43 protein-coding genes, 1 pseudogene and 1 other annotated feature (1 of these 45 running past the window's edge) are annotated in these 57671 nt (G+C 45.4%); of the genes and pseudogenes, 18 read left to right on the top strand and 26 right to left on the bottom strand.

The window, feature by feature from the left end; genetic code table 11:
• The 4 genes in view from lgt to rppH are tightly spaced (at most 57 nt apart) and all read right to left on the bottom strand, a layout consistent with a single transcriptional unit that may run on beyond the window.
• On the bottom strand, positions 1-743 hold the 5' portion of the coding sequence (gene lgt, locus AB4351_RS12405) for a prolipoprotein diacylglyceryl transferase (protein WP_017059338.1). The gene continues 79 nt to the left of window position 1, outside the view; the window shows 743 of its 822 coding nt (coding positions 1-743); the start codon lies at positions 741-743; its stop codon lies off the left edge, out of view.
• Positions 744-800: 57 nt separating this feature from the next.
• Positions 801-1592 carry a sulfite exporter TauE/SafE family protein gene (locus tag AB4351_RS12400; protein WP_017059337.1) on the bottom strand — a complete coding sequence of 264 codons (792 nt, stop codon included), beginning with the start codon at positions 1590-1592 and terminating at the stop codon, positions 801-803.
• Positions 1593-1600: 8 nt separating this feature from the next.
• On the bottom strand, positions 1601-3850 hold the full coding sequence (gene ptsP / locus AB4351_RS12395) for a phosphoenolpyruvate--protein phosphotransferase (protein ID WP_229647454.1): 2250 nt from the start codon (positions 3848-3850) through the stop codon (positions 1601-1603).
• Positions 3851-3852: 2 nt separating this feature from the next.
• Positions 3853-4371: an RNA pyrophosphohydrolase gene (gene rppH / locus AB4351_RS12390; protein ID WP_017059335.1), complete on the bottom strand. Its 519-nt coding sequence runs from the start codon at positions 4369-4371 to the stop codon at positions 3853-3855.
• A 616-nt stretch (positions 4372-4987) separates the two neighbouring features.
• Here rppH and mutH point away from each other — a divergent pair.
• Positions 4988-5653 carry a DNA mismatch repair endonuclease MutH gene (gene mutH, locus AB4351_RS12385; RefSeq protein ID WP_032546406.1) on the top strand — a complete coding sequence of 222 codons (666 nt, stop codon included), beginning with the start codon at positions 4988-4990 and terminating at the stop codon, positions 5651-5653.
• Positions 5654-5741: 88 nt separating this feature from the next.
• On the opposite strand, the gene AB4351_RS12380 is transcribed toward mutH, so the two are convergent.
• The 8 genes from AB4351_RS12380 to xerD form a co-directional block, all read right to left on the bottom strand.
• Entirely contained in the window at positions 5742-6053 is a 312-nt protein-coding gene (locus AB4351_RS12380) for a DUF6482 family protein (protein ID WP_004735016.1), read from the bottom strand.
• A gap of 204 nt (positions 6054-6257) precedes the next feature.
• Positions 6258-6509 carry a hypothetical protein gene (locus AB4351_RS12375; protein ID WP_008224444.1) on the bottom strand — a complete coding sequence of 84 codons (252 nt, stop codon included), beginning with the start codon at positions 6507-6509 and terminating at the stop codon, positions 6258-6260.
• 625 nt (positions 6510-7134) lie between these two features.
• Positions 7135-8469: a cyclic-di-GMP-binding transcriptional regulator VpsR gene (gene vpsR / locus AB4351_RS12370; RefSeq protein ID WP_017062873.1), complete on the bottom strand. Its 1335-nt coding sequence runs from the start codon at positions 8467-8469 to the stop codon at positions 7135-7137.
• Between the two features lie 271 nt (positions 8470-8740).
• Entirely contained in the window at positions 8741-10273 is a 1533-nt protein-coding gene (gene lysS / locus AB4351_RS12365; RefSeq protein ID WP_017059330.1) for a lysine--tRNA ligase, read from the bottom strand.
• A 98-nt stretch (positions 10274-10371) separates the two neighbouring features.
• A protein-coding gene (prfB, locus tag AB4351_RS12360) for a peptide chain release factor 2 (protein ID WP_100208942.1) occupies positions 10372-11470 on the bottom strand; the annotation gives its coding sequence in 2 pieces (ribosomal slippage) (positions 10372-11394 and positions 11396-11470; 1098 coding nt in all).
• Positions 11471-11705: 235 nt separating this feature from the next.
• The gene (gene recJ, locus AB4351_RS12355; protein WP_372126157.1) at positions 11706-13442 is read right to left on the bottom strand and encodes a single-stranded-DNA-specific exonuclease RecJ; all 1737 of its coding nucleotides are present in this window, start codon (positions 13440-13442) and stop codon (positions 11706-11708) included.
• A gap of 80 nt (positions 13443-13522) precedes the next feature.
• Complete coding sequence (locus AB4351_RS12350; protein ID WP_372126154.1) at positions 13523-14302, bottom strand: thioredoxin fold domain-containing protein; 780 nt, start codon at positions 14300-14302, stop codon at positions 13523-13525.
• Between the two features lie 26 nt (positions 14303-14328).
• A complete protein-coding gene (xerD, locus tag AB4351_RS12345; protein WP_017059327.1) occupies positions 14329-15243 on the bottom strand; it encodes a site-specific tyrosine recombinase XerD in 915 nt (304 codons plus the stop codon).
• A gap of 150 nt (positions 15244-15393) precedes the next feature.
• On the opposite strand from xerD, the gene fldB reads away from it, so the two are divergent.
• Positions 15394-15915, top strand: coding sequence for a flavodoxin FldB (gene fldB / locus AB4351_RS12340; RefSeq protein WP_017062875.1), 522 nt, complete (start codon positions 15394-15396; stop codon positions 15913-15915).
• A gap of 146 nt (positions 15916-16061) precedes the next feature.
• Here the strand turns inward: fldB and brnQ are convergent, their stop codons facing one another.
• Complete coding sequence (brnQ, locus tag AB4351_RS12335) at positions 16062-17375, bottom strand: branched-chain amino acid transport system II carrier protein (protein ID WP_017059325.1); 1314 nt, start codon at positions 17373-17375, stop codon at positions 16062-16064.
• A 314-nt stretch (positions 17376-17689) separates the two neighbouring features.
• On the opposite strand from brnQ, the gene AB4351_RS12330 reads away from it, so the two are divergent.
• Positions 17690-18418, top strand: coding sequence for a tRNA1(Val) (adenine(37)-N6)-methyltransferase (locus AB4351_RS12330; protein WP_017062876.1), 729 nt, complete (start codon positions 17690-17692; stop codon positions 18416-18418).
• A 107-nt stretch (positions 18419-18525) separates the two neighbouring features.
• Positions 18526-19791, top strand: a complete 1266-nt coding sequence (gene srmB, locus AB4351_RS12325; protein ID WP_017059323.1) for an ATP-dependent RNA helicase SrmB — start codon at positions 18526-18528, stop codon at positions 19789-19791.
• Positions 19792-19906: 115 nt separating this feature from the next.
• Here srmB and yaaA read toward each other — a convergent pair whose 3' ends face one another.
• The gene (yaaA, locus tag AB4351_RS12320; protein WP_017059322.1) at positions 19907-20683 is read right to left on the bottom strand and encodes a peroxide stress protein YaaA; all 777 of its coding nucleotides are present in this window, start codon (positions 20681-20683) and stop codon (positions 19907-19909) included.
• 208 nt (positions 20684-20891) lie between these two features.
• Entirely contained in the window at positions 20892-22319 is a 1428-nt protein-coding gene (locus tag AB4351_RS12315; RefSeq protein WP_032545312.1) for a sodium:alanine symporter family protein, read from the bottom strand.
• A 709-nt stretch (positions 22320-23028) separates the two neighbouring features.
• On the opposite strand from AB4351_RS12315, the gene AB4351_RS12310 reads away from it, so the two are divergent.
• Entirely contained in the window at positions 23029-23217 is a 189-nt protein-coding gene (locus AB4351_RS12310; RefSeq protein WP_017059319.1) for a DUF3545 family protein, read from the top strand.
• Between the two features lie 151 nt (positions 23218-23368).
• Here the strand turns inward: AB4351_RS12310 and AB4351_RS12305 are convergent, their stop codons facing one another.
• From AB4351_RS12305 to nfo, 3 genes are all read right to left on the bottom strand, one after another.
• On the bottom strand, positions 23369-23920 hold the full coding sequence (locus AB4351_RS12305; protein WP_372126153.1) for a hemerythrin domain-containing protein: 552 nt from the start codon (positions 23918-23920) through the stop codon (positions 23369-23371).
• A gap of 86 nt (positions 23921-24006) precedes the next feature.
• Positions 24007-24687 (bottom strand): uracil-DNA glycosylase, encoded by a 681-nt coding sequence (ung, locus tag AB4351_RS12300; RefSeq protein ID WP_017059317.1) that lies wholly within the window; start codon positions 24685-24687, stop codon positions 24007-24009.
• A 397-nt stretch (positions 24688-25084) separates the two neighbouring features.
• Positions 25085-25993 (bottom strand): deoxyribonuclease IV, encoded by a 909-nt coding sequence (nfo, locus tag AB4351_RS12295; protein ID WP_017062881.1) that lies wholly within the window; start codon positions 25991-25993, stop codon positions 25085-25087.
• A gap of 326 nt (positions 25994-26319) precedes the next feature.
• On the opposite strand from nfo, the gene grcA reads away from it, so the two are divergent.
• Entirely contained in the window at positions 26320-26697 is a 378-nt protein-coding gene (gene grcA / locus AB4351_RS12290) for an autonomous glycyl radical cofactor GrcA (RefSeq protein WP_017059315.1), read from the top strand.
• A gap of 77 nt (positions 26698-26774) precedes the next feature.
• Here the strand turns inward: grcA and thrC are convergent, their stop codons facing one another.
• The 3 genes from thrC to thrA are packed head-to-tail and all read right to left on the bottom strand — an operon-like array spanning position 26775 to position 31488.
• Positions 26775-28058 (bottom strand): threonine synthase, encoded by a 1284-nt coding sequence (gene thrC, locus AB4351_RS12285; protein ID WP_017059314.1) that lies wholly within the window; start codon positions 28056-28058, stop codon positions 26775-26777.
• Complete coding sequence (thrB, locus tag AB4351_RS12280) at positions 28055-29011, bottom strand: homoserine kinase (protein ID WP_032545653.1); 957 nt, start codon at positions 29009-29011, stop codon at positions 28055-28057. Before thrB ends, thrC begins: the two co-directional genes overlap by 4 nt.
• A gap of 17 nt (positions 29012-29028) precedes the next feature.
• On the bottom strand, positions 29029-31488 hold the full coding sequence (gene thrA, locus AB4351_RS12275) for a bifunctional aspartate kinase/homoserine dehydrogenase I (protein ID WP_017059312.1): 2460 nt from the start codon (positions 31486-31488) through the stop codon (positions 29029-29031).
• Positions 31489-31517: 29 nt separating this feature from the next.
• Positions 31518-31637: a sequence feature (Thr leader region), on the bottom strand.
• 317 nt (positions 31638-31954) lie between these two features.
• Here thrA and AB4351_RS12270 point away from each other — a divergent pair.
• The gene (locus AB4351_RS12270; protein ID WP_017070076.1) at positions 31955-32413 is read left to right on the top strand and encodes a hypothetical protein; all 459 of its coding nucleotides are present in this window, start codon (positions 31955-31957) and stop codon (positions 32411-32413) included.
• Positions 32414-32577: 164 nt separating this feature from the next.
• Here AB4351_RS12270 and AB4351_RS12265 read toward each other — a convergent pair whose 3' ends face one another.
• Positions 32578-33063, bottom strand: a complete 486-nt coding sequence (locus tag AB4351_RS12265; protein WP_017059310.1) for a putative 4-hydroxy-4-methyl-2-oxoglutarate aldolase — start codon at positions 33061-33063, stop codon at positions 32578-32580.
• A 47-nt stretch (positions 33064-33110) separates the two neighbouring features.
• On the opposite strand from AB4351_RS12265, the pseudogene AB4351_RS12260 reads away from it, so the two are divergent.
• Together AB4351_RS12260 and arcA are read left to right on the top strand one after the other, a co-directional pair.
• Positions 33111-33212: pseudogene (locus AB4351_RS12260) on the top strand (ribonuclease activity regulator protein RraA); the annotation flags it as partial.
• Positions 33213-33641: 429 nt separating this feature from the next.
• A complete protein-coding gene (gene arcA, locus AB4351_RS12255) occupies positions 33642-34358 on the top strand; it encodes a two-component system response regulator ArcA (protein WP_004741534.1) in 717 nt (238 codons plus the stop codon).
• A gap of 136 nt (positions 34359-34494) precedes the next feature.
• Here the strand turns inward: arcA and AB4351_RS12250 are convergent, their stop codons facing one another.
• From AB4351_RS12250 to AB4351_RS12235, 4 genes are all read right to left on the bottom strand, one after another.
• Entirely contained in the window at positions 34495-34938 is a 444-nt protein-coding gene (locus AB4351_RS12250) for a hypothetical protein (RefSeq protein ID WP_017070077.1), read from the bottom strand.
• Between the two features lie 7 nt (positions 34939-34945).
• Entirely contained in the window at positions 34946-37315 is a 2370-nt protein-coding gene (arcB, locus tag AB4351_RS12245; protein WP_017059308.1) for an aerobic respiration two-component sensor histidine kinase ArcB, read from the bottom strand.
• 174 nt (positions 37316-37489) lie between these two features.
• Positions 37490-39241 carry a diguanylate cyclase domain-containing protein gene (locus tag AB4351_RS12240; protein WP_017059307.1) on the bottom strand — a complete coding sequence of 584 codons (1752 nt, stop codon included), beginning with the start codon at positions 39239-39241 and terminating at the stop codon, positions 37490-37492.
• Positions 39242-39332: 91 nt separating this feature from the next.
• Positions 39333-40286, bottom strand: coding sequence for a TIGR01212 family radical SAM protein (locus tag AB4351_RS12235; RefSeq protein WP_372126151.1), 954 nt, complete (start codon positions 40284-40286; stop codon positions 39333-39335).
• 529 nt (positions 40287-40815) lie between these two features.
• On the opposite strand from AB4351_RS12235, the gene gltB (AB4351_RS12230) reads away from it, so the two are divergent.
• The 9 genes from gltB (AB4351_RS12230) (at position 40816) to AB4351_RS12190 (ending at position 57108) form a co-directional block, all read left to right on the top strand.
• On the top strand, positions 40816-45363 hold the full coding sequence (gene gltB / locus AB4351_RS12230; protein WP_371721277.1) for a glutamate synthase large subunit: 4548 nt from the start codon (positions 40816-40818) through the stop codon (positions 45361-45363).
• On the top strand, positions 45363-46832 hold the full coding sequence (locus AB4351_RS12225) for a glutamate synthase subunit beta (RefSeq protein ID WP_017066517.1): 1470 nt from the start codon (positions 45363-45365) through the stop codon (positions 46830-46832). Before gltB (AB4351_RS12230) ends, AB4351_RS12225 begins: the two co-directional genes overlap by 1 nt.
• 428 nt (positions 46833-47260) lie before the next feature.
• Positions 47261-51724, top strand: coding sequence for a glutamate synthase large subunit (gene gltB / locus AB4351_RS12220; RefSeq protein ID WP_372126149.1), 4464 nt, complete (start codon positions 47261-47263; stop codon positions 51722-51724).
• Between the two features lie 16 nt (positions 51725-51740).
• The gene (locus AB4351_RS12215) at positions 51741-53153 is read left to right on the top strand and encodes an FAD-dependent oxidoreductase (RefSeq protein ID WP_372072700.1); all 1413 of its coding nucleotides are present in this window, start codon (positions 51741-51743) and stop codon (positions 53151-53153) included.
• A 171-nt stretch (positions 53154-53324) separates the two neighbouring features.
• Positions 53325-53753 carry a DUF1499 domain-containing protein gene (locus tag AB4351_RS12210; RefSeq protein WP_372126146.1) on the top strand — a complete coding sequence of 143 codons (429 nt, stop codon included), beginning with the start codon at positions 53325-53327 and terminating at the stop codon, positions 53751-53753.
• Positions 53754-53879: 126 nt separating this feature from the next.
• Positions 53880-54575, top strand: a complete 696-nt coding sequence (gene mtnN / locus AB4351_RS12205; RefSeq protein ID WP_012603226.1) for a 5'-methylthioadenosine/S-adenosylhomocysteine nucleosidase — start codon at positions 53880-53882, stop codon at positions 54573-54575.
• Between the two features lie 10 nt (positions 54576-54585).
• The gene (locus AB4351_RS12200; RefSeq protein ID WP_372126144.1) at positions 54586-55545 is read left to right on the top strand and encodes a cobalamin biosynthesis family protein; all 960 of its coding nucleotides are present in this window, start codon (positions 54586-54588) and stop codon (positions 55543-55545) included.
• Between the two features lies 1 nt (position 55546).
• Entirely contained in the window at positions 55547-56416 is an 870-nt protein-coding gene (gene btuF, locus AB4351_RS12195) for a vitamin B12 ABC transporter substrate-binding protein BtuF (RefSeq protein ID WP_017059298.1), read from the top strand.
• A 74-nt stretch (positions 56417-56490) separates the two neighbouring features.
• Positions 56491-57108: a TRIC cation channel family protein gene (locus tag AB4351_RS12190; RefSeq protein ID WP_017070823.1), complete on the top strand. Its 618-nt coding sequence runs from the start codon at positions 56491-56493 to the stop codon at positions 57106-57108.
• Positions 57109-57671 lie beyond the last annotated feature (563 nt).

Below are 57671 nucleotides of genomic sequence, written 5' to 3'. Positions count from 1 at the left end.
ACCATTGGCAGTGACAAAATTTGTCCCATAGAGATAAATCCACCGAACAAACCTAGGTGAGCATCAGGTTCACGTACGTATTCTACTAAGAAGCGGAATGTACCATATCCAGCTAGGAATAACCCTGATACAGAACCAAGAGGACGCGGCTTTTTGATAAACCAGTTCAAGATGAAGAACAGCACGATACCTTCAAGCGCCATCTCGTAAAGTTGAGATGGGTGACGAGGAAGTGGACCACCGTTAGGGAACACAATCGCCCATGGCACATCAGTCACACGGCCCCAAAGCTCGCTGTTCATGAAGTTACCTAGACGGCCCATACCTAAACCAAATGGGACGAGTGGTGCAATCATGTCTGCCACGCCAAAGAAGGTGCGACCATTCTTTTTCGCATACCAGAACATTGCGGTGATAACACCCAGCAAGCCACCGTGGAAAGACATACCGCCAGTCCATACCTTAAATAGGTACAGTGGGTCTGCTAGGAAAAGGTCAAAGTTGTAGAAAAGTACGTAGCCAATACGACCACCCAACACCACACCTAGAAAGCCAGCAAACAGTAAGTCTGATACTTGCTCTCGAGTCCAACCACTACCCGGTTGATCAGCTCGGCGATTTGCTAACCAAAGAGCAAACATAAAACCGACAAGGTACATTAGGCCGTACCAACGAACTGAGATTGGTCCTAGTTCAATAAGAACAGGATCGATATTTGGGAATTCGATAAAACCCTGAGACATACTTGGCTCTCTATCTAAATTGATTAACGGTTAGCTCAATGACTAACAGAAAAGACACTACAGCAGCATTGTGGCTGCTATAAACATTAAAAATACCGCAAAGAATTTCTTCAGCACAGGGGTTGGCAATTGAGTGGCCAGTTTCGCACCCACTCGAGTGGTCAAAACTGAGGTACAAGATATCGCGATCAAAGCCGGTAGATAAACATAACCCAAGCTATACGCAGGAAGATCATCGACAGAAGATCCATGCCAAATGAAACCTAGCATTCCCGAAATCGCGATAACACAACCGCATACCGAAGATGAGCCGACGGCTTTACGCATTTCCACACCGTGATGGTTAAGGAAAGGTACCGATAAAGACCCACCGCCAATGCCCGCTAAGCTTGATACCAAACCAATCCCGCCGCCACACAACACGGTTTTAGCTGAACCCGGCATCGATTTTTGGCTCTTGGAGCGAATCGACAATAGCATTTGCAACGCCAACACCAAAACAATCACACCAAAGACTTTTGGTAAGTATTGAGCTGGAATTACATCGGCCACGAAAGAGCCGAGGAAGCCACCTATCACCACACCTGGCATCAACCATTTAACGACAAACATCTCTACGTTACCCAACTTTAGATGGTTAATCGCAGACGATCCCGACGTAACGATGATGGTTGATAGCGAAGTAGCCAATGCCATTTGCATCGCAAACTCTTGGGGGATACCCGCTTTAGGAAGCAAAAACAGTAAGGCAGGAACAACCAGCAAACCACCACCAATGCCTAGCAAGCCTGCTAAAACACCAACAATAGCACCAAGGCCCGCTAACAAGCCTATCAGTTCATATGACACGTTAAATCCTATTTTTTACCTGCTCGAATGAAGCCTGTAAATTCACGCTCTTCGAAATAGTTCAGCATCATACTATAGATGTCACTACCATACGGTTTTGAAAGTGCCTTATTTGCCAAATCCTGTAATTCAGCCAAGTTCGATTGACGAATCAAATATTTGGTTCTTGCGACATTCGAGGTATTCATACTTAACGTCTCATACCCCAATCCAATCAATAGCAGCGCGCCCATCGGGTCACCGGCTAACTCGCCACAAATACAAACAGGTAATTGATATTGCTTACAAGTATCATGAATTTGTTTTAATACCATGATCACCGCAGGGTGCATTGATTCATAGACATCGGATACTCGTGAATTGTTCCGATCAACCGCTAATAAATATTGGGTTAAGTCGTTGGTACCGACTGAAACAAAGTCGACCTTATGCGCAATCAGCGGCAGTATGTACAGCATGGATGGCACTTCAATCATGATACCAACGCGAGGCATACGCACTCGGTTATCAAGCTCATGCACTTCATCATACGCTTGTTCAATCAACTGTAGCGCGTCATCCAACTCCTGTGCACCAGAGATCATCGGCAGCAAAATACTCAAGTTATGGCTTTCACAGCTCGCACGTAGCATGGCACGTAACTGAATAATAAAGATGTCAGGATGATCGAGCGTAAACCGAATACCACGCCAACCAAGGAATGGATTGTCCTCTTCGATAGGAAAATACGGTAAGGCCTTATCACCACCGATATCGAGTGTACGCATCACCACTTGTTTCTCTGGGTAGCTTGCCAGTACAGAACGATACTGCTTGAATTGTTCATCCTCTGACGGGAATCTTTGCTGCAACAAGAAAGAAATTTCAGTTCGATACAGCCCTACGCCATCAACGCCTTGGTTGATAGCGATGTTAGTGTCTGCACTTAAACCCGCATTAAGCAGAATCTCGACTTGCTTGTTGTCTTGCGTTTTTGCCGGTAGGTACAGCTCGCGATTGACCATAGAGGAGAGCTCACTCTCTTCTAGAATCAGCCCTCGATACTCTTTGAGCAGGCTTTTAGTCGGCTCAATAAAGATCTCACCGCTATACCCATCAACAATCGCTCGCTTGCCATTAGCTTGAGCTAGGTTGAGGTTTACCCCCATGACGGAAGGTATGCCAAGCGCTCGAGATAAAATCGCTGCGTGCGAGTTCGCCGCCCCTTCCAAGGAAATCACCGCTAAGAGCTTTTCTTTGGGAATAGACGCTAATACCGAAGCGGTTAACTCACGAACCACTAGGATAATCGGCTTATCTAACGTGCGAAGTTCATGTTCAGAGTTGTGGAGGAAATAGAGCAGCCTTTGTCCGAGCTCTCGGATGTCTTGTGCTCTCTCACGAAGATACACGTCCGACATACGAGCAAAGCGATTAGAATAACTCTCTACAACCTGTCTTAGTGCCCAATCGGCTTTATCGCCTTTCTGGATTTGGCTTTTTAGATCCTTACGCAGCATAGGATCGTTGAGTAAGTGAGTAAACAGGTCAAAGATCGCCAACGCATCTTTATTGATTTCGCTATCTAAGCGCTTTCGCATGCGCTTAAAGTCATTGAGGGCGTTTTCAACCGCTACCGCCAACAACTCATGCTCTCTCTCTATATTGAGCGTCGAAGCAGGATAAACATCGGTGAGTTCAGGCTGAGTGTTGTCCCACCATAAGTCACCAATCGCCACGCCCGATGAAGCTGCAATACCTTTAGTAGCCGGTAGCTTCTGTTGCTCTAACAGCCAATGGCCTTGAGTTTGGGCGTGCGCCACAATAACGGCAAGTTGTGCAGAGAGCGTGACAAGGAAGGATTCTTCCATCTCACTAAATAAACGTGGGGTCTTCTGTTGAATGACCAATACACCGAGCACTTGCTTGCGGTGGATAATCGGAGTACCGAGAAAAGAGTGATAGACGTTTTCTCCAAGCTCTGGAAAAAACTTATAAGCAGGGTGAGCAGACGCTTGTGCAAGGTTGATAGGTTCAGCACTTCTTTTAACAAGGCCAACCAGACCTTCGTCAAAACCAATGTGAATGCTATTGCCTTTGAAGATCAGGCCTTGAGTTGCCATCAACTCAAGGCGCTGCATATCATTATTTGCCAAATACACGGTGCAACATTCCGTCTGCATCGCACTGCATGTCTCTTTAACCAAAATATCAAGAGCCGTCGACACATCTTCAACTCTTGATACGTGTTCAACTATTTCCCTTAGTTGACTGAGCATGCTTAACCTCTACGCAATTTGCGCTTTCCTTTTATTTTTCGCTCTTTAAACGGCATTGCTAAAGATGCGAACTCTTTCATCGCTCGACGGTAAACATCTCGCTTGAAAGAAACAACTTGTCGAACTGGGTACCAGTAACTCACCCAACGCCAACCATCAAACTCAGGTGTACTTCCACGCTGCATATTGATATGCGATTCATCGCAATCTAAGCGCAAAAGGAACCACTTCTGTTTTTGTCCAATACAGACAGGTTTAGAATCCCACCGAACCAGTCGTTTGGGTAGCTTGTAGCGTAACCAATGACGACTTGTCGCGACGATCTTTACATCCTTTTTAGTAAGGCCAACCTCTTCATACAACTCGCGGTACATTGCCTGTTCCGGAGTCTCACCTTCATCTATTCCCCCTTGAGGGAATTGCCATGAATGTTGCCCGTATCGTTTAGCCCAGAAGACCTGACCATGGTTGTTACAGATTACAATACCAACATTTAATCGGTAACCATCGCCATCTATCACTGGCCAACCTCTATCTAAATTTTTAATTACTCTGATTTTTCCACATATCCCCAATCGGAGCAAACTTAGTGACGTGATAAGCGCTATATTTATGAATAATAACTAGGAATATGGATAAGTTTTGCTCAAATTCTAGTTACCCACACAATAGTGAGACATAGACCACATTTATTCACCTTTTCTGTGAATAACTATGTGAAGAATTACCCGCAATCGTTTTTTTTAATCCATAGATTCATCAACACCAAAAACAACAAATCAGTCAAAATGATTTTATTATTATATAAATCAGCAAATTAAAATAACATTCTAGTTTTAAAAAACATTAGAAATGTAAAAGATCTTTCAGAAACCTGACATGGTTAAAGATCAACCACTCCGATGTTTATCCACACTACTAAGTGAAAGATTCATTTTGAACCCCATTTGGCAAGCATTTTATCCACCATAAACCCCTGTTTATTTATCCACTAAATTAATATTTCAATTAATTACCTTTATGTCCTGTGGATAACCCTGAGTTTGATCCCTTCTCTCGCAAGGAGATCATTTCTTAACCAGTCGTCATTTGGTGATAACTTCTGATAAAATCATTTTTTTGATCATGCCTTTTATTATGAAACCAGAACCACAAACACAACAAGAGCTGTTAGAGCGCGCGTATGCCATCGCCGGAATGACCTTTAAAGAGCTCGCTGACGAAGCTGAGATGGTGATGCCAAACGACCTTAAGCGTGATAAAGGCTGGGTTGGGCAGCTATTGGAATGGCACTTGGGTGCACCTGCAGGCAGTAAGCCAGAACAAGATTTTGCCAAGCTCGGTATCGAGCTAAAAAGCATTCCGATTAGCTACTCTGGCAAGCCACTCGAAACCACCTTTGTGTGTGTTGCTCCTTTGATGGGTGTGCAAGGCATAACTTGGGAAACCAGCCACGTTCGAAACAAGCTGTCTAAGGTGTTGTGGATCCCTGTCGAGGGAGAAAGAGAGATCCCGCTAGCAGAGAGGCATGTAGGATCCCCATTATTATGGACACCTAGCCAAGCTGAAGACGAACTCTTGAAGCGAGATTGGGAAGAACTGATGGAGTTGATCGTTTTAGGCAATGTTGAACAGATAACAGCAAGACACGGTGAAGCACTGCATTTACGTCCGAAGGCTGCTAACAGTCGTGTGTTAACGGAAGCTTACGGTGCAAGCGGAAAACCTATCAAAACTAAACCACGTGGTTTCTATCTGCGAACTCAATTCACCCATAAATTACTGACAACACATTACGCATAGATCGTTTAATCGAGCCTCGATAGCCAAAACTATCAGTGCGTTAAAAAACAGTCTGGAATTAGAATCAATATCTCGCTACCAACGCCTCTTAATGAGGTTTGAGCGCCAGTTCAATATCACAGTAGCTTTGGCTTGGCTCATTACCAAACTCATCATAGGCGTTGTGTAAGCGAAGATACGCCTTTTCAAAGCCGAGCCGGAGTAACTCCTCTTTCACTTGATCCAAGGATCCAAAGTGAAGCGGCTCGCCGTCTTGCTTTACCGGTTCTAGCTTATGTTTGTACTCCACCGCCAATAGATATTCTGAAATATCAGAACAGCCAATAACGTACACTTTGGGTGTTTGATAAGAGTCTTTGTGCTCTCCATGTAACCACATGTCTAACTGATGCTTTTGCATAACCGGCCTCCCTTGCTCTCTATAGCTTAGTAGAACTCTATTTCTTTACTAGGGCACGTTGATTTTTCTCGATTAAAAAAACAAAAAAGAGAAGCCAATGCTTCTCTTTTTTGTCCAGTTCTAGTTCAAAAGCGCTCACTTTTGACACCTAACTATCACCGTCAATGATTTAGGGGGTTGAAAGGTGCGATCAACCCCGAAAGATTACGTCGGTATTCGCGCGCTAAGAACACGACGAAGATGACGAACGCGACGTTCAATGGTGACAACTTCAGGCTCAGAGAAACCAATTGGACGACCATCGGCTTCAAGGCCAATATCTCTTAGCAAATGAGTGTTGTGCCAAGGTAGGTCTAGTGAACTACGACGTACTTTTCGCTGCCATTCGCGCTCTTCACGACGAAGATCGGCACGGATAAGGACTGTTGCTAATTTTAAATATACTGAGTGACGCATAATAACTCTCCAGTTGTTGAATCAACTGAGGAAAAATAGCGTGTTAGATAGTATGAGGGCTTCTCACTTAGCTGCTATTTTTCCACAGCCAAATAAGGATACGGATCTATTAGTTAGGTTTATCTTGGGTGTTTCGATCGGCCATGGCTGATGTTTGTGACATAACAGTCACCATGTCAGTACACGGATCAAACGACGCGCAAATATGCTGTATAAAATCGAAATGTTTCATTTGCGCCTCCAAACTAACTAAAAAATCCAAAAAGAAATGAGATAATAAAAGCAAATAAGTCTTTGTTAAACCATTGCTTTCACGGTTAAAGTCTAACCAAGTGAGTATATTATTCAACCGATAATTGATTAACAATTTCAAAACAAATGATTCACCCAAAATATTAGTTGCATATTACTTTATATATAACATATTCACTATGATTATATAAAATCACAGAACATCTCTCTTAAAGACCGAGCCTCTAATAGCTCAATCTATCAACCTGCCAATCTGTCAGCAGTCAACGATCAACGATCAACGAGAAGTTGTAGCAATGGATATAAAAAAACCACGCATCATGCGTGGCTCTTAGATTTACACTAACTGGATAGAATCAATGAATAGAGAGCTCTAAACAACACCTTCAGAAATCAGGCTATGTTTGTTCAGCAATCGGTACATGGTTGCACGCGAAACTCCAAGCTCCTTAGCGGCCAACGATACTTGACCACCATAAGATTCCAGAACAATCAGCAACGCATCTCGCTCTGAACGCTCACGGATACTTTTAAGACTGCGGCGCTCATCATTCTGTTTTGGTAAATCCAGTTGGTGATCCTCAATGATCACAGCATCAGACATCAACACAACACGCTTAATCTGATTCATCAGCTCACGCACATTTCCAGGCCAATGGTATCGATTCATCGAACGGATAGCATCGTCTGAGAAGCTCTTCGCTTGAGCATTAAACTCTTTCGAGTACTCACGCAGAAAATGATTCGCCAGTACTGAAATATCGCTCACACGTTCTTTTAAGCTTGGAACATGAATACGCAGAACATTGATATAGTGATAAAGCTCTTCATTGAAGTCGCCCTCGATCAACGCCTTCTCGATATCAGAGGAGTTCGCGGCCAGAATACGCACATCGACAGATTTAGGTCCATTCGCAGTTTCAATCTTACCTTCTTGTAGAAAGCGCAACAGGTTCAGTTGTTGATTGCGTGGCATCGCTAAAACATCATTAAGCAAGATGGTTCCGCCATCGGCTTCTTCCAACATACAAGGCGCAGTCGCTGACTGTGCTGATATGCCAAACACCTCGGCCTCTATTCTCATTTCAGACAAGGCACGACAGTTAACCGTTAAAAATGGTTTCTGTGCTCGCGACGAATTTTGATGAATCGAGCGTGCAATCGTCTCTTTACCAGCCCCACTCTCGCCATAAATCAAGATACTGACATCAGTCGGCCCAATACGCTTTACTTGGTCTCTCAAGCGCTTCACGGCCACAGAATCGCCTAGCAGTCCCATGTTGTTATTGATGCCGTAGTTTGGCCATACCTTCTGCTCAAGCTTAAGCATACCCAGTTGGTGACCAATGGTACTCAGCAATTGAGCATCTGGGATTGGTGCCGTGAAAAAGTCGATACAGAAGTTGACGATAAACTGGCAGATCGTATCAGAGCTTAATTGAGATTCACGGATAAAGGCGAGCCATCTCACCTGCTTGTTATTGCTCACAAGGTTAGCAATACCGTTGAGACTGAACTCATCATGACTAAGATCGACAATACCAATACATGGGCCAATATCAGCAATCAAGGCATCGGCTTTTCGTAAATCTGCACACTGGGTACACTGCCAACCCACTTGTTCTAACACTGATAACCAGGGTTCGTACGCACCACCAACGACGATAAGAGAACCTGGTAAGGAATCCATCTTAAATTGAGTTCCCATCCTTCTTCCTTATTCTATTTTTATTTAAATCAGACTAATACGAGTCACTGCTTCATCGTTCGACAAAATGCCGCGAGAGCGTATTCAGCGCAGAGACGTATAGTAGTGAGACTATCTTAGATTTTATGTCTCAATAGTAAGACTATGTCAGAAATAACGATTTTTCGAATCAAGAGTGCGGTACAGACTAGGTTTTGAAGCCCCAAAACAGAAAAAGCCACTCTTCAGTGGCTTTTTAATTACATAGGCTGTTACGCCCTATAAGCGAGAATTACGCCTGTGGACGCATTGCCGGGAACAAGATCACGTCACGGATTGTGTGCGTGTTTGTAAATAGCATTGCTAGACGGTCGATACCGATACCTTGACCCGCTGTTGGCGGTAGGCCGTGCTCTAGTGCAGTAATGTAGTCTGCATCGTAGTACATCGCTTCGTCATCACCCGCGTCTTTCGCGTTAACTTGCGCTTTGAAACGCTCGTCTTGGTCTTGTGCATCGTTAAGCTCAGAGAAACCATTCGCAACTTCACGGCCACCGATGAAGAACTCAAAACGGTCTGTGAAGAACGGGTTGTCATCGCTACGACGAGCTAGAGGAGAGATGTCCGCTGGGTAGCCAGTGATGAACGTTGGTTGAATTAGCTGAGGCTCAGCCGTTTCACCAAAGATCTCTTCTAGAAGCTGACCACATGTCCAGAACGTTTCTACGTCTACGTGTACAGATTTTGCGATAGCAACCATCTTTTCACGGTCTTGTAGGTCTGCTTCTGTTAGCGCTTGAATCTCAGCGTGCTCAGGGTTGTAGTGTTTGATTGCATCGAACATGCTCATGCGAGCGTAAGTGCCACCGAACTCAACCGTTTCGTCACCGTAAGGCATAGAAGTAGAACCAAGAACGTCCATTGCTGCCGTGCTTAGCATCTCTTCTGTCAGATCCATAAGGTCTTTGTAGTCAGAGTACGCTTGGTAGAATTCCATCATTGTGAATTCTGGGTTGTGACGTGGAGATAGACCTTCGTTACGGAAGTTACGGTTGATCTCGAATACACGGTCAAAACCACCCACCACTAGACGCTTAAGGTAAAGCTCTGGTGCAACACGTAGGTACATGTCGATGTCTAGTGCATTGTGATGAGTGATGAACGGACGTGCAGTTGCGCCACCCGGGATCACGTGCATCATTGGCGTTTCAACTTCTAGGTAGCCTTTCGCGCTCATGAAGTTACGGATTGAAGATACAAGCTTAGAACGCACGATGAATGCATTACGAGAATCTTCGTTCACGATTAGGTCAACGTAACGCTGACGGTAACGCATCTCTTGGTCAGTTAGACCGTGGAACTTCTCTGGTAGAGGACGAAGTGCTTTAGTCAGCAATTCAAACTCTTCCATGTTCACGTAAAGGTCGCCTTTACCTGATTTGTGAAGCGCACCTTTAACACCGATGATGTCACCGATATCTAGGCCTTGGTACTTCTCTTTCAGTACTTTTTGAACGTCTTTCGCTGCGTATGCTTGGATACGACCAGAAGTTTCTTGAATCGCAAGGAATGGACCACGCTTCGCCATAACACGACCAGCGATCGCAACGATGTGGTTAAGCTCTTCTAGCTCTTCCTTAGTCTTCTCACCGAATTCCGCTTGAAGATCGCCAGCTAGGTGCTCACGACGGAAGTCATTTGGGTGACCGTTAGCTTTGCAGTTTTGGCGGATGTGATCCAGCTTGCTGCGGCGCTCAGCGATTAGTTTGTTCTCTTCAGGTGAAGAAGCTTCTTGTGCGTTTTCGTTTTGAACAGCATCAGTCATTAGAGATGTACCCTGCTTTTAAAATTTGGACCGCTATATTTTTGCAAATATAGGCATTTTTACCAATATTATTGGTAAAGCTTAATAGTTGATAAAGCTTACAGACCTGATTTCAGGCTAGCTTCAATAAACTTGTCTAAGTCACCGTCAAGAACCGCTTGAGTATTACGGTTTTCGATGCCGGTGCGTAAATCTTTGATACGAGAATCATCCAGCACGTAAGAGCGGATTTGACTGCCCCAACCGATGTCTGATTTCGTCTCTTCGCTCGCTTGTTTTTCAGCATTTTGTTTTTGAATCTCAAGTTCAAAAAGCTTAGCACGTAGCTGCTTCATCGCTTGATCTTTGTTCTTATGCTGCGAACGGTCATTCTGACACTGAACCACAGTGTTAGTCGGAACGTGAGTAATACGTACCGCTGATTCCGTGGTGTTTACGTGCTGACCACCAGCGCCAGAGGCACGGTATACGTCAATACGTAGGTCAGAAGGATTAATGTCGATCGTAATGTTGTCATCAATCTCAGGATAGATAAACGCAGATGCAAATGAAGTATGACGACGACCACTTGAATCAAATGGTGACTTACGAACTAGACGGTGAACACCAGTCTCTGTGCGTAACCAACCGTAAGCATACTCACCAGAAATACGTACCGTTGCGCCTTTAAGGCCAGCAACATCACCATCCGACACTTCGATAACTTCAGTCTTGAAGCCTTTCGAATCTGCCCAACGTAAGTACATGCGCAACATCATTGAAGTCCAGTCTTGAGCTTCTGTACCGCCCGAACCTGACTGTAAATCGATGTAGCAATCTGATGCATCGTGATCACCAGAGAACATACGACGGAATTCCAGCTTCTCTAGCTTAGCTTCAAGCTCGGCCAGTTCTGGTTCAATTTCATCGAACGTTTCTTGATCTTCTTCTTCAACCGCAAGCTCTAATAGGCCATCAACATCCTCAACACCTTGGTCAAGTTGGTCGATCGTTTCTACTACCGCTTCCAATGCAGAACGTTCTTTACCTAGCGCTTGAGCACGCTCAGGTTCGTTCCATACATCCGGTTGTTCTAATTCTGCGTTTACTTCTTCTAGACGCTCTTTCTTAGCGTCATAGTCAAAGATACCCCCTCAGGATATTTGTGCGCTCAGACACATCCTGCAGACGGTTTTTTATAGGATTGATTTCAAACATTTTAGCTCATCATTTATGAGTAGAATTTAACCGAAGAATTGTACTCAAAAGTGTGACGGAGATACAGAATTTTTTAGAGTGGTGAACCAAGATTCAACAACTTAATGGGATATAAAATTGACAGGCATAAAAAACACGTAAATTTTGTAAGGGCAGGAAGGAAAACAAGCCCTGTTTTTGAACAGAGCTTGGTGAATTTGGCACTATATGATGAGCATTATTGAGCCCAAAATCACTATTTGGCTTCGATATGATCAATCATCAGCTGCAACGATTGGTTGCCGCGAAATTCGTTGATATCGAGCTTAAATGCAAGATGAACGGTTTTTACTGATGCATCAGGCCAGCGACGTAGGTCGACGTTAAAGGCAATACCGTCAATCATCACATTGGTTGGGTGGCCTTTGTAGAGCGGCTCAAGCATCAGCTTAAGGTGCTTTTCACCCACCAGCTTTTGGTGCAGCACTTTAAACTCACCATCGAAGATTGGCTCAGGGAAAGCTTGTCCCCACGGGCCACCTGAACGCAGCGTTTCAGCGGTGTGCATCGAGAACTCTTCTGGTAACAGCTCACCATCAGACAAGATAATGCCCTTCAGTGCTGTTTCTCCAAGTTCATTCTTCACCACATCATTGAACAGCTTGCTGAAGCGTTCAAAGTCCTTTTCCATGATGGTTAAACCAGCCGCCATTGCGTGGCCACCAAATTTAAGAATCAAGCCAGGGTTTTGAGTATCAATTCGGTCCAATGCATCACGCATGTGCAGACCCGGAATTGAACGACATGAACCTTTGATACTGCCTTCGCCGCCATCTGCAAACGCAATCACTGGGCGGTGGTATTTGTCTTTGATACGCGAAGCCAAAATACCAATCACACCTTGGTGCCAATCACGTTGGAATAGTGCCAAGCCAGAAGGTAGGTCGTCTTTACCAAATTCAAGGCGCTCACAAAAAGCCATCGCTTCTTGCTTCATACCCTCTTCGATCTCTTTACGTGTTTGGTTCAAGCCATCTAACTCACTCGCCATTCGACGAGCCGCATGGATGTTGTTACTCATTAGCAGCTCAACACCAAAAGACATGTCGTCTAATCGACCAGCTGCATTGATACGAGGACCAAGAGCAAAGCCAAAGTCAGACGCCACCAAACGCTTAGCGTCTCGCTTAGCAATTTCGATCAAGGCTTGAATGCCCGGACGAGCTTTACCCGCACGAATACGTTGCAAACCTTGATGAACTAAAATTCGGTTGTTTTCATCGAGTGGAACCACGTCGGCAACCGTACCCAGCGCCACAAGGTCAATCAGTTCCATCAACTTAGGTTCTGTCATGCCGCGCTCTGCAAACCAACCCAATTTACGCATGTGAACACACAATGCCATCATCAGGTAAAAAGCGACACCAACCCCCGCTAGGGCTTTCGAAGGAAAAGCACAACTTTCAAGGTTTGGGTTAACCATAGCATCGACCATTGGCAGTTCATTGCCCGGCAAGTGATGATCGGTAACCAGAACCTCTAGCCCTTTCTCTTTAGCAAAGCGAACACCTTCAATTGAAGATACACCGTTGTCGACCGTCATGATCACTTCAGCACCAAGCTCGATTGCCTGTTCAACAACCTCAGGGCTCAAGCCATAACCATCTTCAAAACGGTTTGGTACCAGATAGTCGACGTTAGAGCTGCCGAGCATACGTAACGCTAAAACAGACAGCGCCGAGCTGGTCGCGCCATCGGCATCAAAGTCACCAACAATGATGATGCATTTTTGCTGCTGAATAGCTTTGAACAACAGCTCAACCGCAGCATCAATGCCGCCCAGTTTTTGATAAGAGTGCAAGCCTTTCGCTGCTGTCTCTAGTTGGTCGGCACTGTCGATTCCACGACTCACATAAATGCGCTTTAACAAGTCAGGTAAGTGAGCAGGTAAGACTGAAATGTCGACCTCAGGACGGCGTTGGATCTCTATCATATAAAAATGGGCCCGATATCAATCAGGCCACTCCTTAAATCAAAAACATGGGGGATAAATTGGCAATACAGAAAACGAGATTATTGCTCTAAACGTTGAAGAAGTTGTGCTGGCGGTAAGTAACCACTCACCAACTCACCACTTGCTAGCACGATAGCCGGTGTGCCATTGATGCCAAGCTCACGACCTAATTGGTACTGTTTAGAAATGATCTGCTTTTGCTCTGCTAGATCTTTACCAGACGCTGGCATTTGACGATTTACTTTAGCGTCATGCATCGCTGTTTTTGGATCATCTGAAGCCCAGATTGCTGCCATTTGATCGGCAACTTGCCCTGTCGCACCTTGGCGTGGGTAAGCCATGTAACGAACGGTAATACCCAGATCGTTGTAGCCCTGCATTTGGCTGTGCAGACGAACACAGTAGCCACACGTAATGTCAGTAAATACCGTCACAACATACTTTTCGTTATCGGCTTTGTATTCAATAACCGTATCCGACATCGCCGCGACTTTTTCAGCATTCAGCGGAGCTTGACGCTCAGCCAAAACATCACTGAACTTACCGTTTTCATCTAAAGAGTAAAGTGTACCGGCTAGAAAGTGATCGCCCTCTGGAGAAGAAAATATAATGCCGCTGTTGGTTTGAACTTCTAACAAACCATCGATATCCGAAGGAACAATCTTATCGATCTTAATACCGATTTTTTCAAAACGCTTAGTTAACGCAGCTGTATCAATAGCTTGAGCTGGAGCAGCTTCTACGGCTGTTGATGTTGTTTCTACTTTCGCTTCTGATGCATTACATGCAGTAATCATAAGAGGAAGCGCTAGTAGAGGAAGACGGCGTAATACGCTCATTAAGTTCACCTTAAAAATAAATGGATTTAAGCACGTGGGTGATGCTGCGCATGAATTTGCTTGAGCCTTTCAGTCGCCACGTGAGTATAAATTTGGGTTGTCGATAAGTCACTATGCCCAAGTAACATCTGTACGACCCTGAGATCTGCGCCATAGTTCAGTAAATGCGTCGCAAAAGCGTGTCTCAATACGTGTGGTGACAACAATTCTGTGTCGATACCAGCGACGACCGAGTAGTGCTTAATACGATACCAGAACGTCTGACGGGTCATTTGCTTGGCGCGTTTACTCGGAAAAACCACATCGGAACTGTTTTCGCCAAGTAGATGTGGACGACCCTGTTCAATAAAAGTCTCTATCCAATCCACCGCATTTTCGCCCATTGGTACTAAGCGCTCTTTGCCACCCTTACCAATAACACGCACCACGCCCTGTCTTAGGCTGATGTTTTCCATCGTCAAGCTAACCAGTTCTGTCACACGCAAACCGGTTGCATAGAGTAACTCAAGCATCGCCTTATCGCGAAGCTCAATCGGATCGTTCGGATCTGGCGCATCGAGCAAAGCATCAACCTGTTCTTCGCTCAAATCTTTCGGCAAGCGTTGCGGCAGCTTCGGGCTGATCAACAAGGCACTTGGATCATCGCCTCTGATTTTCTCGCGGTGCAAATATTGGAACAAGCGACGAATCGCCGACAACATACGGGCACGAGAGGTCTGCTTAAAATCGGCGTCGGCTAACCAGCCTTGATAATCCTGTAAACCTGAAAGGCTAATGAAGTCGAGGCGGTAATTGTTCTTTTCCATCCACGCTAATAACTTGGACAAATCGGTACGGTACGAGACAAGCGTATTCTCCGATAATCCTCGCTCCATCCACATAGCATCTAAAAACTGCTCAACGAGACCGTGGTCTGCGCTCTGCCCTTGAGGCGACTGCATAGTGTTACTCACAATATTGGAAACTGTTTTGAGAGTATGCCAGAGCAAATATGAATGCCATAAAAATTACGACTTGAGCGGATAATCGCTGCAATCGAAGTCGATTTATGGTTAGAATTCGCCATCTGAAATTAAAATCGAACGTTTGCTATGAAAATTGGATTATTTTACGGCTCAACCACCTGCTACACAGAAATGGCAGCAGAGAAAATTCGCGGCATTATTGGTGAAGACCTAGTTGATATCCATAACGTGAAAGAAAGCCCTCTTTCATTGATGGCGGACTACGACCTTTTATTGCTGGGCATCTCGACTTGGGACTTCGGTGAAATCCAAGAAGATTGGAATGAACTGTGGGAAGACATCGCAACCACGCCTATGAAAGGCAAGGTTGTGGCTCTGTTTGGTTTGGGTGACCAAGAAGGCTACGGCGAATGGTTCCTAGATGCGATGGGTCTATTGCATGATGAACTGAAAACCGCGGGTGCAGAGTTTGTTGGCTTCTGGCCAAACGATGACAGCTACGAGTTCGAAGCGTCTAAAGCGTTAACCGAAGACAAATCTCAATTCGTTGGTTTGGCGCTTGATGAAGATTCACAATACGAGCTAAGCGACGACCGTATCGCAAGCTGGGTTGAGCAAGTACTGGTTGAGTACAGCGAAAAGCTATAACCAAACAGAAGTACTCCCGGCTAAGTAGCTAACCAAGTAACTAGCTGAATATAAAAAGACCACAGAATACAAAAAGGCCTCATTACTGCGAAGTAATGAGGCCTTTTCTATTTCATCTCGAAGGACAATCTAATCTCAACGGAAGATTAAACAGTCTCTTCAGCCATCTCTTGTTCTGTTGACTTGCCAACAAAGAACATACAGATGATTGCAGCCGTTGTTGGAAGCAACCAACCCATACCGATCTCAAACAGTGGCAGCATCTTAAGTGCAGACACGTCTACACCCGCTACTTTAGCGCCATCAATAAGAGCAAACAGCAGTGACACTAATACCACTACGCGGTAAGCCGCTTTTGGATTAGGGAAACGGCTACGTAAGAATGTCAGAGCAACCAACGCGATAGCGACTGGGTACAGTGCAAACAGTACTGGAACAGACAGAGAAATCAGTTGAGAAAGACCAACGTTCGCAACGGTTGCACAAGCTACACCATTGATGATTACCCAAGTCTTGTAAGACAGAGGCGTTAGCGAGCTGAAGTAATCAGAACATGCTGACACAAGGCCAATCGCCGTAGTTAGACATGCTAATAGTACGATCACAGAAAGCACTAGCTGACCAGAAGGACCAAACAACGATTGAACGTATAGGCTTAAAATAGCACCGCCATTGTCTGCACCAGCTGCGACTGTTGCACTTGTTGCGCCTAGGAAAAATAGAGAGATGTAAACAAACGCCAGACCCGCTGCGGCAATACAACCCGCGCTAATTAGGTACTTAGTCGTCGCTGCACGGTCAGTAATGCCCTTGCTACGAATCGCATCAACAATCAGCATACCAAACATCAAAGAAGCAAAAGTATCCATGGTGTTGTAGCCTTCAAGGAAACCTTTGGTTAGTGGTTGAGTGATGTACTCACCGTGAGCCGCAAGAATATCGCCTTGAGGGTTAACGAATACAGCAATCGCCAGCACAACCAAACCAACGAACAGTGCAGGTGTTAGCACCTTACCAATGACGTCAATAAGCTTACCTTGCGACCATGAGAAGAACATCGCTACTGCAAAAAATGCAATCGAAAAGAGAGTTAGGTGAGCTTGAGAGGCATCGATGAAGAACGGTTTCACCGCCATCTCATAGGCAACAAGGCCAGTACGCGGTGCAGCAAATGCAGGACCGATAATGATAAAGATCAGTACAGCCATGATGGTTGCTGCTTTCTTAGGAAGATCTTTAGTTAAGTGACCCCAAGAGCCACCAGCCACTGCGACCGCGACGATAGTGATTAACGGCAGACCAACGGCAGTCAGCAGAAAACCAGACATCGCTGGAAGGAAGTGATCACCGGCTAATTGGCCAGCTAGAGGTGGGAAGATGATGTTACCCGCACCCAAGAAAAACGCAAAAAGCATAAAGCCCAATGCCATTATATCTGTTAGTTTTAGACTCTGTTTCACAGATAATCCTTAATTATATTTATGAATTTATGTTGTGCTTACATGAATGTTACAGCTCAAAGCTGCCAATCAATCTATAAAATAGTCGCGCATAATGACGAAACAACTGGCTAGCTGCAAGTCACCACACAAAAACACCATATAAATTTGCATATGAGAACAAAAAGCAGTGGATTCCACTAGCTATAGAAAAATAGCCACAATTATAAACTAACCATAATGCACAACAATATTCTTCCAAGCAGAACATTGATTCATACAAGCGGTTAACATTAGAGCTAATCACTTAAAATATCTCGATACTCAGAACATTAATGAAAGACAAAACAGTGCAAACTAAAAGCTTCAATTTTAAGCAATTCTCAATTTACGGCGGGAAAAGCGGTATGCCAGTCAGTACCGATGGCGTATTACTTGGCGCTTGGGTAAGCCTGCCACAAAGATCATGTGTACTCGATATTGGAACCGGGACAGGTCTGCTGGCTTTGATGGCTGCGCAGCGTTTTGAAGATGCTTCAATCTCTGCGATAGATATTGATCAACACGCTATTGATGCTGCCACTGTCAATATTGAGCAGTCGCCTTGGCAAAATCGTATCTCCCTTGATCACGGCAGCGTGTTAACAACCGACTTTCCACAAAGGTTTGATGCGATCATCTGTAACCCGCCCTATTTCAACTCTGGAGAACAGGCGCAGCAAAGCCAAAGAGCCACCGCCAGGCACACCGACAGCTTGGATCATTTAGCGCTTGCCCAGCGTTGTTTCGAGATAACAACCGACGCCGCGACTGCCAGTTTCATCCTACCGACGCCTGAGGGGGAAGGTTTTATCAAGCTTGCCGAGCAATGTGGTTGGTATCTAGCAAAACGCCTTGATGTAAAAACAACAGATAAAAAGCCAGCTAGCCGAATTTTATTCGAGTTATCTAAAGATCCTGCTTGCGAGCAAGATTTGCAGCGCGAATCGCTTACAATTCACCATCAAGGTGGTTATAGCGAAGCATTTATTGCGCTCACTAAAGATTTTTATCTCAAGATGTAGCAAATACCATGTGATCCTAATCACTAATGCTTCTATAATGTCCGACTACTCTTTTTTATCGTCTGCTTTTTGAGGCAGAAACATTTATTGCTTGTGGAGAAACAACAGTGATCAGAACCTTTGCAGAACTCGATCTAAACCAAGAGCTGCTTAAAGCAATTGACGAAATGGGCTACGAACGTCCAACACAGATACAAGCTGAAGCAATCCCACAAGCGTTAGATGGAAGAGACGTTTTGGCTTCTGCGCCAACAGGTACTGGTAAAACAGCATCATTTGTATTGCCAGCACTGCAATACCTACTGGATTTCCCACGTAAGAAATCTGGCCCTGCACGTATGCTTATCCTGACGCCAACGCGTGAGCTAGCAATGCAGATCACCGAACAAGCACGTGAGCTTGCTAAATACACCAGCCTAAATATCTTCACGATCACGGGCGGTGTGATGTACCAAGAGCACGCAGATATCTTAAGTACCACTCAAGATATCGTAGTAGCAACACCTGGCCGTTTGATGGAATACATTGAAGGCGAGCGTTTTGACTGTCGTGCGATTGAATGGCTGGTTCTAGATGAAGCCGACCGCATGCTAGACATGGGCTTTGGTCCTGTTGTTGACCGTCTGTCTGCAGAGTGTCGCTGGCGTAAACAAACTTTACTGTTCTCAGCAACACTAGAAGGTAAAGGCATTGAAGGCTTCACTGAAGATCTACTTAAAAACCCAGCGGAGATCGATGCGAAATCATCACTTCGTGAGCGTAAGAAGATCACTCAGTGGTACCACCGTGCAGACACGGCAGAGCACAAGCTAAACATCCTAAAGCACGTCATCACAGAGCAAGCTGAGCGCAGCATCGTATTCTTGAAGACGCGTGATCGTCTAGGTGATCTACGAGCTCAACTTGAAAGCGCGCAAATCCCATGTGCGTGGATCCAAGGTGAAATGCCTCAAGATCGTCGTAACAACGCGATTGCTCGTTTCCGTGACGGCTCTGTAAACGTACTACTAGCGACTGACGTTGCTGCTCGTGGTATCGACCTTCCAGACGTAAGCCACGTAATCAACTACGACATGCCACGTACTGCTGACGTATACCTACACCGTATTGGCCGTACGGCTCGTGCTGGTAAAAAAGGTAACGCGGTTTCTATCATTGAAGCGCACGATCAACTAATGATTGAGCGTGTGGCTCGTTACACAGACGAACCAATCAAAGAACGCTTCATCGAAGGCATGCGCCCTACGCACAAGAAAGCGGCCGTGACTAAGAAGAAGAAGCCGAAGAAAGAAGATAAGAAAGCGGTAGAGAAACAAAAAATCGCGAAGAAGAAAAAAATCGCGAAGAAAAAGAAAGCAGCAAAGAAGAAGTAATCTACCAGCTTCAACGATTCAATAAAAAAGCCCCATGCAGTTCGCTGCATGGGGCTTTTCTCTATCTGGTCTGTTATCAGGCTAAAACCGAGAGCTACTCGTTAGCCAAGGACTACTAGTTTTGCTCTTCGCGCTTAAAGACAAGCTCTTTCGCGTTCGACTCTTCTTCAACGAAGTAGTAGCCCGCCGTATCAAACTGGGTCAGCGCCTCAACCGAGTCGATCTTGTTCTCGATGATGTAGCGAGCCATCATGCCACGCGCTTTCTTCGCGTAGAAACTGATCACCTTGTACTGACCGTTCTTGCAGTCTTTGAATACAGGGGTAATCACTTGGCCATCCAAGTTCTTCGGCTTCACGGCTTTAAAGTATTCGTTAGACGCCAAGTTGATCAACACATTGTCGCCTTGAGCATTCAACGCTTCATTCAGCTTGTCTGTGATGATGTTGCCCCAGAACTGGTACAAGTTAGTACCACGAGCATTGGCTAAGCGTGTACCCATCTCTAGGCGGTATGGCTGCATCAAATCCAACGGCTTAAGCAAGCCATATAACCCAGAAAGCATGCGCAGGTGGTCTTGTGCGTAGTCAAAATCTTCATCCGATAGCGTTTCAGCGTCTAGGCCAGTGTATACATCGCCTTTAAAGGCTAGGATTGCTTGGCGTGCGTTGTCTTGGGTAAAGGTCTCGCTCCACTGCTCAAAGCGCGCTACGTTCAACCCTGCGATTTTATCGCTGACTTTCATCAGTGCAGAAATATCTACTGGCGTCAGTTTGCGGCACTCTTCAATCAGCTCAGCAGAGTGTTCAACAAACTCAGGCTGACTAAAGCGTTCCGTCGCTAATGGTGATTCGTAATCAAGTGTTTTGGCTGGAGAAACGACAACTAACATAACTTTACCCTAATCGGTTATCTAACTGGATGCTGCTAGAGTATAGAAAAAACATCAACTTGTCTTTATGACTCTTCCTATTACTTCGATAGGGAGAATGAGCTTCGATAGACAGAATGAGACAAATGACAGGCAAACAAAAAGGCTAAGGTCGAAACCTTAGCCTTTCTAATCACTTTAGGATGAGCCGTTTATCGCTCCAACAAGATTACTTCTTGTTGTTGTCCCAAATACCGTCTTCCAGCTGAGACTTAAGCTCTGGGAAGTCATTCGAATCGAATGTTGGTACTTTACCCGCGTCTAGTTGGCGGTTGTAGTCTTTCGCTAGCTTAATCACGATACCTGATAGCAGGATAATCGCCACCAAGTTAACAATCGCCATTAGGCCCATCGATACGTCAGCCAGTGCCCATACCGTTGGTAACGTCGCTAGAGAACCGAACATAACCATACCCAGAACAACGATACGGAACAGCACTAGGCCCTTCTTGTTGTTGTGCTCAAGGAAGATAAGGTTCGTTTCAGCGTACGAGTAGTTTGCAATGATTGAAGTGAAAGCGAAGAAGAAAATCGCTACCGCTACAAAAATGCCGCCCCATTCGCCCACTTGTGCTGTTAGTGCACGTTGCGTTAGTTCGATACCCGTTACTTCACCGTGTGGTACATACTCACCAGACATCAGGATGATTGCGACTGTTGCTGAACAGATAACAATGGTATCCATGAACACGCCTAGCATTTGCACGTAACCTTGTGATGCTGGGTGCGGTGGGTAAGGCGTAGCAGAAGCTGCTGCGTTTGGCGCAGAACCCATACCCGCTTCGTTCGAGAACAAACCACGTTTGATGCCGTTAATCATCGCTTGTGCGATTGCGTAACCTAGGCCACCCGCTGCTGCTTCTTGCAGACCGAATGCACTCTTGAAGATAAGAGCCAGTACTTCAGGCACTTTCTCGATGTTCGCGAACATCACGTACATAGCGATCGCTAGGTAAGCCAATGCCATGATTGGAACGATGATTTCTGCTGTGCGTGCAATCTTACGGATACCACCGAAGATAACGAACGCAGAGATGATTACGATACCAACACCAACGTAGCTACGCTCAAGGTCGAATGCCGTATTCATTGCGCTTGCAATCGCGTTCGCTTGAACCGCGTTGAATACAAGACCAAATGCAATGATGAGGAAGATAGAGAATAGAACCCCCATCCAACGCATGCCTAGGCCTTTCTCCATGTAGTATGCAGGACCGCCGCGGTAGTTACCGTCGTTATCACGCGTTTTGTATAGCTGTGCCAGTGTGCTTTCTGCAAACGATGTTGCCATACCTAGCATTGCGATTAGCCACATCCAGAAGATAGCACCAGGGCCACCAGCGGTTAGTGCTACAGCAACACCTGCCATGTTACCCGTACCTACACGAGCAGCGAGACTAGTACAAAGAGCTTGGAAAGAAGAGATACCAGCACTGTCTGCTTTACGGCTGTTTCTAAGAACAGAGAACATGTGGCCGAAATGGCGGAATTGAATGAAGCCTAGTCGTACAGTGAAGTAGATACCCACACCAACCAGTAAGTAAACTAAGATAGATCCCCAAAGGAGATCGTTCATCAAATTGATTAAGTCTGTCACGTGAACCTCGTAATTGAGTTTAAGCACCGATCATGCTTCCTAGCCTTCCTCTTAATCGCCTATGCCTCTGTCAATGTTGTGTCGGCACTCTTGTTATATTCTTGCGGCGATTGAGACTGTAAATGTCGCTTCATGCATCCATTTTACGTATCAGTGTATTTTTTGACGGGCGGATAATGCAGCGAGACGGCCTAAAAATCAATATGCAAATACACTCATATTAAAATGACATTTCACTAATAACACACCTTTTGTTAACACAACTTTCAACAATGCAGCCCAATAAAAGTCACATTATCGGGACATAATATCAACAACAGCCACGGCACTACCCCAACAAGAACGCCATCCTATAAAAATGACGTCAGCCTAGGTTTTACAAGGTATAGTGAAGATCTTCGTTTTTTTCTAGGCCAATGAGATCCCTATACCGCACGGTACCATGTGCACTTCAATGCATTGTAGTCAAAACGCTATTCCATTCGCACAATGAATTAACATTCAATAACCCCCAATTTAATCGTTTACTTAGGTTTGTTTGCCTGTTTTTTATACATAATAATTCTCACAATGTGTGAGCATGCATAAGAAAATAGAACAAAAGCTTCATGGATTTGAAACAAATGAGAAACAAATCAAAGTTATTGTGAACCTAAATATGATATTTATTGGTTCGTAAGAACTAGTCCCACGGAAGGAGATATGGCTTATGGATAGCTTTCAATTCGATGAAGTATCAGAACTAGAAATGCCTCGTGTAACTCAAAAATCACGCTCGAAACCACTCAAGCGTAAGTGGCGTGAAATTGAAGCCATCAACGATCGTAGGCAGCTTGAGAAAGAGCTGAGAGAGATGAACCTAGGTCTTGATTTTAGCCTTGACGATATAAAACTTTAATCAGCACGATAAGAAATCAGATAGCAAAAGGCACCTATATAGGTGCCTTTTTTATTTTTTGAGGTAGTTAATCCGCTCAAAGCGCCATTTGGAAACCAACCCTCTAATATAGAGGACACCTAAAATAGGTGCACCTCAACATTACAACGGGCTAAACACACTCTTGTTCATTTTGTCGAACCCGAGCCGCGAGTTGGCGATATTGATCGGCGATGGTCTCTCCAAAAACAGGGTCATCTTCCGGTTGAAGCCATTGAGACTCCACTTCTTGCCAATCTTTCACCGTGAACGCCTCAACAATCATGGGTAGCACATGCTTCTCTTCATATTCCATGTGCTTTCGCTGAGCCTTAACAAACGCTTCAAGCTGCTCAATAAAGACTTGCTGAGGAACCACCGCATCTTGAAGGATCATATCGACCAAACCTAAAAAGTCCGCCGTTTTCTCAGAAAGCAATTGATGCTCTAACTCCAAGTCTTCAATCGCTTGCTCGCTGCCATATTGCTTAAGATAGTAGCAATAAATGACGTCTTCTTTAGGGTGATGCACTTTGTCTGAATGGTTCATAAGGTAATGAACCACCTCTGCGATCAGGCTATAGTTTATTTCTCGCTCCTGTTTCAGAAACTCTAACTTACTGTTGAGTATCGCGAGTAAACGAGCCATATAGCCATGCTCTCGTCTTATCCTTTCAATCATCATAGTATTGCACTCCATTACACCTACTATTTATAAGTGTATACGAATATGCTGATTTATGATTTGACCCTGCTCAGAAAACCACCAACCTACACTTCTGTTGGTAAACGCCAGTCAATAGGTTGTTGATCCATAGAAGAAAGCAGCTTGTTGGTTGTAGAGAAATGCTGACAACCGAAGAATCCACGGCGTGCCGATAATGGCGATGGGTGAGGTGCAACCAACACATGATGCTTGTCGTCATCAATCGCTTGACCTTTCTTCTGGGCGTGTGCGCCCCACAACAAAAAGATGATCGGTTCAGAGCGCTGATTGAGCTCAGCAATAATGGCATCGGTAAAGGTTTCCCAGCCACACTTAGCATGTGAGTGTGCTTTTGCCTCTTCGACTGTAAGGACTGTGTTCAACATCAACACCCCTTGCGATGCCCAAGAATCGAGATAACCATGACTAGGAATCTCAAAGCCCTCTATATCTTGTGCAAGCTCTTTGTACATATTGCGTAGAGAAGGTGGGATTTTCACACCAGGAAGCACTGAGAATGCTAAGCCGTGAGCTTGGTTAGCACCGTGATAAGGATCTTGCCCTAAGATAACCACTCGCACGGATTCGAAAGGCGTCATATCAAAGGCACTGAACACCTGTTCTTGTGGCGGGTAGACGGTTTTACCACTATTACGTTGCTGTTCAACAAACGCGAGGACACTCTGAAAGTACTCTTTATCACGTTCATCATTAATAATGGATTCCCAAGTCTTTGGTGCGGTCATCGTTTTACTTCCCAATCATCAAGGTTTCTAGCGGCTTTCGCCAGACAAAAAAATAGCTGTATCGGCTAACTGTCCTAAATAAGGCTCTAGTTATACCTCATACAGCTATCAATAAACATGATGTGTAGGGTTCACTTGTTGATGAATCATAATAATCAGTTCAAGTTGTGCTTATCTCGATTAACCACTTTTCTGCTGTGTACGATGGTGGCCGTGGTTATGCACGTGACGGTTTGGTGTAGGTAAACGGCGTGCGACAGCAATAGTTGAAGTTTGGGTGATTGAATACATAAAGGCACCTCCTCTAAGACATCGTGAACTACATATTCACTTTAATACTATGAAAGAAAGGTGCCAATTTTTAGAAATAGACGGAAATAAATTTCCCCCTCTATTATTACGCTTGTTCGCTCGCTAGCGTTGCTGAGCGATGAAACATTCTAAGTTGTTGAATTTCCTCTTTCCAGATCGTCGAATCAATGGTTTCCAAGATAAGAGGGATACCATTAAAGCGAGAATCAGAGGCAATATACTCAAAACAATCCCAGCCAATTTCGCCTTTTCCTAAAGAATGGTGTCGATCGACTCGGCTCGCGAACTCAGCTTTTGAATCATTGATGTGCATTGCTCTTAGATAGTGCATACCCACGATGCGGTCGAACTCAGCAAAAGTATGCTCACACGCCTCTTTTGTACGTAAGTCATAGCCAGCAGTAAACGTATGGCAGGTGTCTAAGCACACACCAACACGTGACTTATCTTCTACCTGTTCGATAATCTCTGCTAGATGTTCAAACTTCCAACCCAGATTAGTGCCCTGCCCAGACGTATTCTCGATCACTGCGATTACGTCAGGTACCGCTTGATGAGCTAGGTTGATCGATTCAGCGATCTTCGCCAAACATTCGCTTTCTGAGATTTTCTTTAAATGACTCCCAGGATGAAAATTCAAAAGCGTTAATCCAAGTTGATTACAACGCTCCATTTCATCAATAAAAGCCGCGCGTGATTTCTCTAGCTTCTCTTCTTCTGGTGCTCCTAGGTTAATAAGGTAGGAGTCATGAGGAAGAATGTGCTCAGCACCGAAGCCCAACATTTTGCAATTAGCTTTAAAGGCACTAATGGTTTTCGCTTCTAGCGGTTTTGCCGCCCACTGTCTCTGGTTCTTGGTAAACAGTGCAAACGCATTGGCGCCAATTTCACGTGCACGCATAGGCGCCTGATCAACTCCACCAGCAGCCGAGACATGAGCGCCAATAAACTTAATATTTGTTTCCGGTTTTGAGGATGAATTATTGTTTGTCATTAAATCACTTTACACTTTCAGAATGCTTAATAAATAAAGGGTCGTATCGGTTGTAGTTCAATAAAAACACAACAAATGTAGTAAACTTACAACAAATATGACTGTTAAATATTTTTTATACTTTAAAATATTTTGTAATTATTTTGTTTTCAAAGGTTTTATTGATTTACCTCAATATAATCACCTTTGTAAAAATGTGGTTTTTGGTTGTTTTTTGACTTAAATCAATGTTAACCTTACTAATATTAGGTATATATTACCCAGCTCAATAAAAATCGAAAGTTAACACCATAATCAAACCACATTCAGTGGACTAGGAGATAGTTATGATCCAAGGTATTCAAATTACTAAAGCAGCAAACGATGACCTACTAAACTCAATCTGGCTACTAGATAGCGAGAAGAATGAAGCTCGTTGTGTTGTTGCTACTGCAGGTTTCGAAGCTGACCAAGTTATCTCAGCTGCAGACCTAGGCGAGTACGAAAGCCGTGAAGTTGCAATCGAAGCAGCACCACGCATCGAAGGTGGCCAACACCTAAACGTTAACGTTCTTAAGCGTGAAACGCTAGAAGATGCAGTTGCTCACCCAGAGAACTACCCACAGCTAACTATCCGTGTATCGGGTTACGCTGTACGTTTCAACTCTCTAACAACTGAACAGCAACGTGACGTTATCGCACGTACGTTCACTGAGTCTCTATAATTTTTAGAGCTTAAATTAGAATACAAAAACGGCGCTCATTGAGCGCCGTTTTTATTTGTTCGAAAAACAAATGGACGTTACGGTTGAACTCGACGAAGCACAGCTTTTAGCGCTTCAAAATCGTTATCAAGATCTTCAGACAACAATTCCATCGCCGCGTGTTTTGCTAGCGGGCCAGGCAGTTCGATATCAGAACCTAGGATGTCATCAACCACTTCTTTGAATTTCGCTGGGTGTGCTGTACACAGGAACAAGCCAGTTTCGTTCTCTTGCAGTTGCTCTTCCAGTAGACGGTAAGCAATCGCACCATGTGGTTCACATAGGTAACCTTGTGCTTTTAGGTCGCGAACTGACTCAGCGCTCTGCTCGTCAGATACTTTACCTTTGCCTAGTGTATCTAAGCCCCAACCTTTCAGTTGGCAAAGCTCTTCGATACGAGGCCAGTTGTTTGGTTGGCTTACGTCCATCGCGTTCGATGTTGTCGCAACAGTCGGTTTTGGATCCCATTGACCTGTTTCTAGGTAACGAGGAACAGTGTCATTTTCGTTAGTTGCTGCGATAAAACGCTTAACAGGTAGACCTAGCGCTTTAGCCAATAGACCAGCCGTTAGGTTACCAAAGTTACCACTTGGTACAGAGATAACGAGGTTTTCACGTTGCTCTTTAGTCAGCTGAGAAGCCGCCTCAAAGTAGTAACAGATCTGAGCCATTAAACGGCTGATGTTGATCGAGTTTGCCGAATTAAGACCGATCTCTTTACGCAGTTCAGCGTCATCAAATGAGTCTTTAACTAGAGCCTGACACGCATCAAAGTCACCATCAATCGCCACAGTGTGGATGTTCTTGCCAAGCGTACAGAACAGCTTCTCTTGCAGTGGGCTGATCTTGCCTTTCGGGTAAAGAATCACAACATTGATGTCTTCCATGCCGTAGAAAGCATGCGCAACCGCCGCACCAGTATCACCTGATGTTGCCGTTAAGATAGTGATTTGACCACCATCAGAAACAGCTGCTAAAGATTGAGCCATAAAGCGGCCACCGAAATCTTTAAACGCCAGTGTTGGACCGTGGAAAAGCTCAAGCGCGTAAACGCCGTCTTTTACTTGGTTGATTGGTGCAGGGAATTGGAACGCTGCATCCACCATTTGGTCGATCTGTTCTTTTGGTAATTCATCACCAATCAATGCTGACAGAATCTTTGAGCTACGAGGGACAAAGTCCTCTGCTAGCAGCGCATCGATATCATCAAACTTTGGCAGTTCAGATGGGAAAAATAGACCTTGATTACGGCCTAAGCCTTGACGAACGGCTTGGCCAAAAGAGACTTGTTCATCATTTTCTTTGATGTTGTACAGTTTCATAACTCACTTCCTGTAACGATCGAACCCTGCTTATCTAGGCGACAAACGTGAACGAATCCTTCTTCATTTTGTACGTAATTTTGTTCTAACCAGCGTGCAACACGCTCGGCGACATCTTGTTCTTTGCAAATGCTAAATAGAGTTGGACCACTACCAGAAATACCAGTAGCCAGTGCCCCAGCTGACAGCGCGTATTTACGAGCATCAGCAAACCCTGGAAGCAGTTTCTCACGATATGGTTCAGCGATCACGTCTTTGATCATCTTCGCCGCCAGTTCAGGTTGACCTGAATGACACGCGTGGATAAAGCCCGCTAAGTGACGACCATGAGCAATAATATCCTGACGACGATATTGAGATGGTAGGATCTCTCTCGCTTCAGCCGTTGAAACCTTAATACCCGGATAAGCCATTACCCAGTACCAGTCGTCAAAACACGGTACTTCTTGGCTGATGATGCCTAGCTCTTCAAGCATGAGCTGCACACCACCAAGGTAACATGGCGCAACGTTATCGTAGTGGATACCACCTGAAATCTTGCCTTCCATTTCACCCATCAGAGCAAGCAGTTCAGTTTCATTCAGGGGCTGACCGTGAAAACGGTTTAGCGCATCCAGTGCCGCGACGATTGAACATGCACTAGAACCCAAACCTGAACCGATAGGCATGTTCTTTTCTAGTGTCATTTCTAAAGGCTTTAGCGTAACGCCTTTTTTATCAAGCTCTCTCGAGAACACCACCCAGCAGTCGTAAACGATGTTTTCTTTTGCTTCAGTTGGCAGCTTAGAAACAAAGCTGCCTGCAGTTTTAAGTGAGAATGGTTCATCACCGGCTTTAACCATAACTCGGTCACCTAGCAGCGTGCCATCCACTGGAGACACAGCGGCCCCCAGCACATCAAACCCTACACTGACATTACCGATTGATGCAGGAGCATAAACGACAACATCCATATCACTTGAACTCATTCTTAAACTCCTAATTTCCAACCAAGAGTACGCATCACATCAGAGAATACGCCAGCAGCTGTTACTTCAGTACCCGCGCCGTAGCCACGCAGTACTAGAGGGATTGGTTGGTAGTAACGGCTGTAGAATGCTAATGCGTTCTCGCCATCTTTAATCTTGAACATTGGGTCGTCGCCATCAACAGCAGCGATACGAACCTTACACTTACCTTCAGCGATTTCACCCACATAACGAAGTACTTTACCTTCTTCTGCTGCGATAGCTGACTGCTCTTTGAAGTAAGCATCCGCTTCTGGTAGGCGAGCCATGAACTCTTCAACCGTACCTGAATCATCAAAACCCGGTGGCAGAGCTTGGTCTACTTCAACATCTTCAAGTTCAAGCGCCATGCCTGCTTCACGAGCAAGAATAAGCAACTTACGCGCCACATCCATACCAGATAGATCATCTCGAGGATCCGGTTCAGTGAAGCCGTTATCTTTTGCAATATTGGTTGCCTGGCTCAGTGTCATACCTTCATCAAGCTTGCCGAAGATGTAAGACAGTGAACCTGAAAGAATGCCGTTGAACTTCTCAAGTTCATCACCTGCAGAGATAAGGTTCTGTAGGTTTTCGATGACCGGTAGACCTGCACCTACTGTTGTCTCGTACATCAGCTTACGACGTGAGTTGCGTGCAACTTCACGAAGCTGATGGTAGTAAGCCATGCTTGCTGTGTTTGCTTTCTTGTTTGGTGTTACTACGTGGAAACCAGCCGCTAGGAAATCAGCGTACTGCGCCGCAATACCTTCGCTAGACGTACAATCAACCAATACTGGGTTGATGATATGGTTACGTTGAACCAAAGCCGCTAAACGCGCTAGGCTGAACTCTTCAGTCGCACTCGACATACGGTCACGCCACTGCTCTAACGGTAGACCATCGCTGTCTAGCAACAAACCTTTACTGTTTGCTAAACCACATACGCGAATCACGATGCCTTTTTCAGCCAGTTTGCCTTGCTGACGTTGGATCTGGTCAACAAGCTCGCCACCAACACCGCCGACACCCACAACGAATACATCTAGGAAGTGCTTAGAGTTAAATAGGTTCTCGTGACACGCTTTGATTGCTTCAGAGATTTTGTCTTCAGGGATAACCGCTGAAATAGCGCGCTCTGAAGAACCTTGAGCAATAGCAACAATGTTGACGTTCACTTCAGCTAAAGAAGAGAAGAACTGAGATGCTACGCCACGTGAAGTGCGCATACCGTCACCCACCAGCGTTACAATCGCAACGTCATCCATGAACTCAACCGGCTCTAACAGGCCATCTTTAAGTTCAAGTTCAAACGCGTCTGACAACACTTGTTTCGCTTTCACCTTATCAGCCGATTCAATACAGAAGCTGATGCTGTACTCAGAAGAAGATTGAGTAATAAGGACAATAGAAACGCCAGCAGAAGACATCGCGCCGAATACACGACTCGCCATACCTACCATGCCCTTCATGCCTGGGCCTGATACGTTAACCATGGTTAGGTCACTTAGCGTCGTAATACCTTTGATTGCTAGGTTATCTTCGCCAGTGTCTTGGCCAATCAAAGTACCTGCGCCTTGTGGGTTGAAGCTGTTTTTGATCAGACAAGGAATGTGGAATTGCGCAATAGGAGCAATGGTTTTCGGGTGTAGAACCGAAGCACCAAAGTAAGAAAGCTCCATCGCCTCTTGGTAGCTAAGAGACTTGAGCAGACGAGCATCATCAACTAAGCGTGGGTCACAGTTGTAAACGCCATCGACATCAGTCCAGATTTCACAGCAATCAGCACGTAGACACGCCGCTAACACAGCCGCTGAGTAGTCAGAACCATTACGACCTAGTGTGACTAGCTCACCTTTTTCATTACCCGCAGTAAAGCCAGGCATGATGTTAACGTGACCTTTAGGAAGTGGAGATTGTTGGAAGTTCTGAGTAGAGACATCCACATCGACCATAGCTTCAAGGTGATCGCCTTTAGCGTATAGGTATTGGACAGGGTCAATCAGGCTTGCTGGTTGGCCTTTCGCTTCCAGTACCGCTTTCATTAACTGGATAGAGATTCGCTCACCTTTACTGATGATGCGAGCATTAACGTGGTTCGGGCACATACCAAGTAGGTTGATGCCATTCACGAACTGCTTTAGCTGAGCAAGAGAGGTATCCACCTGCTCTTGAAACGCGGCACCATCGATAGAAGGCACGACCGCTTTGATCTCTGCAAACAGTGTGTTAAATGAAGATTCGATCTCTGTAATCTGTGCGTCAGCTTCACCATTTTTCAGTGCAGCTTCAATAACAGCGACCAACTTATTGGTTGTTTTTCCTGGAGCCGATAGTACAACGGCTAGCTCTTCTTGCTGGGCATTATTAGCGATGATATCAGCCGCTCGTAAAAAACGATCTGCATCAGCTAATGATGAACCTCCAAACTTTAAAACGCGCATCCCTTTCTCCATAAGTCATAAAAATGGTACAAAAAAAGGCCTGTATCTTGTTGGATACAGGCCTTTTTTTTTAAAATCCGTTACTTAGCAGCCTGCCCCAACAATGTTAATGTCGGTAATAATAATGGTTGTGGTCATTACTAGGTGGCTTACGTGCTGCATATCAAATTCTCTGCTTGTGCTTTACTCTACGTGTATCAATTTTTACCACTGGACGTCAATGAAAAGTTGCGTTTTTTTTACATTCGCACCGTTTTTCAGAGCAAACCGTCATTTAAGGGATAAAACACCCTGTATAAACCTTCACTTAAGATACTGGATTTACTCATTGAACAGGCAAGAGTGATCAATTGCATATATAGTCATAACAAAATGCTATATCGATTGTGCAGCGAACGTACAAGTTCTGTGCTTTAATTGAACGATAACGTTCGAAGAACAATAATAATGACATCAGGAGTGGGAAATGAAGAGATTACTTATTCTTTTGGCTTTTGCTATGCCTGTTGTTTGTTCAGCGAATAGCTTGCCTCTACTACCCAGCCAGATCGATAGTTCTTCTCATAAATTCTTTATCTCCACACAAAACGCGTCGAGTGAAAGCTTCGATACTTGGAAGATAGACAGTGGCTACTCTTATAGCTTGTTTTCAGATGTAGATCTTTACGTCGGTACACGTATCAATAGTGCGGCACTGAAACAGGAAAGTGGATTCTTGAGTGGTGTCAGTTATCAGTTCTCAGAAAGAGTCTCTTTTAACAGTTCTCTACACACCTATAAAGACGAGACCGAAGACAATGAGAAATCGGTAGCCGCAGAGGTTTCCAGCCGAGTGCAACTAACAGATAACCTAGATTTGCATGCCACCCTTGATTATGAAGAGTGGCAGCAAGGTGTTGAAGTGGGACTAGGGTTTCGCTTTTAGTCTCTTTAGCTTGTTCTTTATTAACAGATTAGTGCGGATTGAGATCCAAACTTTTAGTACATCACAAACCATTCCCCGTTTAGTACATCACAAACCATTCCCCGTTTAGTACATCACAAACCATTCCCCGTTCTAATCTATCAACGGCATTCAATTTGAGTCAGTTACGATTCAATTAACAGCTCAGATGAAATTAACACGCCATTCCAATCGGCATAAATATAGTCACCAGGCTGAATCAGTTGATTATGTATAGAGAGTGTCACATTCACTTGGCCGACACCGCGTTTCTCTGTTTTGAATGGCGATGCACCTAACGCCTGAACGCCAAGGTCCATTTGCGACATCATGCCTACATCACGCACCGCACCGTTTACAATCACGCCTTCCCAACCGTTTTCTATCGCGAGAATAGCGAGTTGATCGCCAAGCAGCGCCTTCTGGCATGAGCCATTTCCGTCAACGACAAGCACTTTGCCACAGCCGTCGGTCTCTAAAACCTCGCGAACCTTGGAATTATCGTGATAACAACGAACTGTTACAATTTTTCCAAAGAACGCACCACGTTGGCCGAAGTTCTGCAATGGCATGTTCAGTAGGGTGACTTCGCTTTCAAACTCATCACACAAGTCGGGTGTTATATCGTGCATATATCCTCCGTGAGTAAGGCGTTACCGGTTATGTCAGGCTAGCCTCTATGCTTTTATATGTTATTAAAATTAATCCTTTGTTTTCATTGTTCTATGCTCAATTTATTACTCAATAAAAGTTGATTGAGCATATTTATCTACTAGACTCTTAAGACAGCTTTCAGCTTCCTTGGTTCATAATCCGGTCTTTAGCAGGCAAGATGTGCGAAGCATCTCGAATAATCATTCTTGTTTTGGTGCTAAATAGTCACCATAACATTGGTTAAGTTGTAGCCATACTATTAAAGTTTGTTGCGATACGGCAATTGATGTAAATCAACAAAGTGAATGGAATTAACATTCTCGCGTTGTTAGCATGCTGTTAACATTATAGAATCCACTCCAATCACTAAAAGAATGATTGAAAGGCGTACTGGATCTACGTTATTGGGCAATACTTCAAGGAAGGCAGATAGCTGGAAGTAAGTGTTTTTTTGAAAACTTTAAGTTATCATCAAAAATACATTACCTGTATGTTATGTTTTTGCCTAGAATTTATTCTATTAGCACAGTTTCGTCACAAATTTAGGTACCGCCAAATGCAAACCCCGCAGATTCTTATCGTTGAAGATGAGCAAGTAACTCGTAACACTCTAAAGAGTATTTTTGAAGCAGAGGGATATGCTGTTTTTGAGGCTAGCGACGGTGAAGAGATGCACCAAGTGCTATCTGACAACCAAGTTAACCTTGTAATTATGGACATCAACCTTCCAGGTAAGAATGGCCTACTACTTGCGCGTGAACTACGTGAGCAAGCAAACGTAGCGCTTATGTTCTTAACTGGTCGTGATAATGAAGTTGATAAGATCCTTGGCCTAGAGATCGGCGCTGATGACTACATCACTAAGCCTTTCAACCCTCGTGAACTGACTATCCGTGCACGCAACCTTCTGAACCGTTCAATGAGCACAAGCTCTGTTCAAGAAGAGAAGCGTAGCGTTGAGAAGTATGAGTTCAACGGTTGGGTACTAGATATCAACAGTCGTTCTCTGGTTAGCCCAGATGGCGAAGGCTACAAGCTACCTCGTTCAGAGTTCCGTGCTCTACTTCACTTCTGTGAGAACCCAGGTAAGATCCAAACACGTGCTGACCTTCTTAAGAAGATGACTGGCCGTGAGCTTAAGCCACACGATCGTACTGTAGACGTAACAATCCGTCGTATTCGTAAGCACTTTGAATCTGTTTCTGGTACGCCAGAAATCATCGCAACGATTCACGGTGAAGGCTACCGCTTTTGTGGTGACCTAGAAGACTAATTCGATTCGCGCTTCTTACCATTTAGCACTACTCACCAGTAAGTGTTATTAACAATAGAAGCGTCATCAATAGTTATTAAAAAGGGAGAATGCCAACGCATTCTCCCTTTTTTATTGTTCTTAATTGGATAAGGTTTTAGTAAACCGTATCCACCTTAACGTCTTTCTCTACTAACCACTTCACGGTTTCGCCATCTTTAAGTTCAACCGCTACATCAACAGGCTTGTCGCTGTCGATCTCTAGCTGCCATACAAACGCGACTTCCCATTGAGTTTCACTGTGTGTTCTTAAATCAAGATCGTCAGCCGTTACCAACAAGGTGTCTGCACCCTGTTTAACCGTAACACTCTCAACCGCAAGCGTTGCTGGCAGTTGTGAATCTGACTCTAGGTAGATAGAACCATGTAGGGTCTTATCTTGAGTCTCGCCAATCGTTGGCATCTTGTTGTGCCAAAGGTTGCTTTTCATGGTAACTGTTGCCGCAGATACTTCGACTTGATTATCTTGCTGCCATTCTACTTGTGGCGTAGAACAACCCGCTAATGCCACTACACATGCGGCGAATGCTAATTTTTTCATTATTCTTCTACCTTTGATTTAACCAACTCTTTAAAACTTCAATGTCATTCTGGTATTCGTTATTTATCTCATCAACCCAATCTGAAATGTTCTCCCACCACGCAGGCAAATCTGGAGATTGAGCTTTCTGGGCAACTTGTTGGATGCGTTTCAGACCAATAGAACCTGCAGCACCTTTAATCTTATGTGCCTCAGAAACGATACTGGCTTTATCTTTCGCGACCATGTTGGAGTTCAATATTTCCATATACTCCGGCATCATATCTTCGAACATCGCGATGCTATCCAAAACCGGTTTCGGTCCAACAATATCAACATAAGACTCTAGCATATCAATATCAAGCAAAATGGTATCAATTTCTGAAAGAACAGGCTTACTCGCGTCGACTTTATCAATGCTCTCAACCTTATCGGTGCCCGCTACCTTCTCAATTACCTCTGGTGCATCTTCGATAAGTTCACTGATGACATCTTGGATAGCTCGAACCGACAAAGGTTTACTGATCGCTTCGTCCATGCCTTTCTGGAAGTACTCTTGCTTGTTGTTTAATACGTTCGCAGTTAACGCCACCAAAGGCGGTAGCTGGCTGTATTTCTCGCGGTAGTATTGAGCAATATCGAAACCCGTCATATCTGGCAGTTGGATATCCAACAACACCAAATCATAGTCTTCAGGATTGAAAGCAATTTGCGCCTCTTTACCCGTCATCACGACTGTCACTTCATGGCCAAGGCTTTCAAGTAGAGAGCGAGCCACTGTGATATTGAGTTCAATGTCTTCGACCATAAAGATCTTAAGATTCGACTGTTTTCTTGGCGTTTTGATCAGAGCCTGAGTATCGTGATTCACTGGAACTCGAATCGAAACCGTAAAGGTACTGCCAAAGCCCTCTTCACTGATGACTTCAATGTGGCCATCCATCATATTAATTAGCTGTTGAGAGACAGCGAGACCAATACCCGTGCCGACAGCGTGCAAGTTGTCCGTGCCCGATTTCACCTGATAGTACATCGCGAAGATCTTCTCGATTTCACTTTCAGGGATACCAATACCAGTATCTTCCACTTCCATCGTAATGTTGGCAAAGTCACCATCAATGTCGGCGCTGACTGTCATCACCACTCCACCATCTTTGGTGAACTTCATCGCGTTACTAACAAGGTTCCACAGTACCTGTCTAAGACGAGTACCATCCACCTCAACAGCAGCTGGAAGATCAGACAATCTTTCTAGATCGAACCTTAACCCTTTCTGCTCAGCCATCAACGCAGAGATACTTTCGATCTCGACAACGAAATCTTCAAAGTTAATAGGCGTAGGGAAGAGTTCAAGCTTACGGCGGTCGAACTTATCCATATCAATAATATCGTTGAAGATATTACCCAGTGTCACCGCGCTCACCTTGATGGTTTGCATCTGCTTGCGCTGTTCGGTGGTCAGTTGGCTATCAAGCAGCATGCGGCTCAAGCCAATGATGCCGTTGAGCGGCGTTCTTAACTCGTGGCTAATAGTTGAGATAAAGGTGGTCTTATCGCGGCTGGCTTTTTCTAACGACTCTTGATGCTCTTTACGCTCAGTAATATCGCGGCCAAAACCAACCAAGCCCAAGTGACGACCATCTTTGCTGTAGAAAGGCACTTTACGCAGTTCGAAGTAACTCTTGCGGCCATCTGGGTATTCAAGCCATTGGTCATAAGTCAGTGCTTGGTTGTCAGCAAATACTTTCTTATCGGTTTCAACAACTTGCTGAGCGACCTCTTTACTGTAAACATCCCAAGGAGTTAAACCAACTAGCTCTTTTTCTGTTTTACCAGTGAGCTCTTCAACCGCACGGTTACAACCAGAGAACACACCATCTTCATTACGGTAGTAAATAAGGTCAGGCGAGGCATCGATAAACGAGCGTAACAGTGCAGTACGTTCTGCGAGTTCAAGCTGAGTACGCTCGCGCTGGAACACCTCGTTTTCGAGATCTTGCATTGCTTCTGCGCGCGCTTCTTCCGCTTTTTCACGCTCTTCAATTTCTTGATTAAGCTTCTCGATATTGAGCTGCATTTTATTGTTGAGTTCTTGGTCTCGCTCACGCATGTCGCCAAGTTTAGAGACCAATTTCGCTAACCTTTGACGTGATTCTTCCAACTGGTCCACGACCACTGACAGAAAATAAACCGCCCAAGGCGTGATCACTAAACCGAAGAAAACTGAACGGACAATGTCGATGTCATCAACATTGCCTTTGAGTGCAAGGGTGATACCGACTTGCACAACAACAGCGAGGGCAACAAGCGCTAGGGCGAGTAAGATAGAAAAGCGGACAATCCCCAGTTTTACGAGTAGATCCACGTAATACTGGGCAAGATTTTTCATGGGTTTCATTTAGCGCTCCATGCGATAAGACTAGCAACATTCTACCCTGTTTGAAGATGGGAGGTAAGCTAGCTACATCACACGCAGCAAGTGTTCAGCGGTAATTTCGAAGGTTAATTAACCAATACAAATACTAACTAAGCAAAAATAGCCGGGGATAATCAAATTGCCAATTTTATAGCGTTAGCGAATTGAGTATGGATGCACCATTGAACGGTTGCGACCGTCTGATTTCGCTTGATACAACGCACTATCAGCCAAGGCAACAGCCGATTCCATTTCATCATCAGGTGTAGGAATGTAAGAGATAATACCAATACTCACCGTGATGAATTCAGAGACTGTCGACTTCTCATGCGCAAGTTCCAATTTTAGGACTTCATCATGAATACGCTGCGCCACCAGCTGAGCACCTTCGGTCGTTGTATTTGGCAGAATAAAGCCGAACTCTTCACCACCATAACGAGCCACACAATCAGATGAACGATTCAACACCTGCTTAAATGCCTGAGAAACCTGAATCAAAGCATCATCGCCTTGTTGGTGTCCGTAAAAGTCGTTGTAGCCTTTAAAGAAGTCGATATCACATAGCATGATCGTCAGTGGCAGCTTCTCACGCACATGATAATGCCACAGTGTAGAGAGCTGTTCATCGAAACGACGTCGGTTAGACACTTTAGTCAGGCTATCCATAAAGCTGAGGCGTTCAAGTTCAAGGTTGGCTTCTTCAAGCTTTTGTTCTGCTAGATAACGCTCTGTAATATCACGCGCCATGATCAACACACCATTAGTGCTCGATGCTGGATCTCTAAACGGTGATTTGACTACATCATACCAAGTAAATGTTCCATCACTTGAGACCACTTTGTCGATATAACGCAGTGATTTACTTTGATGAAGCACTTGATGATCGGTTTCTGATATTCGCGTATAGATGCTATGTGGCACCACATCTTGTAAACGTTTACCGATCAAGTCACTGACTTCAGAGATACCCAGCGCAGCCACAAATGGTTTATTACACGCTTGATAAACCATGTTTTCATTAAAGATACCAATCGAGTCTGGGCTGGCCTCCAGGAGGTTTTGCAAGATGGTGTCACGCTGCGCAAGTGCCACTTCGGTATCTTTTCGCTTCTCCATCTCGCCACGCAGTTTCTGCTGCATGTCATGCCAATCGGTCACATCATGACTAATAGAGAGCGTGCCGATGGTTTCTCCATCTTGGGAAAGCAGCACACTTTGGTAGGTTTCAAGCAAGCAGCTTTTTCCATCTTGATCTGTAGTCCAAGAGCGTTCACTTACACGACCTTTTAATACTCCACCAGAAACACTCAGGGTGCCCTCTTCAGCACGACCATGCCAAAACTTTTTAAACGAGCGATTACTCGTCACTAACTGACCTTTCTGATCTTTCACGTAGATCAGCTCAGACAAAGAATCCAAAGCGGTACGAGCAACATTCAGTTCTCGAACTTCTTGGGACAGTTCTTCGTTAGTGTTTTTATAAGGTGAGGCGTGAATCATCCAAGCCTGCTTATTTCTAAAATGGATCTTACGACCGATCAAGTTGATCTTGAACGACTCAAATTCAGAAAGCGCCCACAGGGAGACCTGCTCGAAGGCTCGAGAGTTGATGTGGTTGGTTAAGTAGTGACGAAAGCTGTTCTCGCTTTCCACAGTAGGAAAGCGAAAATTAACACCGATTTGGCGGATACCAAGCAACTGCATGGCTTGGCGATTGGCATAGAGTATTTCGCCACTTCGAACATCAACAAAGTAGAGTGGCGACGGGGTAGCAAGTAGAAGCGTTTCGATATGCGACTGATAACGAGAATAGAGATGCCAGCAGATGAGAGCAATCAGCAATACAACAACGATATAAATACCGTAGCCATACGCCCTGTCCCACAACCAAGTCATTACCAGTTCCATTTACTCTCAATCTATACCATAAAATCTGCTAGGGAAATGTTACCACTATTTATTGGTTTTATCTGCTGTTACCTACAGTCACCCATTTCTATTAATTGGCCGCGTTTAAAACAGGCAACGTGTACTCGAATGCAGAGCCCGTTTTGATGCCTTGAGCACCGGTTTTATCCAACGAACGACCTATTTCAGTCATCGCTAACCAGCGGTTCTCACACCATAAAGGAGAAAGTAAGGTTGGGCGTCTCGCCGCTGAAGAAACACGGTGATAAACCACGTCCGCAGGCGTGCGTTGAATGATCTCACTCGCGATATCGATGTACTCTTCAAGGCTTGGGGCTTCTAGCTTTCCGGTCTTCCACGCCTTAGCCATGGTACTGCCCTCTACTATATGAAGGCCGTGCAGCTTAATACCATCGGTGCCAACGGCTAATACCTTGTCTAAGGTTTCAAGGTTATCCGCTTTGGTTTCTTTTGGTAGGCCAACAATCAGATGAGTACACACCTTGATACCTAAAGCGCGTGCGCGTTGGGTGATCGTTTCATACACTGCAAAATCGTGGCCGCGGTTAATTCGCTTGAGGGTTTTATCATTGGCGGTTTGCAGGCCAAGCTCGAGCCAAATCTCATAGCCTTGTTTAACGTAGCCCGCTAACAGATCCAACACCGCATCAGGCACACAGTCTGGTCGCGTACCAACACAAAGGCCGACGATCTCTGCACCGGGTGCTTTTAGCGCCTCTTCATACATATTCTTGAGCACTTGCACCTCAGCATAAGTGCTGGTGTACGCCTGAAAGTAAGCCAGGTACTTCTTGGCACGAGCAATCTCACCCGCACGATCTTTTAGCTGGTCAGCAATACTTTGAATTTGAGTTTGTTCATCGGCAAAGGAAGCCACGTTACAAAACGTGCAACCTCCACGGCCAATTGTCCCGTCTCGGTTTGGGCAGCTGAAACCACCATGAAGCGTCAGCTTGTGAACCTTCTCGCCATAACGGCGTTGAAGGTCTTGGCCGATAGTATTGACCAACTCGTGTAATTGCATATTTTCAAAGCACTCAAGTAAATAAGAATGAATATCAGTCTTTTTTGAAAAAAAATTACATCCCTGCAAAATTCGACCAATTAGTTTACTCAAGGCTTTTTGCGAGCAACCTAACAAATATCAATAAACATGCAAAAAATCGGCTCTATTCGCCTAATGTTGCACATTTGTTAGGCATTAAATTCAAAATAAAACGAAAAAAATGGTCTACATGGGTCAACTTTCATTGCAATTCGCCTAGACAAAATTGTAGGATACTTACACATATTGGCTATTTTTGAGTATTTACTTACAACGAAAACTTGCTAATAAGTCGGTGATATCTAACTCCCACCTATATAAACCACTAGTTTGTGGTTAAAAATAAACAGGTATCACTAAGGATTGTTTTTCTCGCAATACTTTTCCTGCGAGATACGGAAAGGATTCAAACCGCCAGCATAGGCAGGTTTAGACCCATAAATATAAAAGGACAAGGCTGACTTTATACAAATAAGTTGCGCCTAGATTTAACTGGAAGGATGTATCTATGGTAGATCAAGAGCAGAACTCACAGGGTCTGTATACTCCTGAATTGGAGCATGACGCTTGTGGTATCGGTTTTGTTGCGCATCTAAAGAATCGCAAATCTCATGATGTAGTAACTCAAGCACTCGATATGCTTGCACGTATGGAACACCGTGGCGGCCAAGGCTGCGATCCGTGTTCTGGTGATGGTGCAGGTATCCTGCTACAGAAGCCGCACGAATTCTTACTAGAAGAAGCCGTAAAGCTTGGAATTAAGCTGCCATCTTTTGAAAAATATGGTGTTGGTGTTGTACTTTTCCCTAAAGATGAACACAAACGTGCACAGTGTCGTGACATTCTAGAACGCAATGCACAACGCCTTGAGTTAGAAGTTATCGGTTACCGTGAACTTCCAACGGACAATTCAATGATTGGTGCTGACCCACTAAGCACTGAACCTCAATTTGAACACGTATTTATTTCTGGCGGCCCTGGTATCACACCAGAAGAGCTTGAGCGTAAACTGTATGTTCTACGTAACTACACGGTTCGTGTATGCCTAGAAAGCGTTTCAAATATCGGTGATGACTTCTACATCAACTCTATGTCTTACAAGACATTGGTGTACAAAGGTCAGCTAACAACTGAACAAGTTCCTCAGTACTTCCTAGATCTGCAAAACCCAACCATGGTGACAGCTCTAGCACTAGTACACTCTCGCTTCTCTACCAATACATTCCCTCGTTGGCGTCTAGCTCAGCCTTTCCGTTACATCGCGCACAATGGCGAAATCAATACGGTTCGCGGCAACCTGAACTGGATGAAAGCACGTGAAGCAATCCTAGAATCGGATCTGTTTACACAAGCTGAAATCGACATGCTGCTTCCTATCTGTCAGGAAGGTAGTTCGGATTCGTCAAACTTCGATATGGCGCTTGAGCTACTTGTTCTTTCAGGTCGTACTCTGCCACACGCGTTGATGATGATGATCCCGGAAGCATGGCAAGAAAACAAAAACATGGATCCAACTCGTCGTGCGTTCTACCAGTACCACGCGAACGTAATGGAACCATGGGATGGCCCAGCATCAGTATGTTTCACCGATGGTGTTCAAGTAGGTGCAACACTTGACCGTAACGGTCTGCGTCCTTCTCGCTACACAGTAACTAAAGACGACTTCCTAGTAATGGCGTCTGAGTCTGGTGTTGTTGAGATTGCACCTGAAAACGTTGAGTACCGTGGTCGTCTACAACCAGGTCGTATCTTCGTTGCTGACCTTGAGCAAGGCCGCATCATTTCTGATCAAGAAGTGAAAGACAGCATTGCTAAAGCACAACCTTACGAAAAGTGGGTTGAAGAGAACCTTCTGAGCCTGAAAAAGCTACCGGATGCGAGCAACGAATTTAGCCAACCTTCTCCAGAGAAACTACTACACAAACAACAATCGTTTGGCGTGAGTTCTGAAGAAGTAAACGAAATCATTCTACCTCTTGCGAAAACAGGCTACGAGCCACTTTCTGCAATGGGTGCTGACTGGCCGCTAGCGATTCTTTCTCACCAATCGCAGCACCTTTCAAACTACTTCAAACAGTTGTTTGCACAAGTAACTAACCCGCCGATCGACCCGATTCGTGAGCGCATGGTTATGTCTCTGAACACTTACCTAGGTAAAGACCAGAACTTACTTGCTGAAACACCTGAGCACTGTCAAAAAGTAGAACTTGAGTCTCCAGTACTGTCTAACTCTGAGTTAGAAAAACTGCGTGCAATCGATAACGAGCACCTTCAGGCGAAGACGCTGGATATCGTATTCCAAGCAAATGGCGACCAAGGTAAGTTAGAGCGCGCACTTAAGCGTATCTGCCAATACGCAGAAGACGCAGTGATTGATGGCTACTCTATCATCCTACTGACAGACCGTGCGGTTAACTCTAACCATGCCGCTATTCCAGCAATGCTGGCGGTTGGCGCGGTTCACCACCACCTAATCCGTAAAGGTCTACGTGCTAAGTGTGACATCGTTGTTGAAACGGGCGACGCTCGTGAGACACACCACTTTGCAACGCTTATCGGTTATGGTGCAAACGCAGTTAACCCATACCTAGTTATTGAAACGATTGTTGAACTGCAACGCACTAAGAAGCTAGATCCAAACGTACACCCACGTGAGTTATTCGATAACTACCGTAAAGGTGTTAACGGCGGTCTACTTAAGATCTTCTCTAAGATGGGGATCTCTACGCTGCAGTCTTACCACGGTGCACAAATCTTTGAAGCACTTGGTGTTAGCAAATCAGTGGTTGAAAAATACTTCACCGGTACTGTTTCTCGTATCCAAGGTCTAACGATCGACGATATCGCGCGAGAAGTATTGGTTCGTCACCGTGTTGGTTACCCAGCTCGTGAAATTCCAGCTCAGATCCTTGATGTTGGTGGTGTTTACCAGTGGAAACAACGTGGTGAGAAACACTTATTCAACCCAGAAACGATTTCTCTACTTCAAGAATCGACGCGTAACAAAGATTACGGTCAGTTCAAGAAGTACGCAAAAGCAGTTGATGACCAAGGCGACAACGCAGCAACGCTACGTAGCCAACTGGACTTCATCAAGAACCCTGCAGGCTCTATTCCTCTAGCAGAAGTAGAACCAATCGAGAACATTCTTAAGCGTTTCGCAACCGGCGCAATGAGCTTTGGTTCAATCTCGCATGAGGCTCACTCAACACTGGCTGTTGCGATGAACCGCATTGGCGCGAAATCAAACTCAGGTGAAGGTGGTGAAGATCCAGCACGTTTCGAACGTAAAGAAAACGGCGACTGGGAACGTTCAGCAATCAAACAGGTGGCTTCTGGTCGCTTTGGTGTAACGTCTTACTACCTATCTAACGCTGATGAGCTACAAATCAAGATGGCTCAAGGTGCGAAACCGGGCGAAGGTGGTCAACTACCTGGTGATAAGGTTGATGACTGGATCGGCGCAACGCGTCACTCGACTCCGGGCGTAGGTCTTATCTCGCCACCGCCACACCACGATATCTACTCAATCGAAGATTTGGCTCAGCTGATCTACGATCTGAAAAACGCGAACCGTAATGGCCGTGTAAACGTGAAGCTAGTATCAGAAGCTGGCGTAGGTACGATTGCATCTGGTGTAGCGAAAGCGAAAGCTGACGTGGTACTTATCGCAGGTTTTGATGGTGGTACGGGTGCATCTCCGATGTCTTCTATCCGTCACACAGGTCTGCCTTGGGAGCTGGGTCTAGCGGAAACGCACCAAACACTACTGAAAAACGGCCTACGTAACCGTATCGTTGTTCAGTCTGATGGTCAGATGAAAACACCACGTGACCTTGCAGTAGCAACGTTACTTGGCGCTGAAGAATGGGGCGTAGCAACAGCAGCATTGGTTGTTGAAGGCTGTATCATGATGCGTAAGTGTCACAAGAATACCTGTCCTGTTGGTATCGCAACACAAAACAAAACTCTGCGTGAGCGTTTCGACGGCCGCGTAGAAGACGTAGTCACTTTCTTCCAATACATGGCTGAAGGTCTGCGTGAAGTAATGGCTGAACTTGGCTTCCGCTCTATCGATGAGATGGTTGGTCAATCGCACAAACTTAAAGTTCGTGATGACATCGGCCACTGGAAGTACAAGAACCTAGATCTAACACCTGTACTGCACATTGAGCAGGCTCGTGAAGAAGATGGTATCTACAACCAGACGCAACAAAACCACAACCTAGAAGACGTTCTAGACCGCAAGTTGATTCAAGCTGCGATTCCAGCGCTTGAGAAAGGCGAAGCCGTGAATGCGAGCTTCCCTATCATCAACACGGACCGCTCTGCGGGTACCATGCTGTCGAACGAAATCTCGAAGGTTTACAAAGACCAAGGTTTACCACAACCAATGAACGTTAAGTTCCACGGTAGTGCTGGCCAATCTTTCGGTGCGTTCCTTGCGAAAGGCGTTAAGTTCGAAGTAGAAGGCGACGCGAACGATTACTGGGGTAAAGGTCTGTCTGGCGGTACTTTGGTACTGTACCCAGATGCGAAATCTTCTATCGTTGCTGAAGATAACATCGTGGTTGGTAACGTATGTTTCTACGGTGCGACCTCAGGTGAATCTTTCATTCGCGGTATGGCAGGCGAACGTTTCTGTGTTCGTAACTCAGGTGCGAAGGTTGTTGTTGAGGGCGTTGGTGACCACGGTTGTGAATACATGACTGGTGGTGTTGCCATTATCCTTGGTTCAACAGGTCGTAACTTTGCTGCGGGCATGAGTGGCGGTGTTGCTTATGTTTGGGACAAAGCGGGTGACTTCGAAACCAAGCTCAACCCTGAACTTGTAGACCTAGATCCAATTGAACAAGAAGATAAAGATCTTCTACTAGATATGCTAACTAAGCATGTTGAATTCACAGGAAGTGAAGTTGCTCAATCTTTCCTAGACAACTTTGAAGCAAGTGTTGCATCGCTAGTTAAAGTAATGCCACGCGACTACAAAGCTGTTCTTGAAAAGCGTAAAGCTGAAGCACAACAGGCACAAACGGAAGAAGTGGAGGCAGTATAATGGGTAAGCCTACTGGATTTTTAGAACACGGTCGTGAGCTTCCAAAGAAGCTCGACCCGTCAGTTCGAATTGAAGACAACAAAGAGTTCGTACTTAACGAAGAGTTTGGTGAAAAGATCAATACTCAAGCCTCTCGTTGTATGGACTGTGGCGTACCTTTCTGTCACAACGGCTGTCCGATTGGTAACATCATCCCAGAATTCAATGATGCGGTTTACCGTGACAGCTGGGAAGAGGCTTGGAACATCCTAAGCTCTACCAACAACTTCCCTGAGTTTACCGGTCGTGTTTGTCCTGCTCCTTGTGAAAGTGCCTGTGTTCTTGGTATCAACCAAGACCCAATCACTATCTGTAATATCGAGAAAACGATTGTCGAAACTGCGTACCGTGAAGGGTACGCAAAACCTAAAACACCACGCTCTCGCACAGGTAAAACTGTCGCAGTTATCGGTTCAGGTCCTGCTGGCTTAGCCGCAGCGGAGCAGCTAAACAGCGCTGGTCACTCGGTAACGGTATTTGAACGTGACGAGAAAGTCGGTGGTCTACTTCGCTTCGGTATCCCAGACTTCAAACTGGGTATGGACGTGATTGATCGTAAGATCAACCTAATGGCTGAAGCGGGCGTTGAGTTTAAAGTTAACCAACACATCGGTGTTGATGTTAACGCTCAGCAGCTACGCCAAGAGTTTGATGTGGTATTGCTAACGGGTGGTTCTACGGTTCCACGTGACTTGCCAATCCCTGGTCGTGAGTTGAAAGGCGTTCACTTTGCCATGGAATTCCTTGGTCAAAACAACCGCCGTGCTAACAACCTAGATCTTAAAACAGAAGAGATTCACGCTAAAGATAAGCACGTTGTGGTTATCGGTGGTGGTGATACTGGTTCTGACTGTGTGGGTACATCAAACCGTCATAAGGCAGCGAGCATTACTCAGGTTGAGATCATGCCGATCCCACCAGAGAAGCGCCCTGCAAACATGCCTTGGCCTCAATACCCAATGATCATGAAAACCACCACTTCTCACGAAGAAGGTTGTGAACGTCACTGGAACATCTTAACCAAAGAGTTCATCGGTAACGAGCAAGGTCAAGTGACGGGTCTACGTATTGCTGACATCGTTTGGCAAGATGCGAAACCAGGTGAGCGTCCAGGCTTTGATGAAGTCGCGAACTCTGAACGTGTTATTCCTTGTGACATGGCATTCCTAGCAATGGGCTTCTTACACCCAGAGCCAACCGGCGTGCTTGCTCAACTAGACATTAAACTGGACGAGCGCGGTAACGTCGCTTCTGAAGGTTTTGCAACGAACCAGAAAGGCGTTTTCGCTGCTGGTGATATGCGTACTGGTCAATCTCTAGTTGTACGTTGTATTAATGAAGGTCGTGAATGTGCAATTGCCATTGATGACTTCTTAATGGGTAACTCAAACTTAGAAGCGAAAGCTGATTCACTCATGCTTTCCGCATAATATTTCTCGGGCTAACGTCAATTACGTTAGCCTAGAGGAAAAGCAATACCCTTCCTAACTTTTATATTTGGCTAGCACTCGATGCTAGCCTTTTTTCTATCTGGCATTTGTCGTTTTCAAAATCATCCTGTTGTATATGTTAAATCTCGTTAACATTCACCTTATATATCTCATTGATATCCATCGACTATTTTAGATTATTAAGTGGCTAATCGCGTTTATGCATGATAATTAACCATGAACTTGACCTTAAACACAATTAGCTATACGTTGTAAAGCTGATGAAAATAAAATCAATCGGTTTTGTTAACACAACCAATAACGTTTTAACTGGCTAAAGCAAACTATCAGTTTATAAAAAACAACAAGTATATGAATAGTTAGTCATTTACTGTCTGGATGACAGAGAAGCAAAAGGGAGAATTGCAATGGCTCTATATGATCCTAGTCTTGAAAAAGACAACTGTGGATTTGGTTTAATAGCGCAAATGGAAGGCCAACCTAGTCATAAGTTGGTAAGAACTGCTATTTCAGCCCTAGATCGCATGACACACCGTGGTGGTATCGCTGCGGATGGTAAAACCGGGGATGGCTGTGGCTTATTACTACAGAAGCCTGACTCTTATCTCAGAATTATTGCTGAAGAGAATAACTTCAAGCTCGGCAAGCAATACGCTGTCGGCATGATTTTCTTCAGCCAAGATCCAATCAAAGCGCAATCCGCGCAAGACATCGTCAATAAAGAGCTCGCTCAAGAGACCTTAACGGTTGCAGGTTGGCGCGCAGTACCGACCAACACCGACGTATTAGGTCCGATTGCCAAAGATTCAGTTCCCAATATTCAGCAAGTGTTTATCTCGGCCCCCGCGGGTTGGCGTGAACGCGATATTGAACGACGCCTTTATATCGCTCGTCGCAGAATTGAAAAACAGATCACCGAAGACAAAGATTTCTATATTTGTAGCCTTTCGACACAAGTCATGGTTTACAAAGGTCTGTGTATGCCGGCCGATCTTCCGCGATTTTACCTCGATCTTGCAGACTTACGCATGGAATCGGCGATATGTCTGTTCCACCAGCGTTTCTCAACCAATACTCAGCCACGTTGGCCACTGGCTCAACCATTCCGCTATTTAGCGCACAATGGTGAGATCAATACCATTGAAGGTAACCGACAATGGGCTAAGGCTCGTGCCTATAAATTCTCTTCGCCGTTGCTGCCAGATTTACAAACCGCCGCACCCTTTGTGAATGAGACAGGCTCAGATTCATCAAGCCTAGATAACATGCTCGACCTGTTCCTTGCCGGTGGTATGGATGTGTTCCGAGCGATGCGCATGCTTGTGCCGCCCGCTTGGCAAAACCACCCAGATATGGACCCAGATCTACGTGCATTCTACGACTTCAACTCCAAGCACATGGAACCGTGGGATGGCCCTGCAGGTATCGTACTTTCTGATGGTCGTTACGCTGCGTGTAACCTCGATAGAAATGGCCTGCGTCCTGCGCGTTATGTCATCACCAAAGACAACCTGATCACCTTGGCATCTGAGGTCGGTATCTGGAACTACGCGCCAGATGAAGTGGCAGAGAAAGGGCGTGTCGGCCCAGGTGAATTACTCGTCATAGATACGCGCCGCGGTAAATTGTGGCAATCTAACGAGATCGACAATGACCTTAAAGGTCGCCATCCTTATAAAGAGTGGATGGAAAAGAACGTTCACAAACTCACACCGTTTTCCGATCTGCCCGATGAGCAAGTCGGTAAGCGCAGCTTTGACGATGACACGCTCAAGACCTACCAAAAACAGTTTGCGATGAGCAACGAAGAGTCCGACCAAGTGCTGCGTGTGCTTGGTGATATGGGGCAAGAAGCAGTAGGCTCAATGGGCGACGACACGCCAATGGCTGTGCTCTCTTCAAAAGAACGCTTGGTCACTGATTACTTCCGTCAAAAGTTTGCACAGGTCACCAACCCACCGATTGATCCATTGCGTGAAAAACACGTGATGTCTTTGGCGACCAGTATTGGGAAAGAGATGAACGTGTTCTGTGAAACAGACGGTCACGCCTATCGTGTCACGTTTGATTCACCAGTACTGCTTTACTCAGACATGCAGCAGCTTCTGCAGTTGAGTCAAAAACATTATCGTCATGTCATTCTCAGCATGCACTACGACCCGAATAACCAAGATCTAGAACAAGCAATCAAAGCAGTATGTGATAGCGCCGAACAAGAAGTCAGCGAAGGTGCGGTTTTAGTTGTGCTGTCGGACAAAGGTTTAGAGAAAGGAAAACTACCGATCCCTGCAGCCATGTTGGTTGGTGCGGTGCAAACAAGGCTTGCTGATACCAACCTGCGTTGTGATGCCAACATCGTTGTTGAGACAGCAACTGCGCGCGACCCACACCAATTTGCTGTGCTGCTTGGCTTCGGTGCAACCGCGGTTTACCCATACCTCGCTTATGAAGCGTTAGGTAAAATGTTGGATGATGGCTCTTTAGATAAAGATTATCGTGCCGCAATGCAAAATTACCAAAACGGCATCAACAAAGGTCTGTACAAGATCATGTCGAAGATGGGAATTTCAACCATTGCCTCTTATCGCTGTTCACAGCTTTTCGAAGCCGTTGGCCTTCATTCCGATGTTGTTGAGCTCTGTTTCCGCGGAGTTACCACTCGAATCCAAGGCGCAAGCTTTAGCGATTTCCAGCAAGATATCTATAACTTATCTCGTAAAGCCTGGACTAAGCGTAAGCCAATCGAGCACGGTGGTTTACTCAAATACGTACACGGCGGCGAATATCACGCCTATAACCCTGATGTGGTTGGCACTCTGCAAACTGCAGTAAAAACAGGTGAGACATCGGATTATCTCTCTTTTGCTAAGCAAGTAAATGCTCGTCCAGCTGCGATGTTACGCGACTTAATGAGCCTCAAAAAAGCCGATCAGCCTCTACCACTAGAGCAAGTCGAGCCTAACAGCGATCTGTTTAAACGCTTCGACTCTGCGGCAATGTCGATCGGTGCTTTGAGCCCAGAAGCGCATGAAGCATTAGCAATGGCGATGAACCGCTTGGGTGGTTACTCAAACTCTGGTGAAGGTGGTGAAGACCCTCGACGCTTTGGTACTGACCGTAACTCTCGTATCAAGCAGATAGCTTCCGGTCGTTTTGGTGTGACGCCACATTACTTAACCAATGCGGATGTTTTGCAGATCAAGGTCGCGCAAGGTGCGAAGCCTGGAGAAGGTGGTCAACTGCCCGGCCATAAAGTTACCGCAGAAATCGCTAAGCTGAGATATTCAGTTCAAGGGGTGACACTGATCTCCCCTCCTCCACATCACGATATTTATTCTATCGAGGATCTAGCGCAGCTGATTTTCGACCTTAAACAAGTGAACCCTAAAGCCTTGGTTTCAGTAAAGTTAGTATCGGAACCGGGTGTAGGCACGATTGCAACTGGTGTAGCGAAAGCCTATGCCGATCTGATCACCATTTCTGGCTACGATGGCGGTACCGCGGCAAGCCCTCTAACCTCGGTAAAATACGCAGGTTGCCCTTGGGAGCTTGGCTTAGCAGAAACTCAACAAGCACTGGTTGCTAACGGGCTTCGTCATAAGATCCGCCTGCAAGTCGATGGTGGTTTAAAAACTGGCCTTGATGTGATTAAAGGTGCGATTCTCGGTGCAGAAAGCTTTGGTTTTGGTACCGCGCCAATGGTCGCAATGGGTTGTAAGTTCTTACGAATTTGTCACCTAAACAACTGTGCGACGGGTGTTGCGACTCAAGATGAAACACTACGCCGCGAATACTTCAAAGGCCTGCCAGACATGGTGGTGAACTACTTTACAGGCCTAGCCGATGAAGTTCGCCAATACCTTGCAGAACTCGGCGTAGAAAAACTCACGGACCTGATTGGTCGCACGGATTTACTTGAAGCCGTTCAAGGCCTCACCGCGAAACAGAGCAAGCTCGATCTCTCTTCAATACTCGAAGCTCCGGTATCTCCAGAAGGTCACCCACTGTTTTGGACCGAGCCAAACGCACCATTTGATAAAGCTCAGCTCAACCAGCAGATTCTGGATGATGCACTCGATGCAATTGAGAAGCGCCAATCCACCAGCCTCTACTACAACGTGATCAACACAGACCGCTCGATTGGCGCTCGTATCTCTGGTGAAATTGCTAAGCGATACGGCAACCAAGGGATGGCAGGTTCACCAATCAAGTTATATCTCGACGGTACCGCAGGTCAGTCTTTTGCGGTTTGGAACGCAGGCGGCGTTGAGCTTTACCTAACAGGCGATGCCAATGACTATGTTGGCAAAGGCATGGCTGGCGGCAAAGTGGTTATCAAGCCTCACCAAGGCACCGCATTTACTTGTAACGAAGCGACCATCATAGGCAACACCTGTTTGTATGGTGCAACCGGAGGCAAGCTATTTGCAGCAGGAACTGCAGGCGAGCGATTTGGCGTACGTAACTCAGGTACCGTCGCTGTGATTGAAGGCGCAGGCGACAACGCTTGTGAATACATGACAGGCGGTATTGTAGCGATTCTTGGCGCAACCGGAGTGAACTTCGGCGCAGGTATGACAGGTGGTTTTGCTTATGTGATGGATAAAAACGAAGACTTCCAAGGCCGAGTGAACAACGAATCGGTTGAGGCACTTTCTCTGTCTGACTTATTTATCCACCAAGAACATCTGCGTGGCTTAATTGCAGAGCACTTAGAAGAGACTGGCTCAGTACACGCTGAAGCTATTCTGGCGAACTTTGATGAATGGATTCCAAAGTTCTACCTAGTGAAGCCAAAGACGGCGGATCTGAACACCTTGCTCGGCCACCAAAGCCGCAGCTCAGCTGAACTTCGTGTTCAAGCGCAATAATTGGAAGGAGCCAATAATGAGCCAGAATGTATACCAATTTATTGATGTGAATCGCGTAGACCCAGCGAAGAAACCAATCAAGATACGTAAGATTGAGTTTGTAGAGATCTACGAACCTTTCACTAAACAGCAAGCGAAAGCGCAAGCAGACCGTTGTTTAGACTGTGGTAACCCATACTGTGAATGGAAATGTCCTGTTCACAACTACATCCCTCAGTGGCTTAAGCTTGCCAATGAAGGGCGTATTATCGAAGCCGCTGAACTGTCTCACCAAACCAACAGCCTGCCTGAGGTTTGCGGTCGAGTTTGCCCTCAAGACCGCTTGTGTGAGGGCTCTTGTACCCTCAATGACGATTTCGGTGCCGTAACCATTGGCAATATTGAAAAGTACATTACCGACAAAGCCTTTGAGATGGGTTGGAAGCCTGACATGTCTCACGTTGAGTGGACTGATAAAAAGGTCGCGATCATCGGTGCGGGGCCAGCAGGTCTTGCTGCTGCTGACATCCTAGTTCGTAATGGCGTAAAAGCCGTTGTGTTTGACCGCTATCCGGAGATCGGTGGCCTACTGACGTTTGGTATTCCATCGTTCAAGCTTGAGAAAGGCATCATGGAAAATCGTCGCCGTATCTTTAGCGAGATGGGCGTCGAGTTCCAAATGAATACCGAAGTCGGCAAAGATGTACAACTTCAGCAACTCGTCGATGACTACGACGCTGTTTTCCTTGGTGTCGGCACCTATAAAAACATGCGTGCGGGTTTAGACAACGAAGATGCACCGGGCGTTTATGATGCTCTGCCATTCTTGATTTCTAATACCTACAAGGTCATGGAACTGGAAAACCCAACCCCATTTATCGATATGCAAGGTAAGAAAGTCGTCGTGCTTGGTGGTGGTGATACGGCGATGGACTGCGTTCGAACCTCTATTCGTCAGAATGCGGCAGATGTGGTGTGTGCTTACCGCCGAGATGAAGCCAACATGCCAGGTTCTCGCCGTGAGGTAAAAAATGCACGTGAAGAGGGGGTGAAGTTCAAGTTCAACCTCCAACCTATTGGCTTAGAGCTTAACAGCGCTGGTCATGTGGTTGGCGTTAAATTCGTAAAAACCGCTTTGGGTGAACCTGATGAAGCAGGTCGCCGTCGCCCGGAACCTGTAGAAGGTAGTGAGCATGTTCTTGAAGCAGATGCCGTTATCATGGCATTTGGTTTCCAACCTCATGCGATGGAATGGCTAGAACCTTTCGGTGTGGAGCTCGATCAGTGGGGTCGCATCAAGGCTCCTAACAAACAAGAGTTTCAATACCAAACCACCAACAGCAAGATCTTTGCAGGTGGTGATGCGGTTCGAGGATCTGACTTGGTAGTGACCGCTATCGATGAAGGCCGCAAAGCCGCGGAAGGGATATTAGATTACTTAGAAGTGTGATTAGGTTTCCTTTATTACTCAGTTCGTTACTATAAAAAAGGGATCCAATGATGGATCCTTTTTTGAATTAGATACGTTTATCACAAGCACAACAAAAATACGTAAAACAATCGCAGACAAACCAATGCCGATAACTACAATTAGAATTAAAAACAAGCCATAGGAAACACTATGAAAAAAGCCGCTCTCCTCTCGCTATCACTTTTAACGTTAACCGCTTGCAGCCAAGGAATCACGGACATGAAAGACAGAACTTCATCACCTTGTGGAGACAAACCAAACTGCGTATCAACTCAAGATGATCGTGAGCAGCATGCATTGGCCGCATTTGAGTTATCAGATTCAGCAAACCTAGATGCGATTGAGCAGGTTGCACTCACCTTGCCGGGTTCGAAAACCGCGAGTAAAACCGATGATTACCTGCGTGTTGAATGTACCTCTCGCATCATGCGCTTTGTCGATGACTTAGAACTTAAAATCACCGATGGCAAACTGATCGTGCGTTCTGAATCTCGTACTGGCCATTCTGATTTTGGTGTGAACCGTAAACGCGCTGAACAACTTCGCGCAAGCCTAAAAAGCGAAGGCCTAATCAAATAGATAAAGGAATACGCAGATAAATCGCTGCTATTCGGATGAGAAGTGCTTCAGGGCTGTCGCTCGACACTTCTCATCCATGCTACAATTTCGCTCTACTGTTTAAATATTTTTATTAAGAGACTACACATGAAAATCGGCATCATTGGCGCAATGGAGCAAGAAGTTGCGATCCTAAAAGCAGCAATTTCAGACATTACTGAAGTTAATAAAGGCGGTTGTACCTTTTTCTCTGGTCAGCTAAATGGTGTTGACGTTGTTTTGCTTCAATCAGGCATTGGTAAAGTAGCAGCAGCAGTTGGTACTTCAATCCTACTAAGCGAATACCAACCAGATGTCGTTCTAAACACTGGCTCTGCTGGCGGTTTTGATTCAACACTGAACCTTGGCGATGTTGTTATCTCGACTGAAGTTCGTCACCACGATGCAGACGTAACGGCTTTCGGTTACGAAATCGGCCAAATGGCAGGTCAACCTGCAGCGTTCAAAGCTGACGACAAACTGATGGCTGTTGCTGAACAAGCTCTAGCACAAATGGAAGACAAGCATGCCGTTCGCGGTCTTATCTGTACTGGCGACGCATTTGTTTGCACAGCAGAACGCCAAGAGTTCATCCGCAAGCACTTCCCATCTGTTGTTGCTGTAGAGATGGAAGCATCGGCTATCGCTCAAGCTTGTCACCAATTCCAAGTACCATTCGTGGTTGTTCGTGCAATCTCTGATGTTGCAGACAAAGAATCACCAATGAGCTTCGAAGAGTTCCTGCCACTAGCAGCGCAAAGCTCTTCTGAAATGGTTATCAAGATGGTTGCCCTACTAAAGTAAGCGACTAGACATGCAAACACTGTTTGATCAGGTATTTGCAAATGGCGTGCTCCTTGTGATGTGGGGAGCACTGCTTTTTCATTTAATTTTACCTATCCCCCATGCCGCACACCCCACGACCTTATGGCATAAGTTTGCTGAGCTTTTAGCAAGCAAGGTTAATAACAATAACAACCACAACTATTCCCAAAGTTTAATCTCAGGCACATTAGCCTGGGGGTTAATGGTACTGCCAACTCTGGTTATTCTATTGGCACTGCAACCATTGGTTTGGCAATCTCAACTGTTTGAATTGGCACTGTTATTACTCGCGATTGATTGGCGCAATAATGAAAAGCTGGCTAACCAACTGATCAAAGTACTTGGCCGAGAAGATAAAGCGGCCGCTCGTCAGTTACTGGCTCCGATTGTCAATCGTCAAACCGAACCACTTTCGTCACTTGGCCTCGGCAAAGCCGCCACAGAAACCATAATCATGGGTTACGCTCGTAACGTAGTTTGTGTGTTGTTCTGGTACGCCATTGGTGGTGGAATCGCTGCGTTAATGTATCGCCTTGTGGTCGAGTTAGCTCGAGCTTGGTCGCCAAGTCGCAAGCAGTTTTCTCCTTTCGGCTCAACGGCAATCAAGATCGTCGCTATCCTAGAACTTATACCAATGCGCTTATTTGCCTTGATGATCGTCTTTGGTGATAAAGCAACGCACACATTTAAGATGATGCTAGTCCAAAGTCGCTCTTGGCCCCTACCCGGCCCAGCCTGGTTAATCACGGCTGTTGGCAACAAGCTGGAGTTATCATTAGGTGGCCCTGCGATTTACGACAACACTAAAGCCATTCGCGCAAAATTAGGCGGAAGAATCGCACCGTCAGCTCTGCATCTATCTCAGGTTCAGAAACTACTCTTTGGTCGCATCGCTATCTGGATATTTTTACAAAGCCTAGCCTTACTATTTATTCACCAAGGGATTTAGAGTGAAACCTTCAGCACTTGTTACAAGCCTTACTATTTTGTCTTCCAGCTTATGGCTGCCTTTATCATTTGCAGAAGAAGCACCACGGACTCAAGAACAAGTACAGCTGGCTCAACGCGTAGTCAGCCTTGCTCCTCATGCCACTGAACTCGCGTACAGCGCTGGTTTAGGCAACAACCTTGTTGCCGTAAGTGAACGAAGTGATTACCCACCACAAGCCGATAAGCTTGAAAAAGTGGCAAACTATCAAGGTATCAAGGTTGAGAAGATCATCGCACTTCAGCCTGATTTGATTCTTGCGTGGCCAGCGGGAAACCCGCCCAGAGAGCTCGCGAAACTAGAGCAATTTGGTTTTAATATTTACTACTCCAAGACCAAAAGCCTAGACAGTATCGCAACCAATATTGAACAACTGAGCGAATACGCTAGCGATCCAAGCATTGGCGAAAATAACGCTCAGCAATACAGAGAGCAGCTCAACGCGTTGAGACTAGAATACAAAGATGCCGAGCCAGTAAACTACTTCTACCAGCTCAGTGAAAAGCCGATCATCACTGTTGCTCAAGGACACTGGCCAAGTGAGGTGTTTGAGTTTTGTGGTGGCCACAATATTTTTGAAGACAGCGCCTCTCCCTATCCGCAAGTTGGTATTGAACAAGTTGTATTAAGAAAACCGCAAGTAATCTTCACTTCTCAGCACGCGATTGAGAATGGAACCATGTGGCAAACATGGGAAGATGAGATCCCAGCTGTCGCTCAAAATCAGATTTGGTCCCTCAATTCTGACTGGATTAATCGCCCGACAACGAGAACTTTGAAAGCGATCCAACAAGTGTGCGATTTCTTTGATAGAGCTAGGCAAAATCACTAACTATTTGCTGCGTTTTTTCGTACAATTCGCCACCGACCTGTCCCTACAATTTTAACTATAAGAGCACCAGTATCATGGACTCCATGCTGCTTTATATTATCGATTTATTTGGCACTGCCATCTTTGCCGTCTCAGGCGTATTTGTCGCTGGCCGTCTTAAGATGGATCCCTTTGGCGTCGCCGTTCTAGGCAGTGTAACCGCGATTGGCGGCGGCACAATTCGTGACATGGCATTGGGTGCAACTCCCGTGTTTTGGATCACCGATACCACCTACCTTTGGGTCATCATCATCACCTGTTTGTTGACCATGATTATTGTAAGACGCCCGAAACGTCTGGCTTGGTGGATATTGCCGGTATGTGATGCGATTGGCCTAGCGGTGTTTGTTGGCATTGGTGTAGAAAAAGCACTTATCTATCAAGATTCAGCACTAGTGGCGATCATCATGGGTGTCATCACCGGCTGCGGTGGCGGTATTATCCGCGACGTGCTTGCCCGTGAAGTGCCAATGATTCTAAGAAGTGAAGTCTACGCGACCGCTTGTATCATTGGTGGCGCTTTCCATACCGTGGCGATCAGCATGGGGCACGACTCAGAAACTGCATTTCTGGCCGGCGTGTTCTCAACACTATTGATCAGGCTTGGCGCTATTCGTTGGCATTTATCATTGCCGACCTTCGCCATCAAATAAGCTATCGTTACAAAGTGAAAGGCTCCGCAAAGGGGCCTCTATCATCTACATTTTAGTGTGAACTAAGCAGCCTTCACGAAATGACCTGCTACGAAATACCAATCCCTTCCAATTTTCATCATTGATTTGTGTGCGTTTACTCGCACACGTTTAAGAGGCCTCTCTCGTACACAAATTGCAAAATATCTCCAAGTCAGTCGAACCAAGATAAATAAGTGGGGGGATTGAGGTTAGCCCCCCCCCCCCTTTAATTACACCTGTATAAGCTATCGCTCACAAACGGTAAAGTTAAATATTGGAATAAATATAAAGGTGCTGCTCACCACATAGCCATAGACTCAACAGAACTCAGGACCTTTAGAGAGAGTGAGTAAAAGATGAAAAACATGGCTCGAAAAGCAGAGAACATAGCGTAAGCTTTGACGTTGATATCCACGAAGCCATTAGTTATTAGATTAGCCTTGTAAAGCTTGGCGATAATGAGGTGATGCCAACATTATTTATTTCTTTACGTAGAAAGATCCGCGCCGTCTCAGAGGGGGGCAGGGCGCGAGCACACTTTG

This window comes from Vibrio sp. 10N.261.51.F11, assembly GCF_041471665.1.
GTDB classification, from domain to species: Bacteria; Pseudomonadota; Gammaproteobacteria; order Enterobacterales; family Vibrionaceae; genus Vibrio; species Vibrio crassostreae_C.
This window is presented reverse-complemented; position numbering and strand designations above follow the sequence as displayed.

Coding starts and splice junctions, on each gene's coding strand:
- AB4351_RS12200 (WP_372126144.1), top strand. CDS start 54,586: ATGCAAACACTGTTTGATCAGGTATTTGCAAATGGCGTGCTCCTTGTG.
- recJ (WP_372126157.1), bottom strand. CDS start 13,442: ATGATAGAGATCCAACGCCGTCCTGAGGTCGACATTTCAGTCTTACCT.
- AB4351_RS12270 (WP_017070076.1), top strand. CDS start 31,955: ATGAAGAGATTACTTATTCTTTTGGCTTTTGCTATGCCTGTTGTTTGT.
- mtnN (WP_012603226.1), top strand. CDS start 53,880: ATGAAAATCGGCATCATTGGCGCAATGGAGCAAGAAGTTGCGATCCTA.
- thrC (WP_017059314.1), bottom strand. CDS start 28,058: ATGAAACTGTACAACATCAAAGAAAATGATGAACAAGTCTCTTTTGGC.
- nfo (WP_017062881.1), bottom strand. CDS start 25,993: ATGACAAACAATAATTCATCCTCAAAACCGGAAACAAATATTAAGTTT.
- fldB (WP_017062875.1), top strand. CDS start 15,394: ATGAAAATTGGATTATTTTACGGCTCAACCACCTGCTACACAGAAATG.
- AB4351_RS12305 (WP_372126153.1), bottom strand. CDS start 23,920: ATGATGATTGAAAGGATAAGACGAGAGCATGGCTATATGGCTCGTTTA.
- AB4351_RS12375 (WP_008224444.1), bottom strand. CDS start 6,509: ATGCGTCACTCAGTATATTTAAAATTAGCAACAGTCCTTATCCGTGCC.
- AB4351_RS12210 (WP_372126146.1), top strand. CDS start 53,325: ATGAAAAAAGCCGCTCTCCTCTCGCTATCACTTTTAACGTTAACCGCT.
- yaaA (WP_017059322.1), bottom strand. CDS start 20,683: ATGTTAGTTGTCGTTTCTCCAGCCAAAACACTTGATTACGAATCACCA.
- thrB (WP_032545653.1), bottom strand. CDS start 29,011: ATGGATGTTGTCGTTTATGCTCCTGCATCAATCGGTAATGTCAGTGTA.
- gltB (WP_371721277.1), top strand. CDS start 40,816: ATGGTAGATCAAGAGCAGAACTCACAGGGTCTGTATACTCCTGAATTG.
- AB4351_RS12350 (WP_372126154.1), bottom strand. CDS start 14,302: ATGAGCGTATTACGCCGTCTTCCTCTACTAGCGCTTCCTCTTATGATT.
- grcA (WP_017059315.1), top strand. CDS start 26,320: ATGATCCAAGGTATTCAAATTACTAAAGCAGCAAACGATGACCTACTA.
- mutH (WP_032546406.1), top strand. CDS start 4,988: ATGAAACCAGAACCACAAACACAACAAGAGCTGTTAGAGCGCGCGTAT.
- ung (WP_017059317.1), bottom strand. CDS start 24,687: ATGACCGCACCAAAGACTTGGGAATCCATTATTAATGATGAACGTGAT.
- AB4351_RS12225 (WP_017066517.1), top strand. CDS start 45,363: ATGGGTAAGCCTACTGGATTTTTAGAACACGGTCGTGAGCTTCCAAAG.
- AB4351_RS12250 (WP_017070077.1), bottom strand. CDS start 34,938: ATGAAAAAATTAGCATTCGCCGCATGTGTAGTGGCATTAGCGGGTTGT.
- lysS (WP_017059330.1), bottom strand. CDS start 10,273: ATGACTGATGCTGTTCAAAACGAAAACGCACAAGAAGCTTCTTCACCT.
- AB4351_RS12235 (WP_372126151.1), bottom strand. CDS start 40,286: ATGCAATTACACGAGTTGGTCAATACTATCGGCCAAGACCTTCAACGC.
- arcB (WP_017059308.1), bottom strand. CDS start 37,315: ATGAAACCCATGAAAAATCTTGCCCAGTATTACGTGGATCTACTCGTA.
- AB4351_RS12215 (WP_372072700.1), top strand. CDS start 51,741: ATGAGCCAGAATGTATACCAATTTATTGATGTGAATCGCGTAGACCCA.
- vpsR (WP_017062873.1), bottom strand. CDS start 8,469: ATGGGAACTCAATTTAAGATGGATTCCTTACCAGGTTCTCTTATCGTC.
- AB4351_RS12240 (WP_017059307.1), bottom strand. CDS start 39,241: ATGGAACTGGTAATGACTTGGTTGTGGGACAGGGCGTATGGCTACGGT.
- AB4351_RS12190 (WP_017070823.1), top strand. CDS start 56,491: ATGGACTCCATGCTGCTTTATATTATCGATTTATTTGGCACTGCCATC.
- AB4351_RS12310 (WP_017059319.1), top strand. CDS start 23,029: ATGGATAGCTTTCAATTCGATGAAGTATCAGAACTAGAAATGCCTCGT.
- AB4351_RS12330 (WP_017062876.1), top strand. CDS start 17,690: ATGAAAGACAAAACAGTGCAAACTAAAAGCTTCAATTTTAAGCAATTC.
- gltB (WP_372126149.1), top strand. CDS start 47,261: ATGGCTCTATATGATCCTAGTCTTGAAAAAGACAACTGTGGATTTGGT.
- thrA (WP_017059312.1), bottom strand. CDS start 31,488: ATGCGCGTTTTAAAGTTTGGAGGTTCATCATTAGCTGATGCAGATCGT.
- ptsP (WP_229647454.1), bottom strand. CDS start 3,850: ATGCTCAGTCAACTAAGGGAAATAGTTGAACACGTATCAAGAGTTGAA.
- AB4351_RS12380 (WP_004735016.1), bottom strand. CDS start 6,053: ATGCAAAAGCATCAGTTAGACATGTGGTTACATGGAGAGCACAAAGAC.
- arcA (WP_004741534.1), top strand. CDS start 33,642: ATGCAAACCCCGCAGATTCTTATCGTTGAAGATGAGCAAGTAACTCGT.
- AB4351_RS12265 (WP_017059310.1), bottom strand. CDS start 33,063: ATGCACGATATAACACCCGACTTGTGTGATGAGTTTGAAAGCGAAGTC.
- xerD (WP_017059327.1), bottom strand. CDS start 15,243: ATGCAGTCGCCTCAAGGGCAGAGCGCAGACCACGGTCTCGTTGAGCAG.